Here is a 55,204-nt window from a genome sequence, read left to right on the forward strand (position 1 = left end):
CCGCCTGCTGCATCTGGCGCTTCCACAGGTACCACTGCACGGTATCGACGCCGATGCCGGCTGCGCCGACCATGGCCATCGTGCCCGCACCGGCAATCACCAGCACGTTGCCGCGTGTGTCGCTCTTCAGCTTCTGCAGTAGTCCAGTCATTGGATCGGGCCCCCGATGCTTAATTCCCGGTGAAATTGCCGCCCACGTGTTAACGGATGTAAAGCTTTTGCGGTTTTCGAGATTTTAACCATGCCGGGCGGTGCATATGTGCCGCCAACCCTTAATATCCGGTGCAATCGCACATCTGTATGCTTCCAATCCGCATCTCCCGGAGGCTATGAAGACGCCATATTCTTCGTGGGGGCGCACCGATGACGAAACGATTTTCCGCCGCGGCATGGGTGGTGATGTTCGCGGCCATGCCGCTGCCGGGTTTGGCGCAGGAGGCCGAGAACGCCCCGCTACGCCCCGCTCCGGCAAGCTATGTGCCGCCGCAGGCGGATATTCCCATGCCGCCGATCATCGCGCCGGCCGACTTCGCCCGGCAGAGCGAATTCGGCACCGCGCTACTGTCGCCGGATGGCTCGACAATCGCGATCCGCACGCAATTGCCCGACCGCACGGCGATCGCGTTTCTCGATGTCGCTTCGCGCCAGGCGGTGAAGCGGCTCGACATTGCCGAGAACCTGAGCCTCGAATGGTTCCAGTGGGCGGGTAATGGAAGGCTCATCTTCTCGCTTTCCGAAGCGGGCGTCTTCGGCGAGGAGGAGGTGCGCTACACGCGGCTGATGGTCTTCGACCTCGCCACCAACGAGCAGCGGTTGGTCGGCGACGACAGGTCGCGTGCGGTCGACGGCGACAATGTCATCTACACCGACCCGGACGGCGAATACGTGCTGCTGTCCGTGCAGCGCGTCATCTTCGAATACCCCAGCGTCTACCGTGTCGATCTCGACGAAGGGGGTAAGCGGGATCGGGTCCAGTTGCCGCGCGACGGGGTTTGGAACTGGGTGGCCGACGCGGGCGGCACGGTGCGGGCCGGGCTCGGCTGGCACCAGAACCGCCTGCGCATCTGGTATCGCTCCGACGCGCAGGGCGAGCTCGAGCTCATCGGCAAGCTCCGCGAGGGCGATACGGACGGGTTCTACGACATCTCCCGGATCGTGTCGGGGTCGGATGAAGGCTATGCCCTGTGGCGCGACGACGGCGGCCGCGTGGCGCTGGTGCGGATGAATTTCGTCACCCGCGAACCGGTTGCCACCGTCTATCGCAACGATGACTGGGACGTTGACGAGGCGCTGTTCGACGACGAGGGCGAGCCGCTGGCCGTGCGCTTTACCGACGATCGCGACCGCATCGTCTGGCTGAACGAGGACATAACAAGGCTGCAGCGCCAGATCGACGGGGCCTTGCGCGAACAGGAAAAGTGGATCGTCTCCCACGCCGAATCCGCGGGCCGCATGCTGGTCTGGGCCGGGGGAGAGGACGATCCGGGCGGGCTCTACCTCTTCGATGCGGGCGAGCGGCGGATGATCCAGCTGGCCGAATACCGGCCCGAGCTGATGGGGCAGACGCTGGCGAAGCCCGTGCCGGTCTCCTACACCGCGCGCGACGGCACCCGGATAGCCGCCTACCTCACCGTACCCGCCGGGCGTCCGGCAACCGGGCTCCCCCTTATCATAATGCCCCACGGCGGTCCCTACGGCATCCGCGACCGGCTGGCGTATGACGACGAGGTCCAACTGCTCGCCAACCACGGCTATGCCGTGCTGCAGCCCAACTTCCGCGGTTCGGGCGGTTACGGCAGGGAGTTCGAGCAGCTCGGCAACGGCCAGATGGGCCGCAAGATGCAGGACGATCTCGACGATGCGATGGACTGGGCCGTGGCGCAGGGCATCGCAGAGCCGGGGCGCGTGTGCTTGATGGGCGGCTCCTACGGCGGCTATGCGGCAATGTGGGGCCTGATCCGCAATCCCGAACGCTATGCCTGCGCGATCAGCTTCGCCGGACCGTCCGACCTCGACCGGCAACTGCGCTACGACCGCCAGTCCTTCACCCGCAAGGGCGCGCGGCGCTGGGTGGAGCGGGTCGAGGGGGAGGATTTCGACCTGGCCCGCGTTTCCCCCGCAGAGCAGGCGGAGAGCCTGTCGCGCCCGCTGCTGATCGCGCACGGGAAGGACGACACGGTTGTGCCCTACAGCCAGTTCCGCCGCATGGAGCGGGCCACGCGCGGTTCGCCTTTCGTCACGGCGCTGACTTTCGAAGGCGAGGGCCACGGCTTGCAGAAAGAGGAAAGCCGCCAGCGCTGGTATGCGGCCGTGCTCGATTTCCTCGCGCGCCACAATCCGCCCGACCCGCGCTAGGCCGGGTCCGGCATTTGGCCGGATTGGCGGTCAATAACTCGCCCCGCGCCCTTGCGGCATCGGGCGCGGGGCCTAGATTGAACCCATGATGCAAGCCTTCTTCCAGCACGCCGCGATTACCGAGGGCATCACCGTGCGCGTGGCGGTGAATTTCATGCCCGAACAGTCGGAGCCGGAGAACGGCCGCTGGTTCTGGGTCTATCATATCCGCATCGAGAACGGGTCGGACGATACCGTCCAGCTGCTATCCCGCCACTGGCGCATCACCGATGCGCGCGGGATGGTGAACCATGTCGATGGCGAAGGCGTGGTCGGGGAAACCCCGGTGCTGGAGCCGGGGCAGACGCACGACTATGTCTCCGGCTGCCCGCTGACGACGCCCCATGGCAACATGGAAGGCTTCTACACCTTCGCGCGCCGCGCGGGCGAGCCGCTGGAAGTGCGCATCCCCTTCTTCCCGCTGAGCGCGCCGGCTGAAGCGCAATAGCGCGTCAGCGGGTGACCGGGGCGATCTCCAGCCTCGGTTCCAGCTCCATCCATTCCGCCAGCGCGGTAAGGTCCGCGATGATCCCGTCGCTCGCCAGCGCAGCCTTTGCGGGATCGAGCGTCATCACCAGCGTCCCGTCCTTCGCATCCAGCGCGCTTTCCGACAGCGAGACGCGCGACGCGGCGCTGAGGCGGTAGCCGAGCCGCAGGCCGAGGCCCCAGGCGGTCGCCTCGCGCAGGTCCTCCTCGCTCGCCAGCGCATCCAGTTCCCTGGGCCAGCTAGTCTTGCCGCAGCTCGCCAGCAGTGCGGCGGCGAGCATCGCGCGTTCGCGCGGCGTCACGCCGACCCAGCGCTTGTCGAGCGCCCATTCGACCGCGTGGCGATAGCGCAGGTTCGGCTCCACCCGCCGCAACGCGATGGCGAGCATGGCGGCGGCGAAACGCAGCCGCTCGTGCCCCTTGCCCGGGCTGCGCGCGGTGTCGACGCTCCACGCGGCGAGCAGCGATCCGTCGGTCACCACTTCCTGCCCGCCGGAAAAGCTCGCCGTGCCCGAAATGAGCGGGTCCTTCACCTTGCGGTGCGGCTCCAGCCGGTCGTAAAGCAATCCTTCGCGCAGGCCCCAGCTGGAGAATACCAGCCGGTCGGGCTTCAGCTCGGCCAGCATCGCGCGCAGCAGCGCCGCGGCATCGGGCAGCATTTCGGAGCGCATGGAAGAGATGCCCGAAATGTCCGACAGCTGGTCGGGCGATTTGCCCGCCACCCGCTTCGCCAGCTTTTCCGCGCGCGCGCCATCGAGGATGTAGCCGTGCGGATCGGTCAGCGGGTTCTTTTCGTCGCGCATGGCAAAGGCGGCAAAGGCGCGCCACGTGCCGCCGACCATGTAGAGCGTCTGACCCTGTTCCAGCTCTGCGCTGGCGGGCTTCAGCATCGTGCGTAGCCGGCGATGGAAATCCGGCCCAGCATCGCTGCGCAGGGCGGGCAGGCGCAGCGTGCCGAGCGGCAGGCTGTGCCCGCCGTGGCATTCCCCGTCGGCGATCCGCACCAGCTCCAGGCTGCCGCCGCCGATGTCGGCCACCGTGCCTTTCGCGCCCGGAAAGGCGCCGATCGCGCCCATGGCGGACACGCGCGCTTCCTCCTCGCCCGGCAGGACCTCAGGGTCGAGGCCGAGGGCGCGGACCTGTTCGATGAAGGCGGGGCCGTTATCCGCCTCGCGCGCGGCTGCGGTGGCGACGGTCTGCACGTCCTGCACGCCGAGCCCGTCCACCAGCATGGCATAGCGGGCGAGCGCGCCGAGCGCTTCGGCGGAGGCGTGCTCGGGAATCGATCCGGTGGCCGAAAGATCCTGCCCCAGCCGCGCGGCGACCTTCTCGTTCCACACCGGCACCGGCGCGCGGCGCGGCCCGTCGTAGACGACGAGGCGCACCGTATTAGAACCGATGTCGATGACCGCGCGCGGGCTGGAATCCTGCCGCCGCCCGCGCGCCGATTGCGCCCGGAACCCGCTCACGCGCCTGAAACCGCTGACGCAGAGGTGCCGCGCAGCGTCAAGCGGGGGATGGAATCGAGGTCGCGCGCAGTGCCGCGGCCGGAAAGGGAGGGGTTGCGCATGAAATACTCATGGCAGTTGAATGCGCTTTCGTCACCATCGTCCCCGACCCGCAGCCGTTCGTAACCGCCATCGGGCGTCATCCGCCAGCTTTGTTCGGTGTCGAGGATGTTCGCCAGCATCACCTGGTTCAGCACCTGGGCGTGGACCGTCTTGTTGGTCAGCGGCACCATCAGTTCCACCCGCCGGTCGAGATTGCGCTCCATCGCGTCGGCACTGGTGAGGAACACCGCCGCCTGCTTGCCGGGCAGTTCCCCGCCGTTGGCAAAGGCCCAGATGCGGCCGTGTTCGAGGAAGCGGCCGATGACCGACTTCACGCGGATATTCTCCGACAGGCCCGGAACGCCCGCGCGCAGGGAGCAGATGCCGCGCACCACCAGCTGGATATCGACCCCGGCGCTGCCCGCGGCATAGAGCCGGTCGATGATCCCGCGATCGGTCAGCGAGTTCAGCTTTGCCCAGATCGCTGCCGGCTTGCCCGCCGCCGCGTTGGCCGCTTCCGCATCGATCAGCTCGCCCAGCTTTTCCCGCAGCGAAAGGGGAGAGATGACCAGCTTTTCGAGACTCGCCGGCTCGACATAGCCGGTGACGAAGTTGAACAGCTTGGCGGCATCGCGCCCCAGAGCGGGGTTGGCGGTGAAGTAGCTGAGATCGGTGTAGATCTTGGCGTTGGTCGGGTGGTAATTCCCGGTACCGAAGTGGCAGTAGGTGCGATAGCCTTCCTCTTCGCGCCGCACGACCAGGCTGACCTTCGCATGGGTCTTCAGTTCGGCGATCCCGTAGACCACCTGCACGCCCGCGCGCTCGAGCTCGCTTGCCCAGCGGATGTTGCGCTCTTCGTCGAAGCGGGCTTTCAGTTCGACCACGGCGGTCACGGCCTTGCCGGCCTCCGCCGCATCCATCAGCGCCTCGATAACCGGCGACTGGTCGCCCGCACGATAAAGCGTCTGCTTGATGGAGACGACCGCCGGGTCGCTCGCCGCCTGGCGCAGGAAATCGACCACCACCTCGAAGCTTTCATACGGGTGGTGAACCACGAAATCCTTTTCCCGGATCGCGCTGAAGCAATCGCCGTCATGCGCGACGACGCGTTCGGGATAGCGCGGGGAGAAGGGCGAGAACTTGAGGTCGGGGCGCGGCTCGTCGCAGATGGTGGCAAGGTCGGACAGGCCGAGCATGCCGCCGGTCTTGACGATCATCGCCTCGTCGAGGTCGAAATGCTCGCGCAGCAGGGCCTCGGCAGCCTCGTCGCATTCGTCGTCGAGTTCCAGCAACACGGCGCGCCCGCGGCGGCGGCGCTGGATGGCGGTGCGGAACACGCGGACGAGGTCTTCGGCCTCTTCCTCCACTTCCAGGTCGCTGTCGCGCAGCACGCGGAACAGCCCGTCGCCCTGGATCTTGAAGCCGGGGAACAGGTGTTTGGCGAAGCTGACGATCAGCTGCTCGATGGCGACATACAGCGTGGCGCGGTCGTTCTCGCTGTCGGGGACGCGCACGAAGCGCGGCACGCCCGACGGGATCAGCACCATTTCCATCAGGGAAGACTGGCCCTTGCCGCGCTTCAGGCGGAAGATCGCGCCCATCCCGGTGTTGGCGACGAAGGGGAAGGGGTGCGAGGGATCGATCGCCTGCGGGGTGATCAGCGGCAGGATGTCCGAAACGAAATAGGCCTCCAGCCATTTCGCCTCGTCCTTGTCGAGATCCTCGACCGCCGCGATCTCGAGGCCGTTTTCGGCCAGCTTCGGGGCGAGTGCCTGCAGCGTGGCCTGCTGGCGATCCTCGATCTCCAGCACTTCCTGCCGGATCGCGGCGAGTTGCTGGCGCGGGTCGCGCCCGTCGATGGCGATATCCTCGATCCCCCGGCGCGCCTGCCCTTCCAGCCCGGCGATGCGCACGGTGGTGAACTCGTCGAGGTTGCTGGCGGAAATCGACAGGAAGCGCAGCCGTTCCAGCAGCGGGTAGGCGTCGTTCTCCGCCTCTGCCAGGACGCGGCTGTTGAACGCGAGCCAGCTGAGCTCGCGATTGACGTAATTGCCGGGGACGAAGCCGTCCTCGCCCGCCGCATCGGGCCCCTCGGCATCGCTGCCGGGCGCGTAGGGATCGTAGGTTTCGTGCACGACCGCATGGGCTAATGCCGGAATTGCGGCCTGTCTATCGCCCTTGGGTGCCCGTCAAAAAACAGGCAGGCCTTTCAAGCGGCTGGCAGGGCGGCTAGACATCTGCCCGTGAGAGACAACGGGGACGAACGCCGCGATGGCCGCTGACCGCCTGCGCATGGCAGAGGACGACGCGCGCGCCTTCTACCTCGTGCGCGCGGTGGAAGCGGGCGACGAGAACCACACGCTGCTGACGCGGGAGGACCGGTCCGAAGCCGACCTCGCCGGGGCGCGGCTGGGCGAAGGCGCCGCCCCGGCGGACTTCCTCGCGGCGCGGGCCAATTTCGCCGCGACAAGGCTGGAGACGCGGCATCCGGCAGTGAAGCGGGCGCTGGCCGCCACGCGCTTCCCCGGTTGGCTGGCGGCGGTGGTGCCGCTGGTCGCCTTCGTGCTGGGCCTTGCAAGCAACGAACTGGCGAGCGGCAAGCGGCTGAACCTGCTGGCCGTGCCGCTGCTCGGCCTCGTGGCGTGGAACCTCGTCGCCTATGCCGCCATGGCGGTGCGCAGCATTGCGGGCAGCCGCATGCCCGCCGCCTCCGGCTGGCTGGCGAAACCACGCAAGTGGCTTGCGCAGCGCGGCGCCGCGTGGTCGGCGGAGACATCGGCGGCGCTGGGACGCTTCGGGGCGGACTGGGCGCGGGTCGCGGGCAAGCTCAACATCCGCCGCGGCGCGATCGTACTGCACCTGGGCGCGGCGATGTTCGCGCTGGGCGTGATCGTCAGCATCTATTTGCGCGCGCTGACGGTGGAATATCGCGCGGGCTGGGAAAGCACATTCCTCGGGCCCGATGCGGTGCACACGCTGCTCGGCTGGGTGCTCGGCCCGGCCAGCGCCGCGACCGGCATCGCGATCCCCGATGTGGAGGGCATCCGCGCTCTGGCGTGGGAGAACGGCGGCGAGAACGCGGGCCCGTGGATCGTGCTTTATACCGCAACACTCGTCGGCTTCGTCGCCATCCCGCGCCTGCTGCTGGCCGGGTGGAATGCGCTCGCGGCGGCGCGCGGCAAGCGCCGCATCGCCATTCCGGGGCGGGAGGATTTCTACACCCGCCGCCTGCTGCGCGCCCGCGACGGCGGCGGGGCGGAACTGCGCGTCACCCCCTATGCCTACACGCCGGACGCAGCCACCCAGGCCAGCCTGTCGGACCTGCTGCGCGCCGCGCTAGGCGAAAGCGTGGCGGTGCGCTTCGACAGCCCCGTGCCCTATGGCAACGAGGATGCGTGGGTGGAGGGCGTCGCCTTTTCCGACCAGACCGACATCCACGTCGCCCTTTTCAGCCTCTCCGCCACGCCGGAGCGGGAGAACCACGGCTGGTTCGCCGATGCGCTGCGGCTGCGGCTGCACAAGGAGCGTCCCGGCCAGCGGCTGGTCGCAGTGGTGGACGAAGGACCGTTCCGCCGCCACTTCGCCGGGCAATCGGGGCTGGAAGAACGCGTGGCCGAACGCCGCGCGAACTGGGAGAAGCTGCTCAAGTCCTTCGGCACGACCGCGCTGGTGATGGATATCGCCGCGGCCGATCCCGCCGTGGAAGCGCAGCGGCTGGAAGCGCTGACCACCGGAGAGGCGCTTTACGCATGACCGAGCCCCAGACCGAAAACCTGCCCGAAGCTGCCGGCACCACCGTCAACCTATCCCTCATCAGCCACACCAACGCGGGCAAGACCACGCTGGCGCGCACCATGCTGGGCCGCGACATCGGCGAGGTGCGCGATGCGGCCCATGTGACGGACCTCGCCAGCGGCCATGTGCTGGTGCAGGCGGGCGGCGACACGCTGATGCTGTGGGACACGCCCGGCTTCGGCGACACCGCGCGGCTGGTCGACCGGCTGCGCAAGTCGGGCAACCCGATCGGCTGGTTCCTGACGCAGGTGTGGGACCGCTTCCGCGAACGCCCCCTGTGGTCGAGCCAGCAGGCGGTGAAGAACGCGCGCGACCAGGCCGACGTCATCCTCTACCTCGTCAACGCGGCGGAAGATCCGGCGTCCGCCGCCTATGTCGCGCTGGAAATGGACGTGCTCGCCTGGATCGGCAAGCCGGTGCTGATCCTGCTCAACCAGATGGGATCGCCCAAGGCCGACACGGGCGGGGAGGCGAAGCGGTGGGCCGACCACCTCGCCCGCTATCCCTTCGTGCGCGGCGTGCTGCCGCTCGATGCCTTTGCCCGCTGCTGGGTGCAGGAAGGCGTGTTGCTCGACCGCGTGCAGCCCCTGCTGCCGGAAGACAAACGCCCTGCGATGGAGCGGCTTGCGGCGCGCTGGCGAGGCCTCAACCGTGCCCGCTTCGAAGCCTCCATGGCCGCCATCGCCGCGCAGCTCGCCGCCGCGGCGCGCGATTCCGAGAAAGTGGGCGACGGCGACTGGCGCAGCGAGCTGTCCGCCACGATCAAGGGCGGCCGGGGCGAAAGCAAGGAAGTGAAGACCGCCATGGCAGCGCTGTCCGAACGCCTCGCCATCGGCACTGCGCAATCGACCGAGACGATGATCGAACTGCACGGGCTGGACGGCAAGGCCGCACGCAAGGTGCTGGAACGGCTCGGCAAGGATTACCACCGCGGCGAGAAGACGCCCGAAGGCTTCTCCGCCATCCTCGGCGCGATGACGACCGGCGCGGTCACCGGCCTTGCGGCGGACGTGATGGCCGGCGGGCTGACGCTGGGCGGCGGAATGATCGTGGGCGGCATCCTCGGCGCGCTCGGCGCGGGCGGGCTGGCCAAGGGCATCAACATGGCGCGCGGGGAGGACGGCAGTTCGCTGCGCTGGTCCGACGAGTTTTTCCGCGGCATCACCGGCGCCGCGCTGCTGCGCTACCTCGCTGTCGCCCATTTCGGGCGCGGGCGCGGCCAGTGGGAAGAAGGCGAACACCCCGATTTCTGGCAGGCCGAGGTGGAAAAGGTGGTCGAGGAAAACGGCCCCGCCCTCGACCGCATCCGCAAGGACGCCCGCGATGCCGGGGAAGCTGCGGTCACGGAGCGCCTTCGCACGCTGCTCGTCCAGATGGGCGAGACGCTGCTGGGAAGGCTGTACCCTGAGGCGAAGGGGGTGCTGGGTGAGTAGAAGGAGCGAAGAGCTTCCATTGGCATCCACTTGTCACACTTAACGATCTTTAGAGAGACAGAAAATGGAAGCATCAACTGATCCGCTTGAATACGTGGCGGGCTACATTTCACCTCTCACAGATAACGAGCACGCCCGAATAGGACGAATTGCGGTGTTGTGGGGACAGGTTGAGTACTTCGTTGATGAGTTGCTTGAATACTTGACGGGGTTCTCGAGGTCGGAGTTGGAGGCATTGGGCGTGACCGATCGCCCGACTGCTTCAAAGGTCGACTTTCTTTTGAAGGTCAAGGAGCGGAACGACGACGGTGAATACCGAGAAAGGGTGACGGAATTTTGTCGACTGATCCACGAGACACGGCCCAGTCGAAACCAACTTTTCCATGGAATGTGGGGTTGGAGAGCGCTTGATCGAAAAAAGAGGATGGTCCCGGCGGCTCGAAGGTCTGACGCCCCAAAGCAACCTTTCAAGGCGACCCAACTGTCTGGTTTGGAAAGAAAACTTTGTAAAACTTCACGTCTTGGCCAAGACCTCTGCGCTCCGCTTTTTGGCGCACAGCATCGCGCGAAATTAAATCGTTTCGTGCATCATGATGATGACGACGACATTCGTTGGATGACGGATTGGTGCGAACGCAACCCTATTAACGGCGATCATTTGGATCGGGCTTGGAAAGATGGTCAACTACCACGCCTTCGCGCGCTTTTACCCGAAGCATGAGCATAGAGGAATCGGCACGACGTGCAGACCGAGTGGTGTCGTAGCATCTGGTAACCTTGCCACCCGCACCCCGCCCGCCTAAATCCGCGCGGCCATGAAGCGGACGCTCCTTCCCCTCAACGCCTTGCGCGTGTTCGACGCGGCGGCGCGCCATGTCAGCTTTACCCGCGCGGCGGACGAGCTGGCGGTGACGCCGGCCGCCGTGGGACAGCAGATCCGCGCGCTGGAGGATGTGCTGGGCGTCGTGCTGTTCCGCCGCACGTCCAAGGGGCTGGAGCTGACGGACGAAGGGCTGGCGGGGCTCGATTCCCTGCGCGAAGGCTTCATCAAGTTCGAAGAAAGCGTGCAGGCGATGCAGGCGGGGCAGGCATCCGACCGCTATACGATCGCCGCGCCGCGCGAGTTTTACGGCATGTGGCTCGCCCCGCGCCTCGCCGCTTTCCGCAAGGGCAATCCGGGCGCGCGCTTTACCTTCCATGCAGACGAGGATGCGGACTTCACCGAAGCCAACCTCGATTGCGCGATCCGGCTGGTCGAAGGGCCGGGCGAGTTCGAAGGCATCCAGCTGGCCCCCGCGCGCAAGGTGACCGTGGCGGCGTCTGACGCGACTCCCGATGCGCTCGAAGACTGGATCGAATGGCCCGGCGCCGCGCTGCCTGAAGGCGCAAAGCCCGTGCTGCAGGTCGGAAATGCGGGGCAGGCGCTCACCAGCGCGCTGGCCGGGCTGGGCCGTGCGATCCTGCCCTTCCTGCTGGTCGAGGATGCGCTGGCCGACGGGCGATTGGTCGCGCTGGAAGGACCGAGCGAGGGGCGCCGGTCCTACTGGCTCGTCGCGCCGCGCCCGCAATGGCGGCAGGCCAAGATGCGCGCGCTGGTCGCGGCCCTTTCGGGCGAGGGCGCGGCTTAGGGTCAGGACCCATTACTGGCGCGGAGCGTGGTTGGGTCAATTGGCCCCAGCAAAGCGGTGTGCAAGGAACGGGAGCGCCGGAAATGCCGTGGCATTTTCAAGCTTCCGTGACGCTGCACAGGGGCCAATTGACCAAATCCGAAGGACGGCAAGATGACTTCGATCTCGAACAAGACATGGCTGGCGAAGGCATCCAGCCTTCGCTGCACGCAGTTTCGTCCGATATCTTCGTCATCTTGCCGCCACGCCCGTGCCAGTAATGGGTCCTGACCCTAGGGCCGCAAACGCTTAACGCCCTTTCGCATGGCAGCGCTTCCGTTAATATGGGCGCAGATCGCAGAGGGGAAATTTCACATGATCGCCAATCGCCTGCCGCTGGCCCTGCTGGCTGCCGCCACCATGCTCGCCGGCGTTCCCGCCGCGGCGCAGGATGCGCGCAACCTCGACCGCTCGGACAACGACCTGCGCGCCTATAGCGACACGTTTGCCGCCGGCGGCGAGGCGAAGAGCTTCACCTTCACCGTGCCGGCGAACCAGCAGGTGGTCATCCAGGTGATCCCGCGCGAAGGCGGGGATTCGCTCGCTTCGCTGTACGACGCCGACAGCGGCGAACTGGTGGCGCAAGACGACGACGGCGGCTTCGACCTCGACAGCCGGATCGAGCTGAAAACAGAGCGGCGGCGGCGCTTCCGGCTCGAGGTGAGCGAATACCAGGACGGTGAGGACGGGCCGATGGGCGGGACGTTCGACATCCTCCTGCGCACGACCGCCTACGTCCCCCCGCGCGTGGAGCCGATCGCCATCGGCGGGGCGCAGAAGGGCATGCTGCAGCGTGACCAGGGCGCGGTCTATCGCTTCACCGGGCGCGCGGGCCAGCTCGTTTCCATCCGCATGACCGCCGACGATATCGACCCGCGCCTCGCCCTGTTTGCAGGCGAGGGAACGGACGGCGAAGAAATCGCCGCGAATGACGATGCGGGCGACGGGCTCAACTCGCTGATCCGCGTGAAGCTGCCGGCGGACGGCGTGTACACGCTGCGCGCCGATACGTTCGACGGGGCGGCGGGCGCCTATGCCCTGTCGATCGAGGAAATCGCCTATATCGAGAACGGCGGCACGCTCGCGCTCGGCACCGAAACGCCCGGCGATTTCAGCTTCGTGACCACGGACGGGGAGGGGGGCTACGGCACTGCCTATGCCGAATACAGCCTGTCGGAAGAGGCCGTGGCGATGCTGGGTGGGGCCGGCGGCTCGCTGGTCGTGGACATGATGTCGGACGACATGGATTCGACCCTGCAGGCCGGCTTTGCGACGCCGCTGGGCTTTGCCTCCGCGCTGGACGACGACGATGGCGGGGAAGGGCTGGATGCCCGGCTGGTGCTGCCGCTGGAAGGCGTGGATGCGGCGTGGCTGCGGTCGCTCCGCCTGCGGGCGCTGAGCGCGGTCGGCGACGGCGGTCCGTTCACGATGCTGGTGCGCCACGATGCGGACGGGTCGCTCATGGCGGCGCTGCAGGACGAGGCCGAGGCAATGGCGGACTTGATGGAGGATGCTGCCGACGAGGTCGAAGCAGAAGCCGAGGCCGTTGAAGCTGCGGCCGAGGCGATGGCCGAGTGAAGCACATCGTCCCCACCCTCGAAACCGCGCGCTTCACGCTGCGCAATATAGAGCCCGGCGATACGGCGCATTTCCTCCCCACCATGGCGGACGAGGAGCAGATGCGCTGGTGGAGCCGCGGGCCTTTCGAAAGCGCGGAGGAACTCGACGGCTGGCTGCGCGATCCCGACTGGGACGGGCATTGCTGGATCGCGGAAGACCGCGCGACCGGCGCCCCTGTCGCCCGCCTCGTCGCCATTCCGGACGACGATCCGGCGGTGATGGAAACCGGCTACCTCGTGGTGAAGACACGGCAGCACGATGGCGTGGCGCGCGAATGCATGACCGCGTTGCTCGATCACATGTTCGGGACCATGGAATTGCGCCGCGTGTGGGCGGACACCGATCCCGACAACACGCCGTCCAACCGCCTGCTCGAAAGCCTGGGCTTCGCCTGCGAAGGGCGCCTGCGCGAACAGTGGGAGACGCATATCGGCGTGCGCGACAGCTTCATCTGGGGGCTGCTGGCACGCGAATGGCGCGGCTAGGCTAGCCCAGCTTTTCGAACACCTGCGCCATGCCGGGCGGGTCGCATTCGCCGCGCAGCACGGCGATGGCGCGGTCGACGTCGAGCTGCCAGCTGCGCGTCGCCCCGCCGCTTGCGATCAGCTCGCCCCCCAGCGAGCGGACGAAGGACACCGCGCTGCCGTTTTCCGCCAGCGTTTCGGCGGTGAACTGGTCCAGCCCCTCCGCCCGCGCGGCCAGCAGGATCGTCGCCACCAACAGCTTGCCAAGGCCGAGCCCGTGGTATTCGTCGAGCACGCCGACGCTGAATTCCGCGCTATCCGGATCGTCCGCGTCGCGGAAGGCGTGGACGACGCCGATGGCCGGCTCCCCCGCAGCGTCCACCGCGATGGCCCCCCAGGCGAGGTGGTGCGCCCCGTCGCCCGACACCAGCCGCTCTATCACCCATTCCGGCACATTCGTCGCGCCCGAGAAGAAGCGCAAGTAGCGCGAGCGGGGCGACATTTTCGCGATGCCCGCCCGCATGGCCGCCGCATCGCTTTCCCGCACCTGCCGGATGCACACGGGCGTGCCGTCTTGCAGCGCGGTGTGGATTTCGAGGTCGGCGGGGATAGTCATTTGATGCCCATAGCAGGAGCCACGCGAAGTTCGAACCGTCCTTGCTCCGGTTTGACATCGGCCGCCGTTTGGGCATCCTTGGCTTGACACCACGCGAGCAAGGGGCGGCTCATGGACTTCATGAAATTGCTGAAATCGCTCGAAGCGTTTGTCTTCGAGGTGATCACCTGGCTCGTGTTCTACCCGCTGACCTTCTGGAAAGTCCTCGTCAAACCGGCATACATGATGAGCTATGCCGACAAAGAATTGGAAGACGATCCCGACGATTATTATTCCGACATGCTCAGCCCCCCAATTTTCTTGGCAATCACTCTGGGCATCTCGCACCTGTTAGAGATCTCGGTCGGCGAGGAATCCGACCTGCCGGAGATATTGGCGGAGGATCAGAACCTTCTCGGATACCGCATCCTGATCTTCAGCATTTACCCTCTGATACTCTCACTTCGGCTATTGCGCCGCAAGCACGTCAAGCTCGACCGCAAGACGCTCAAACCTCCGTTTTATTCGCAAAGCTTCGTCATTGCTCCGTATGCTCTGGTCGTCAGCACGGCGCCGCTCCTCGTAGCGAAATATATGGAGGCGTCGGTCCAAGCGCTTCTCGTCATCCTCGCAATATTGTCGTTGGCGACCATCTGGTATCTTGTCCTGCAGGCTCGCTGGTTCGCGCGCGAGTTGGGCGTTTCGGCGTTTAAAGGGGCGTGGCACGCTCTCGTAAGTTTTCTCCAGGCGTTAATCCTGATCATCGCCATTTCATCCGTGATATCCGGGTTGTAATTATTCGAGCCACGCATGCTGCCAGCGATACTTGGTTAACCGGCGACTTGACTCTGCGGCTGCATTTGCGAGGCTGCATTTCAATCGTTCGGAGTCGCTTTTCCCTTAAGGAGAATAGCCATGAAACGTGCATTGACCTTCGCTTTCACCAGTGTCGCCGTCGCAGGTTTGGTCGCGAATCCCGCCCTCGCCGAAAAGGCGGACCAGTTGGTCGACATCAACGGGGAACTCGGCCGCAATGCGGAAAGCATGCTGCAGTCGCGCGGATTTGCGCACATCTCCAGCGACCGGAACACGATGGGCTATATCTACAGCTATTGGTGGGACGATGCGGATGACGACTGCGTGCGCATCGAAGTTTACGATGGCAGGGTCGAAAGCATCGTGGACGCCTCCGACCAGGATTGCGGGAAACATCGGGGTGACGGTGCGGCCGTCGCGGTAGGGGTCGCTGCGGGGGCCGCCATTCTGGGCGCCCTTCTGACCCACAAGTCGCACCATCACGACGATGGCGCCCACCATGACAATGATGCGGATGAAGCACAGTACGAGCGCGGTTTCGTCGATGGCGTGCATAATGCCGCCTACCACAATTACGACCGAAGCGACGCCTACGCCAACGGCTACCGAGCCGGGGTGGACCAGCGGACTGCGAACTTGGACCATCACAGGGGGCGGGGCGGATATGCCCAGACCGCGCAGATCGACGATCTTGCAAATGCCCGTGCGGCAGGCGGAATGAGCGAGCTCGAACGTCGGGGCTTCCGGCAGGTCGACAATTTCACGTCCGGCAACACTCGTTATTCGATCCAGTGGCAGCCCGAAACCCGGCAATGTGTGCAAGTCACGATCGCGGATGGACGCTTCTACGACATTCGCGATATCGGGACGCACCCGCAATGTCGGTAAGGACAATGGGCAAGTTCGCTTCGACGCTGGCATTCTCCTGCGTTCTCGCAGCGTGTTCGGCGAACTCGGCGGAGCAAGCGCAGGATACCTCCGAAACCGCCACTGCTACGAGCGGTGGTCTTGCCATCCCGGAGAGTCTGGCCCCTTTCGGCGATGGCTATCCTGCGGCGGGCGATCCGTGCCGTCGTTTGGGCGAAAGTGCGGCAACGGCTGATTTTCTCGACCATACTGCGGACCTGGTCGGATGCCCGACCGAGGAGCAGGCCGAAGCCCTCGGTGGGACCAGGGTGACGACAATCGACGGGGTCACGCTGGTTTCCGTGCCGAACGATCGGGCGTCCCGGGAAGAGAACGGTTCGCCGCCGCCGCCGGACCCCGCTACAGCTGCCGACGCGGACGCGAAGGTCGCGGGGACGGACTACAATGCTACGGCGGACATCCCCTGCGGGTTGGGCGGAGCGGCGCCGAACGCGTCCTGCTCGGCGGGTGTGAAGCGGAACTGGGGTGACGACGGGACGACGCTGGTCGAGGTGAAAAAGCCTGATGGCAGGACCCGCGCGATATTCGTTCGGGGAACCACACCGTTTTCTGCCGATAGCGCGCAGTCGGACGGATCGGCCGGATGGGACTTCAAGATCGAGCGTAGTGGCGACCGCGTGACAGTGCGGTACGGTCCGGAAACATACGTGCTTGTCGATGCCTTCCTCGAAGGCGGTTGACGGCTCAGCCGCGACGTATCCACATCCATAACAGGGGGCCGCATTTATTGCCGGAGCAAGAAGCGCGACTATTGGGCTGCTTGGGGCGATCCAATACCCAGGCGGCCACGCCCACCCTTGACCCTCCACCCGAATCCCCCTAAGTGCGCGGCCATCCGGTGAAGGACCTGTCCAGCATCGGTCAGATAGAGCTGAACATTGCCGGTCATGTCCCGGGGCCTCTCGCCCAAGCTTTCCAGCTGGTGCGGTGGGGCTCTTTTCTATTGGAGCGGGTGCGCGAAAAGCGCAAACCGTTCGGGGCAGCCGTCAAAGTAACCCGGTGGCCATGCGGCCTGTGGGTGGAGTGTTTCAGGCTCGTGCGGTTTGCACATTCGCGTCTTGGCTGTCCTTCGGGCAAGCTCAGGACGAGCGGGTGTTGCGCGAAGCCGCCCGAACCCGAACATGCCATCCCCGACCGCACGTCGCCGCCAATCCGGCCGGATCCGCGTTTGCGGGAAAAGCCGGAACCTCATCGGGGAAAGTGGGAACCGGATTGGCCGGTGGCCAGCTTCGCTTCCCCGCCCGGATGAGGTGACCTGGCCGGGCAAGTCGCCCGGACAGAAAACAAGGTGAAGAGTAACTATGCCGACGATCAACCAGCTGGTCCGCAAGGGCCGCGTTCCGCAGAAGGCCAAGTCCAAGGTCCCTGCGATGGAAGCGAACCCGCAGAAGCGCGGCGTTTGCACCCGCGTCTACACGACGACCCCGAAGAAGCCGAACTCGGCGCTGCGCAAGGTGGCCAAGGTCCGCCTGACCAACCAGCGCGAAGTCATCTCCTACATTCCGGGCGAGGGTCACAACCTCCAGGAACACTCCGTGGTGCTGATCCGCGGCGGCCGTGTGCGCGACCTTCCCGGCGTGCGTTACCACGTGCTGCGCGGCGTGCTCGACACGCAGGGTGTGAAGGATCGCAAGCAGAGCCGTTCGAAGTACGGCGCCAAGCGTCCGAAGTAAGGATCTTTGTTGGGTGCGCTGACGGCTTCTGCCGCCAGCTTATGCCGCGCCTACCCTCTCCCCCGCCCTTCCACCCGGAAGCATACCCTCAAGGGTGGAAGGGCGGGGGAGAGGGTAGGCCCGGCCCCACTCCGAAGGAGTAATCGAAAATGTCACGTCGTCGTCGTCCCGAAAAGCGGGTCATCCTTCCCGATCCCAAGTTTGGTGATCAGGTGCTGTCGAAGTTCATGAACAACCTCATGCTCGACGGCAAGAAATCCACTGCAGAGCGCATCGTCTATGGCGCGCTGGACACGGTCGAGGCCAAGGCCAAGACCGATCCGGTGCAGACCTTCCACGAGGCGCTGAACAACATCAAGCCGCAGGTCGAGGTGCGCAGCCGCCGCGTCGGCGGTGCGACGTACCAGGTGCCTGTGGAAGTGCGCCCGGAACGTGCGCAGGCGCTGGCCATCCGCTGGCTGATCTCCGCCGCGCGCGGCCGGGCCGAAACCACCATGGCCGCCCGCCTCTCGGGCGAGCTGATGGATGCGGCCAACAACCGCGGCAACGCGGTCAAGAAGCGCGAAGACACGCACCGCATGGCGGATGCCAACCGCGCGTTCAGCCACTACCGCTGGTAAGGTCGGGGCAGGGCGCCTCGCCGCTGCGGCGGGGCGTCTTTAACTGGTCACAAAAGTAACCATATGGGGGCCGAACACAGGTTCGTCCCCAAATCCGAGGAATTTGACATGGCCCGCGACTATCCGCTGGAGCGCTATCGCAATATCGGCATCATGGCCCACATCGATGCCGGCAAGACCACCACGACCGAGCGTATTCTCTACTACACCGGCAAGTCCTACAAGATCGGCGAAGTGCACGACGGTGCCGCGACGATGGACTGGATGGAGCAGGAGCAGGAGCGCGGCATCACCATCACGTCGGCCGCGACGACCACGTTCTGGACCGCGGAAGACGCGACCATGGACCCGCGCTCGGAACCCGAAGCGCTGCGTGCCGACATGCCCAAGCACCGCATCAACATCATCGACACCCCGGGCCACGTTGACTTCACCATCGAAGTCGAACGCTCGCTGCGCGTGCTCGACGGTGCGGTGGCTGTTTTTGATGGGGTTGCCGGTGTGGAACCCCAATCCGAAACCGTCTGGCGCCAGGCCGACAAGTACGGCGTGCCGCGGATGTGCTTCATCAACAAGCTCGACCGTACCGGTGCCGACTTCTACTACTGCGTGCAGTCGATCGTCGACCGCCTCGGCGCAACGCCGCTGGTGCTGTATCTCCCGATCGGCGCGGAAAGCGACCTCAAGGGCGTCGTCGACCTCGTCAACATGCGCGGCATCGTGTGGCAGAACGAAGATCTCGGCGCGAAGTACGAGTTCGTCGACATTCCCGAAGACCTCGCCGACAAGGCAGCCGAATACCGGGAAAAGCTGGTCGAGACCGCCGTCGAACAGGACGACGAGGTCATGGAAGCCTATCTCGAAGGTAACGAGCCCGACGCCGCGACGCTCAAGAAGCTGATCCGCAAGGGTACCATGGCGCGCGACTTCGTGCCCGTGCTGTGCGGCTCCGCGTTCAAGAACAAGGGTGTCCAGCCCCTCCTCGACGCCGTGGTCGACTACATGCCGAGCCCGCTCGACGTGCCGGCGATCAAGGGCGTGCTGCCAGACAGCGACGAGGAACAGACCCGTCCGTCGAGCGACGACGAGCCGTTCGCCGCGCTGGCCTTCAAGATCATGAACGACCCGTTCGTCGGTTCGCTCACCTTCACCCGCATCTATTCGGGCAAGCTCGCCAAGGGCAGCGTCCTGAACTCGGTGAAGGACAAGAAGGAAAAGATCGGCCGCATGCTGCTGATGCACTCGAACAACCGCGAGGACATCGAGGAAGCGTTCGCAGGCGACATCGTCGCGCTGGCCGGGATGAAGGAAACCACGACCGGCGACACGCTGTGCGATCCGGCCAAGCCGATAATTCTCGAGCGGATGGAATTCCCCGAGCCGGTGATCGAACTGTCGGTGGAACCGAAGACCAAGGCCGACCAGGAAAAGATGGGCGTCGCCCTCAACCGCCTGGCTGCCGAGGATCCGAGCTTCCGCGTCACGACCGACCACGAATCGGGCCAAACGATCATCAAGGGCATGGGCGAGCTTCACCTCGACATCCTCGTCGATCGCATGAAGCGCGAGTTCAAGGTCGAAGCCAACGTCGGCGCGCCGCAGGTGGCTTATCGCGAATACCTCGCGAAGCCGGTGGACGTGGATTACACCCACAAGAAGCAGTCGGGCGGCTCCGGCCAGTTCGGCCGCGTCAAGGTCAAGGTCACCCCGGGTGAGCGCGGCCAGGGCTTCGTGTTCGAAGACGAGATCAAGGGCGGTAACATTCCGAAGGAATATATCCCCGCGATCGAGAAGGGCTTCCGCGAGCAGGCCGAAAGCGGCCATCTCGTCGGCTTCCCGATCATCGACTTCACGGTCAACCTGTATGACGGCGCGTACCACGACGTCGACTCGAGCGCGATCGCGTTCGAAATCGCCGGTCGCAGTGCAATGCGCGAAGTCGCGGACCGTGCCGGCATCAAGCTGCTGGAACCGATCATGAAGGTCGAGGTCGTGACGCCCGAGGATTACCTCGGCGATGTCATCGGCGACCTCAACAGCCGTCGTGGCCAGATCCAGGGCACCGACACGCGCGGTAACGCCCAGGCGGTCGAGGCCAATGTGCCGCTGGCGAACATGTTCGGCTACGTTAACGAGCTGCGTTCGTTCACCCAGGGCCGTGCCCAGTACTCGATGCAGTTCTCGCACTACGACGAAGTGCCCGCGAACGTGGCTGCAGAGGTCAAGGAGAAGCTTGCCTAAGGCGAGCAACAAAGCTAGGGGCGGCGCCTGATTCAGCGGGTGCCGCCTTCATCCCGTATGAAATTCATTTCAAACAGAGGTTATTGAGACATGGCGAAGGAAAAATTCGAGCGGAACAAGCCGCACTGCAACATCGGCACCATCGGTCACGTCGACCACGGCAAGACCACGCTGACCGCGGCCATCACCAAGGTGCAGGGTTCGGCTGTCGATTTCGCAAACATCGACAAGGCTCCCGAAGAGCGCGAGCGCGGCATCACCATCTCGACCGCACACGTCGAATATGAAACCGACGCACGTCACTATGCGCACGTCGACTGCCCGGGCCACGCCGACTACGTGAAGAACATGATCACCGGTGCTGCCCAGATGGACGGCGCTATCCTGGTCGTGAACGCAGCCGACGGCCCGATGCCGCAGACGCGCGAGCACATCCTGCTTGCCCGCCAGGTCGGCGTGCCGGCACTGGTCGTTTACCTGAACAAGGTCGACCAGGTCGACGACGAAGAAATCCTCGAGCTCGTCGAACTCGAAGTTCGCGAACTGCTGAGCGACTACGACTTCCCGGGCGACGATATTCCGATCATCAAGGGTTCGGCCCTTGCTGCCCTGGAAGGCCGCGACGAGGAAATCGGCGAAAAGTCGATCAAGGAACTGATGGACGCTGTCGACAGCTACATCCCGCAGCCGGAACGTCCGGTCGACAAGGACTTCCTGATGCCGATCGAGGACGTGTTCTCGATCTCGGGTCGCGGTACGGTTGTGACCGGCCGTATCGAAACCGGCGTCGTGAACGTGGGTGACGAAGTCGAAATCGTCGGCATCAAGGACACCACCAAGACGACCGTGACCGGCGTGGAAATGTTCCGCAAGCTGCTCGACCGCGGCGAAGCCGGCGACAACGTGGGCGCCCTGATCCGCGGCGTCGGCCGTGAAGAAGTCGAGCGTGGCCAGGTCCTCGCAAAGCCGGGTTCGGTCAATCCGCACACCGAATTCAGCGCCGAAGTCTACGTGCTGTCGAAGGACGAAGGCGGCCGTCACACGCCGTTCTTCGCCAACTACCGCCCGCAGTTCTACTTCCGCACCACCGACGTGACCGGCGAAGTGATCCTTCCCGAAGGCACGGAAATGGTGATGCCGGGCGACAACGTGACGATCTCGGTCAAGCTGATCGCTCCGATCGCCATGGACGAAGGCCTGCGCTTCGCAATCCGCGAAGGTGGCCGGACCGTCGGTTCGGGGGTTGTCAGCACCATCACGAAGTAATATAGGCCTGCGCACCGGCGGGGATTCGTCCCCGCCGGTCAGGTTTTTGGGGGGCCGCCCCTTTTCCGGGAAACCGGCGAGGCGGGGCGGCTCTCTTTATTTATGGAAAACGCCGCGAGGCAATTTCCTGGCTCTTTCGCATCGGTAAGTGGACATGGAAGCCCAGAATATTCGCATTCGCCTCAAGGCGTTCGATCACCGCGTTCTCGACCAGGCGACTGGCGAAATCGCAGACACTGCACGTCGCACCGGCGCGCTGATCCGGGGTCCCATTCCGCTGCCGACGCGCATCGAGAAGTTCACCGTGAACCGCGGCCCGCACATCGACAAGAAGTCGCGCGAGCAGTTCGAGGTGCGCACCTACAAGCGGCTGCTGGACATCGTGCAGCCCAACGCCCAGACGGTCGACGCGCTGATGAAGCTGGACCTGGCCGCTGGCGTGAACGTGGAAATCAAGCTCGCTTAACCGGGTTTGCTCCGGTCCTTCTGGTGGGACCTTAAACGACCAGGAAAATTCGGGGCTCCTATCGCCCCGCCGGTCACCGAACCGGCAAGACATAGGGATACCGCCGGACATGTCCGGGCTGCGTCCCCCGTCTCGCTCCCTTCTCGGGAGCATCTCAGCCCGGACGGGGCGACGCATGACAATCAGGGCTGGCAAGCACCTCGGATGGTCCGGAGTGCCTCTGTGAGGAGATTGGATCATGCGCAGTGGCGTGATCGCGAAAAAGGTTGGAATGACCCGCCTGTTCCAGGAGGATGGCCGTCACGTGCCCGTGACCGTCATGTCGCTGGAAAACTGCCAGGTCGTTTCCCACCGCACCGCCGACCGGGATGGCTATTTCGCCGTCCAGCTGGGCGCCGGTGAAGCGAAGCAGAAGAATGTCAACAAGCCGCAGCGCGAACAGTTCGCCAAGGCTGAAGTCGGCCTGAAGAAGAAGGTCGCCGAATTCCGTGTCGAGAACGAGGAAGGCCTCCTTCCCGTCGGCGCGCGGATCAGCGCGGACCACTTCGTCGCCGGCCAGAAGGTCGACATCACCGGCCACACGCAGGGCAAGGGCTTTGCGGGCGCCATGAAGCGTTGGGGCTTCGGGGGCCTGCGCGCCACCCACGGTGTGTCGATCAGCCACCGTTCGCACGGTTCGACGGGTAACCGCCAGGATCCGGGCCGCGTCTTCAAGAACAAGAAGATGGCTGGTCACATGGGCGATCGCCAGCGCACGCAGCAGAACCTCGAAGTGGTTCGCACCGATGCGGAGCGCGGCCTGATCTTCGTGAAGGGCAGCGTTCCCGGCACCAAGAACAGCTGGATGCTCATCCGCGACGCCGTGAAGGTGAAGCACGACGACCTGCCGTTCCCGGGCGTGATGTATCGCAACCAGGAAGAATTCGCTTCGGAAGAAGCCGACGCCGGCCTGGTCGAAAGCGCTGCAGCACACGAAGTGAAGCTGGAAGTCTCCGCCGAACAGCAGGCCAAGCTCCTCGAAGAGCAGGAAGCCGGCGCGGAGAGCGCAGTAACCGAACAGAATGCCGAGGCCGCGCCGGAAACCGACGTGCCCGACGCTGACAGCAAGGAGTCCTGATCGTGAAGGTCAAGGTCCAGAAACTCGACGGCAAGGCCGTCTCGGGCAAGGGCGGCGAAGTCGAACTGAACGACGACGTCTTCGGTGTCGAGCCGCGTGCGGACATCCTGCACCGCGTCGTCACCTGGCAGCTCGAAAACCGCCGTGCCACGGCACGCCCGACGCGTGAGCGTTCGGACGTCGCGCGTACCGGCAAGAAGTACGGCAAGCAGAAGGGCGGCGGTGTTGCTCGTCACGGCGACCGCAAGGCCCCGATCTTCATCGGCGGCGGCAAGGCCCATGGCGCGCGCAAGCGCGACTTCGAGCAGTCGCTCAACAAGAAGATCCGCGCGCTCGGCCTCAAGATGGCCCTGTCGAGCAAGGCGAAGGAAGGTCTCGTGATCGTCGACAGCCTCGATCTCGACGATGCGAAGACGCAGGTCCTGAAAGGTCAGCTGGACAAGGCCGGTTTCGCCGGCAAGGTCCTCGTGATCGACGGCGAGAGCGTGAACGACAAGTTCGCTCGCGCAGCCGGCAACCTTCCGGGCATCAACGTGATGCCGGCGATGGGTGCCAACGTCTACGACATCCTGAAGCACGACACGCTGGTCCTCACCACCGACGCGGTCGAAAAGCTGGAGGCGCGTTTCAATGGCTAAGAAGCAGGAAATCGACGCCCGTCACTACGACGTGATCGTTGCGCCGCACATCACCGAGAAATCGACGATGGCGTCGGAATTCAACGCGGTCGTGTTCAAGGTCGCAAGCGGCGCTACCAAGCCGCAGATCAAGGAAGCCGTGGAAGCTATCTACGACACCAAGGTCGCGAACGTGAACACGATCAACGTGAAGGGCAAAACCAAGCGCTGGAAGGGCAAGCCCTACAAGCGCACCGACGTGAAGAAGGCGATCGTGACGCTGGCCGAAGGCCAGGACGCAATCGACATCACCGGCGGTATCTGAGGCCAGGGACAGGACACGAACAATGGCACTCAAGAACTATAACCCCACGAGCCCCGCGCGCCGCGGCCTCATCCTGGTCGACAAGACCGGCCTCTGGAAAGGGAAGCCGGAAAAGTCGCTCACGGAAGGCAAGCGCAAGACGGGCGGCCGCAACAACAAGGGTCACGTCACTTCGCGCGGGATCGGCGGCGGTCACAAGCAGAAGTACCGCTTTGTCGACTTCAAGCGTCGCAAGTGGGACGTGGAAGGCACCGTGGAGCGGATCGAATACGATCCCAACCGCACCGCCTTCATCGCACTGGTCAAGTATGACGACGGCGAGCTTGCCTACATCATCGCCCCGCAGCGCGTTGCTGCAGGCGACAAGGTGATCGCAGGCGAGAAGACCGACGTTAAGCCGGGCAACGCGATGCTGCTCAGCCAGATGCCGGTCGGCACCATCTGCCACAACGTGGAGATGAAGCCGGGCAAGGGCGGCCAGATCGCCCGTTCGGCAGGCGCTTACGTCCAGCTCGTCGGTCGTGACCGCGGCATGGTCATCGTTCGCCTGAACTCGGGCGAGCAGCGCTACATCCGCGGCGAATGCATGGGTACGGTTGGCGCGGTCTCGAACCCCGACAACCAGAACCAGAACTTCGGCAAGGCCGGTCGCACCCGCCACAAGGGCAAGCGTCCGCTGACGCGCGGCGTCGCCAAGAACCCGGTCGATCACCCGCACGGTGGTGGTGAAGGCCGCACCAGCGGCGGCCGTCACCCGGTTACCCCGTGGGGCAAGCCGACCAAGGGCGCACGCACCCGCAACAACAAGCAGACGGACAAGATGATCATCCGTTCGCGCCACGCCAAGAAGAAGAGGTAAGGGCACATGGCACGTTCCGTTTGGAAGGGTCCGTTCGTCGAACTCAGCCTTCTCAAGAAGGCGGAAGACGCGCAGGACCAGAGCAATGCGAAGCCGATCAAGACCTGGTCGCGTCGCAGCACGATCCTGCCGCAATTCGTCGGCCTGACGTTCAACGTCTACAATGGCCACAAGTTCATTCCGGTGTCCGTCAACGAGGACATGGTCGGCCACAAGCTCGGTGAATTCGCGCCCACGCGCACCTTCCCGGGTCACGCCGCCGACAAGAAGGGCAAGCGCTGATGAGCAAGCAGAAAGCTCCCCGCCGCGTCGCCGATAACGAGGCGCTGTCGGTCGGCACCACCATCCGTGGTTCCGCCCAGAAGCTGAACCTCGTTGCCGAGCTCATCCGCGGCAAGAAGGTCGAAGATGCGATGAACATCCTCGCCTTTTCGAAGCGTGCGATGGCGCGTGACGCCAGCAAGGTGCTGGCCAGCGCGATCGCCAACGCGGAAAACAACCACGACCTGGACGTCGACGCCCTCATCGTCGCCGAAGCCAGCGTCGGCAAATCGGTCACCATGAAGCGTTTCCATACGCGTGGCCGCGGCAAGAGCACCCGCATCCTGAAGCCGTTCAGCCGGCTGCGGATCGTCGTGCGCGAAGTGGAAGAGGCGTAAGATGGGCCAGAAGAGCAATCCGATCGGTCTGCGCCTGCAGATCAACCGTACCTGGGACAGCCGGTGGTATGCCGAAGGTGCTGACTATGCGCAGCAGCTGAAGGAAGACATCGAGATCCGCAAGTACATCGTCGACACGCTGCCGCAGGCCGCGATTTCGAAGGTGGTGATCGAACGTCCGGCCAAGCTGTGCCGCATCTCGATCTACGCGGCTCGTCCGGGTGTGATCATCGGCAAGAAGGGCGCGGACATCGAAAAGCTGCGCTCCAAGCTCGCCGGCATGACCAGCAGCGAAGTGAAGCTGAACATCGTCGAGATCCGCAAGCCGGAAATCGACGCCAAGCTCGTCGCCCAGGGCATTGCCGACCAGCTTATCCGCCGTGTCGCCTTCCGCCGTGCGATGAAGCGCGCCATGCAGTCGGCCATGCGCCTTGGTGCCGAAGGCATCAAGATCGTGTGCGGCGGCCGTCTCGGCGGCGCGGAAATCGCCCGTGTCGAACAGTATCGCGAAGGCCGTGTGCCGCTGCACACGCTGCGCGCCAACATCGACTATGCCGAAGCCGAGGCGCTGACCGCCTATGGCATCATCGGCATCAAGGTGTGGGTCTTCAAGGGCGAGATCCTCGGCCACGACCCGATGGCGCAGGATCGCCTGATGATGGAAGCACAGACGTCCGGCGTCAGGCCGGCTCGTTGAGGTAAAGAACCATGCTGCAACCGAAAAAACACAAGTTCCGCAAGGCCTTCAAGGGCAAGATCCATGGCAACGCCAAGGGCGGTACGGACCTGAACTTCGGGTCCTATGGCCTGAAAGCGATGGAGCCGGAACGCATCACCGCACGCCAGATCGAAGCTGCGCGTCGTGCGATCACCCGCCACATCAAGCGCCAGGGCCGTCTCTGGATCCGCGTCTTCCCGGACGTGCCGGTTTCGAAGAAGCCTGCCGAAGTCCGTCAGGGTAAGGGCAAGGGTTCGGTCGAATACTGGGCCGCGCGCGTGAAGCCGGGCCGCATCCTGTTCGAACTCGACGGCGTTGCCGGCCCGCTGGCCGCCGAAGCCTTCAGCCGCGCTGCGATGAAGCTGCCGATCAAGACCAAGGTCGTGGCCCGCCTCGGCGACACGAGCCACCTGGAGGGCTGATCATGAGCAAGATTGAAGACCTGCGGACCAAGTCCGACGACCAGCTCGTGGAAGAGCTGACCGAGCTGAAGCGCGAGCAGTACAACCTGCGCTTCCAGGCTGCGACCAACCAGCTGGAGCGTCCCGCACGCATCCAGGAAGTGCGCCGCCAGATCGCCCGCATCAAGACGCTGCAGACCGAACGGTCCGCAGCCGCCAAGGCTTAAGGAGCAACCGATGCCGAAACGTATTCTCATCGGAACGGTCACCTCCGACAAGACGGACAAGACCGTGACCGTGCTGGTGGAGCGCAAGGTCAAGCACCCGCTCTACGGCAAGATCATCCGTCGTTCCAAGAAGTACCACGCCCACGACGAAGCCAACGAATACGGCCTCGGCGATGTGGTCCGGATCGAGGAGACCAAGCCGATCTCCAAGACCAAGAGCTGGATCGTGAAGGATCGCGTGACCGCCGGCGGAACGCAGGCAGTCGAAGCCGATCTCGAAGTCGAGGCGGCCAACAACGAAATCGGCTGATCGCCCCGGCGATCGGCAACCCCGCAAGGAACTGCCGGACTGGTTCCGGCAAGCCATGAGAAGGAACCGGATCAATGATCCAAATGCAATCCAATCTCGACGTCGCGGACAACAGCGGCGCAAAGCGCGTCCAGTGCATCAAGGTACTGGGCGGGTCGAAGCGCCGCACCGCAAGCGTCGGGGACGTGATCGTCGTCTCCGTGAAGGAGGCACAGCCGCGTGCCAAGGTCAAGAAGGGCGACGTTCACCGCGCGGTGATCGTGCGCACGAAGAAGGACGTCCGTCGCCCCGACGGCAGCGTCATTCGCTTCGACAGCAATGCCGCGGTCCTCGTCAACAAGAGCGAAGAGCCGATCGGCACCCGTATCTTCGGCCCGGTGGTGCGCGAACTGCGCGGCCGCGGCTTCATGAAGATCATCAGCCTGGCTCCGGAGGTGCTGTAATGGCGACCGCAAAGATCAAGAAGGGTGACACCGTCGTGGTTCTGTCTGGCAAGGACAAGGGCCAGACCGGCACCGTCATGCAGGTTTTCCCGAAGGACGCGAAGGTCCTGGTGGAAGGCGTCAACGTGATGACCCGTCACCGCAAGCCCACCCAGGCGAACCCGCAGGGCGGCATCGACCGCACGCCGGCGCCGATGCACATCGCCAAGGTCGCGATTGTCGATCCCAAGGACGGCAAGGCCACCCGCGTGCGCATCGAAGAGCGCGACGGCAAGAAGGTTCGCGTCGCAGTCAAGTCCGGGGAGACCATCGATGGCTGATTATACCCCCCGCATGAAGCAGCGCTACGACGACCAGATCGTCAAGGCGATGACCGAGAAGTTCGGTTACAAGAACGCCCTCGAAGTGCCGAAGATCGAGAAGATAACGCTCAACATGGGCGTCGGCGAGGCGAGCCAGGACAAGAAGAAGGTCCAGACCGCTGCCGAGGAAATGGAACTGATCGCCGGCCAGAAGCCGGTCATCACCAAGGCCAAGAAGTCGATCGCCCAGTTCAAGCTGCGCGAAGGCATGCCGATCGGTTGCAAGGTCACCCTGCGCCGTGAACGCATGTATGAATTCCTCGACCGCCTGGTCACCATCGCGATGCCCCGCATCCGCGACTTCCGCGGGGTCAACCCGAAGTCGTTCGACGGTCGCGGCAACTATGCGATGGGCCTGAAGGAGCAGATCGTCTTCCCCGAAATCTCGTACGACAAGATCGACGTGGTCCGGGGCATGGACATCATCGTCACCACCACGGCGAAGACCGACGACGAAGCGCGCGAACTGCTGCGCCTGTTCGGTTTCCCGTTCCCGGCTGAAGAGTCGGCAGAGAAAGAAGCGGCCTGAGGGCCGAAAAGGAAGAGAGCTTAAGTCCAATGGCGAAACTGAGTTCCATCAACAAGAACGAGCGGCGCAAGAAGCTCGTCAAGAAGTATGCGGCGAAATATGCCAAGCTGAAGGCGATCGCGGACGACACGTCGGCCGACGAGACCGAGCGGCTGATGGCGCGCCTCAAGATGGCGGAAGTGCCGCGTAACGGGAATCCCACCCGCGTGCGCAACCGCTGCACCACCACCGGCCGCCCGCGCGGCTATTACCGCAAGTTCGGGCTCAACCGCATCGAACTGCGCAATCTTGGCAACAAGGGCATGATCCCTGGCTTGACCAAGTCGAGCTGGTGAGGAGCTGACACATGGCTATGACCGATCCTCTGGGTGACATGCTCACCCGCATCCGCAACGGCCAGCAGGCGAAGAAGGACAGCGTCCTTTCGCCCGCGTCCAAGCTGCGTGCGAACGTCCTCGAAGTGCTCCAGCGCGAAGGCTACATCCGTGGCTACAGCGACGACGCTTCGGGCAAGCACCCGCAGCTGCGGATCGAACTGAAGTATTTCGAAGGCGAACCGGCGATCAAGCACATCGCCCGCGTCTCCAAGCCCGGCCGCCGCGTCTACTCGGGTTCCAAGGAACTGCCGACGATCCGCAACGGCCTCGGCATCACCATCGTATCGACGCCGCGCGGCGTGCTTTCGGACAACGAAGCGCGCAACGACAACGTCGGCGGCGAAGTGCTGGCGGAGGTGTTCTGATGAGCCGCATCGGTAAACGTCCGGTGGCCATCCCCAACGGGGTGACCGCCAATATCGAAGGCGACACGCTGAGCGTGAAGGGCCCCAAGGGCACTCTCACCATGGGTCTTTCGGACCTCGTCGAGTACAAGCTGGACGACGGCGAGATCTCGGTGAAGCCGGCCAACGACACGCGCGCCGCACGCAACCACTGGGGCATGCAGCGCACGCTGGTGAACAACCTCGTCGAAGGCGTGACCGAAGGGTTCACGAAGGTCCTCGAGATCTCGGGCGTTGGCTATCGTGCCGCGGTAAAGGGCAAGACCCTGAACCTGCAGCTCGGCTACAGCCACGACGTCGACATCGACATCCCCGAAGGGATCGAGATCAAGACGCCGGACCAGACCACCGTTGAGATCAGCGGGATCGACAAGCAGAAGGTCGGCCAGGTCGCCGCAGAAATCCGCCGCTGGCGCAAGCCCGAGCCGTACAAGGGCAAGGGCATCAAGTACCGCGGCGAATACATCTTCCGCAAGGAAGGGAAGAAGAAGTAAGATGGCAAAGCTTTCTCTTTTTGAACGCCGCCGCCGCCGTGTGCGCAGCGCCCTGCGCGCCCGTGGCAGCCAGCGTCCGCGCCTGTCGGTGCACCGCACCGGCCAGCACATCTACGCCCAGGTCATCGACGATGCGGAAGGCAAGACCGTTGCCGCCGCATCCACGCTCGGCGCCAAGTCGTCGGGTGCGAACGTCGATGCCGCCGCGCAGGTCGGCAAGGACATCGCCGCCGCCGCCAAGAAGGCCGGCGTCACCTCCGTCGTGTTCGATCGCGGCGGCTTCCTGTTCCACGGCCGTGTGAAAGCACTGGCCGACGCCGCCCGCGAAGGCGGGCTGGAGTTCTGATAATGGCTGACGACAAGAACACTCCCGCAGAAGAGCCCAAGGTCGAAGAGACCGCTGCTGCCGAAGCGGAGGCTCCGAAGACGGAAGCTACCGAACAGGCGAGCGCCGATGCAAACATCGACGGCTCCACCCCGACGCCGACGACGACCAGCACCGAAGCTGCGGACAACCAGTCCTCCGCCGACGGCGATCCGGCCCAGCCCCGCGAAGCACGCGGCGGCCGTGGCGGCGGTCGCGGTGGCGATCGTGGTGGCCGCGACAACCGTGGCGGCCGCGGCCGCGACAACCGCGGTGGCCGTGGACGTGGCCGGGACGAGGACGAAGGCGAAGAGCTGATCGAAAAGCTCGTCCACATCAACCGCGTCTCCAAGACGGTGAAGGGCGGCAAGCGCTTCGGTTTCGCAGCACTCGTGGTCGTCGGTGACGGCCAGGGCCGCGTCGGCTTCGGCCACGGCAAGGCCCGCGAAGTGCCGGAAGCCATCAACAAGGCGACTGCCGCCGCGAAGAAGAAGATGGTTCGCGTTCCGCTGAAGGAAGGCCGTACGCTGCACCACGATGCCAAGGGCCGTTTCGGCGCCGGCAAGGTCGTGGTCCGCACGGCACCTCCGGGTACCGGCATCATCGCCGGCGGTCCGATGCGTGCCGTGTTCGAAGCGCTCGGCGTTGCCGATGTGGTGACCAAGTCGGTCGGCACCTCGAACCCCTACAACATGATCCGCGCCACGTTCGACGGCCTGGGCAACCAGACTTCGCCGAAGTCGGTCGCACAACGTCGCGGCAAGAAGGTCGCCGACCTGCTCGGTCGCGGTGGCGCCAGCGAAGCGGAGGCCAAGGCCGACGCTGAAGCGATTGCGGAGTAATCCAGATGGCTGACAAGAAAACCATCAAGATCCGTCAGATCGGCTCGCCGATCCGTCGCCCGGAAGTCCAGCGCAAGATGCTGATCGGCCTGGGCCTGAACAAGATGCACAAGGTCGTCGAAGTTCAGGACACGCCGGAAGTGCGCGGGGCGATCCGCAAGCTTCCCCACATGGTGGAAGTGGTCAACGACTGACCGGACGCGCGGCCCCGCTTCGGCGGGGCTTCGCATCCATCCTTTCAGCGCGAATAAAAGCGAAAGCGAGTGCACACATGACTATCAAACTCAACGACCTCCGCGACAATCCGGGCGCCCGCAAGGAACGCATGCGCGTCGGCCGCGGCATCGGTTCGGGCAAGGGCAAGACCGCCGCACGCGGCCAGAAGGGCCAGAAGAGCCGTTCTGGCGTCGCCGTGAAGGGCTTCGAAGGCGGCCAGATGCCGCTGCACATGCGCCTGCCGAAGCGCGGCTTCAACAACCCGTTCGGCAAGGACTTCGCCGAAGTGAACCTGGGCATGGTCCAGAAGTTCATCGACGCGAAGAAGCTGGATGCCAAGAAGGACATCGACCACGCAGCGCTGAAGGCCGCCGGCCTCGCACGCGGCGGCAAGGACGGCGTCCGCCTGCTCGGCAAGGGCGAACTGAAGGCCAAGGCCAAGTTCATCGTCCACGGCGCTTCGAAGGGTGCCATGGAAGCGGTCGAAAAGGCCGGCGGTTCGGTCGAAATCGTATCCGCCAAGCCGTCCAAGGCCGATGCGGACGCAGGCGCAAAGGCTGGCAAGGCCAAGAAAGCCGACAAGAAGTCCGCCAAGAAGGCCGACTAAGCGGTAAAACGGATCGGGCGGGGTTTTGCTTCCCCGCCCGCATCCTATATGAGCGCTTCGCTCTTGCCGGGGAGGGACCGGCGGCTCCAAAGCTGGGCATGGAACTACAATGGCATCACGCGCCGACAATCTCGCAGCAAATCTGAGCTTCGCCAATTTTTCCAAGGCGACCGAGCTCAAGCAGCGTATCTGGTTCACCATCGGCGCACTGATCGTGTTCCGTTTCATGAGCTTCGTGCCGCTGCCGGGTGTGAACCCGACGGTGCTGAACTCGCTTTACGACCAGACCCGCGGCGGCGTGCTCGACCTGTTCAACGCCTTCTCTGGCGGCAGCCTGGAGCGGATGAGCATCATCGCGCTCGGCGTCATGCCCTACATCACCGCCTCCATCGTCGTGCAGATGGCATCCGCCCTGCATCCGACGTTGATGGCGCTGAAGAAAGAGGGCGAGGCGGGGCGCAAGAAGCTGAACCAGTACACCCGCTACGGCACGGTGTTCCTGTGTGTGATCCAGGGCTGGTTCATCGCTTCGGGGCTTGAGGCGTTCGGCGCCTCGCAGGGCCTGCAGGCAGTGGTCGACCCCGGCTACATGTTCCGCGTCGGCGCGGTCATCAGCCTTGTCGGCGGGACCATGTTCCTGCTGTGGCTGGGCGAACAGATCACGAGCCGCGGCATCGGCAACGGCGTGTCGCTGATTATCATGGCCGGCATCGTCGCCCAGTTCCCGACTTTCACGACCAACCTGTTCTCCGGCTACAGCTCCGGCTCGATCGGCGCGGGCCTCATCATCGGCCTGCTCGTGATGCTGGTGCTGCTCATCCTCGGCATCTGTTTCATGGAGCGTGCCCAGCGCCGCCTGCTGATCCAGTATCCCAAGCGGGCGACCCAGAACGGCCAGATGCAGGCCGACCGCAGCCACCTGCCGCTGAAGCTCAACACCGCGGGCGTCATCCCGCCGATCTTCGCCAGCTCGCTGCTTCTCTTGCCGCTCACGGTGACGCAGTTCGCCGGCAACTCGATCGACACGACCAGCGGCGGCGGCACGATCCTGCAGCAGGTGCTGCAGTATCTCCAGCACGGCCAGCCGCTCTACATGCTGCTATATGCCGCGCTCATCATCTTCTTCTGCTTCTTCTACACCGCCATCGTCTTCAACCCGGAAGAGACGGCGGAGAACCTGAAGAAGAACGGCGGCTTCATCCCCGGCATCCGCCCGGGCAAGCGCACCGCGGACTATCTCGATTACGTGCTCACCCGCGTGACGGTGGTCGGGGCGATCTACCTCACCATCGTCTGCGTCGTTCCCGAATGGGGTATCGCGCAGACCGGCCTGCCGCTGTTCCTGGGCGGGACCAGCCTGCTGATCGTGGTCAACGTGACGGTGGACACCATCACGCAGATCCAGTCGCACCTGCTGGCGCACCAGTATGGCGACCTGATCAAGAAGGCGAACCTCAAGGGCAAGGGCCGCCGTCCGCGCAGGCAGTAAGCGGCGGGTATTTCCCCGGCAGGGGCGGCCCGCGCTGCCTTGCGCTGGCATGATGCTGCGCTAGGGTGCCCGCTTCCTTCGAACCTTCCGATTCCACACCGGGAGCCTACTTACGTGAACATCATCCTCCTCGGACCTCCCGGCGCAGGCAAGGGTACCCAGGCCCACCGGCTGACCGAACACCACGGCATGCGCCAGCTTTCGACCGGCGACATGCTGCGCGCGGCGGTCAAGGCGCAGACCCCGGTCGGCATCAAGGCGAAGGAAGTGATGGACCGCGGCGAACTGGTCTCCGACGAGATCGTCTCTGCCCTGATCGATGCCGAGCTGGAAGCGATGGGCGACGACGTCGGCGCCATCTTCGACGGCTATCCCCGCACCGCGGCGCAGGCCGAACAGCTCGACGGCATCCTGGGCAAGCACAACCGCGCGCTCGACCACGTGATCGAGTTGGAAGTGGATGTGGATGCGCTGGTGAAGCGCATCACCGGCCGCTTCTCCTGCGCGAATTGCGGCGCGCTCTACCACGACACCGCGAACCCGCCCGAGAAAGAGGGCGTCTGCGATCAATGCGGCGGGACCGAATTCAAGCGCCGGCCCGACGATAACGAGGAAACCGTGCGCACCCGCATGGACGAATACCGCAAGAAGACGGCGCCGATCCTGCCGATCTACGAAGAGCGCGGGATCGTCACCCGGGTGGACGGCATGGGCGAGATCGACGACGTCACGACGGCGATCGAAAGCGTCATCGCCCCCGCTTGACGCGCTTCTCCCGCGGGCCATACTCCGGCGCGTTGCAGGGAAGGGTTCGGCATGAAATCACTATCGATTTTGGCAGGCGCATTTGCGCTCACGGCTTTTGCAGCGCCCGCTCAGGCCGAAGTCGTCCAGTCGTCCGAGCTCGGCTTCGTCACGTCCGACAGCACGATCGTGAAGGCCGCGCCGGACGAAGTCTGGGACGATCTCGTCGAGCCGTCCGAATGGTGGAACCCCGATCACAGCTATTCGCTGGATGCGGAGAATTTCTACCTCGATGCCTACGAGGCTGGCTGCTTCTGCGAGAGCTTGCCGGACGACGGTTTTGCCGAGCACATGCGGGTCATCCACGCCGCGCCCGGCAAGCTGCTGCGGATGTCGGGCGCGCTCGGCCCGCTGCAATCCGAAGCGATCACGGGCACCCTCTCGATCGCGCTGACGCCCAAGGACGGCGGCACGAAGATCGAGTGGACCTATGTCGTCACCGGATACGGGCGCTTCCCGATGGAGGCCATCGCCCCGGCGGTGGATGCCGTGCAGAGCGAGCAGTTGATGCGCCTGGCGCGGCTTGTGGATAGTGCGACGCCCCAGGTTTCGGAGCAGCCGATACCCTGATCGGGACTCGCCCCCGGTTGCAATCGGCCGCGCGGTTCGTATATAGCTCTCGCATAGACGCGATATTCCGCGTCCTGCCGCACGTGCCGGTTGACGGGGCGTGCGAATCACCTTAAGCGCGCGCACTATTCGACAGTTGGCGGGTTGTCCGGCAGGCATCGGCATTGACGGTGTCCCATCCGGGCCTTTTGCGTTTCCAACGCAAGCCTCCCGCCGCAGTCGAAGTCAAAGCGATGAGATAGGGGTGGCCTACCGGCCGAAACCCTGTGGAGCATGGAGAAGTAAGTGGCTCGTATTGCCGGGGTCAATATCCCCACCAACAAGCGCGTGATTATCGCGCTCACATACATTCACGGTATCGGCCGCACCCAGGCCGTGAAGATCGCCGACAAGCTCGGCATCGATCACACCGTGCGTGTCCAGGACCTGACCGACGCCGAAGTCGTCCAGATCCGTGAAACGATCGACAGCGACTACACCGTCGAAGGCGACCTTCGCCGCCAGACCGCGATGAACATCAAGCGCCTGATGGACCTGCGGTCCTATCGCGGCCTTCGTCATCGTAACGGCCTGCCGGTCCGCGGCCAGCGCACGCACACCAATGCGCGCACCCGCAAGGGCAAGGCCAAGCCGATCGCCGGCAAGAAGAAGTAAGCGCGCCTTCCAGGCAGCGCTTCCCAGCATACTTCAAGGTTAGGAATTCAACATGGCACGCGAACCCAGCCGCATCCGGCGCCGCGAGCGGAAAAACATCTCCAGCGGCGTTGCGCACATCAACGCCAGCTTCAACAACACCATGATCACCATCACCGACGCGCAGGGCAACGCGATCAGCTGGTCCAGCGCCGGCATGATGGGCTTCAAGGGCAGCCGCAAGTCCACCCCGTACGCCGCGCAGGTCGCTGCGGACGATGCGGGCAAGAAGGCCGCCGAACACGGTGTCCGCACCCTGGAAGTCGAAGTGAAGGGCCCGGGTTCGGGCCGCGAGAGCGCACTGCGCGGTCTTGCCGCTGTCGGCTTCACGATCACTTCGATCCGCGACGTCACGCCGATCCCGCACAACGGGGTCCGGCCGTCCAAGCGTCGCCGCGTCTGATCGAAGTTCCGGCGGGGCAGCCCGCCGCAAGTCTCTTCGGATCGGCCGCGGCGTCAAAAACGCTTGCGGCCTTTCCTGCTAATTTCACACCCTAGGGGAAATCCATGTCCGTCAATACGAAGAACTGGCAGGAACTGAAAAAGCCGAACACGCTCGAAGTGAAGGAAGGCAACGACAAGAAGCGCAAGGCCACCTTCGTTGCCGAGCCGCTTGAGCGTGGCTTCGGCCTCACGCTCGGCAATGCGCTGCGCCGCGTGCTGCTCTCCAGCCTGCAGGGCGCCGCGATCACCTCGATCAAGATCGAAAACGTGCTGCATGAATTCAGCAGCCTGGCTGGCGTGCGCGAAGATGTCACCGACATCGTCCTCAACGTGAAGCAGATCGCGCTGAAGATGGAAGGCGAAGGCCCCAAGCGCCTGCAGCTGTCCGCCACCGGCCCCGCCACCGTCAAGGCCGGCGACATCGCCGTGTCGGGCGACATCGAAGTCCTCAACAAGGACCTCGTGCTCTGCCACCTCGACGAAGGCGCGACGCTGAACATGGAACTGACCGCGGACACGGGTAAGGGCTATGTCCCCGCCGTGCAGAACCGTCCGGCCGACGCGCCGATCGGCTTGATCCCGGTCGACAGCCTGTATTCGCCGATCCGCCAGGTCAGCTACAAGGTCGACAACGCCCGCGTCGGGCAGGAACTCGACTACGACAAGCTGAACCTGACGATCGAGACCGACGGCACCGTCACCCCGGAAGATGCGATCGCCTATGCTGCGCGCATTCTGCAGGACCAGCTGACGCTGTTCGTCCACTTCGAAGACGGTATCCCGCAGCCGCAGAGCGCCATGATCGGCGTGGCCGCGGAACCGCAGCAGGACGATGCCAACCAGCTCAACCGCTACCTTCTCAAGAAGGTGGACGAGCTGGAACTGTCGGTCCGCAGCGCCAACTGCCTGAAGAACGACAACATCATCTACATCGGCGACCTGGTCCAGAAGACCGAAGCCGAGATGCTGCGGACGCCGAACTTCGGCCGCAAGTCCCTGAACGAGATCAAGGAAGTGCTTTCCAGCATGGGCCTGCGTCTCGGCATGGACATCCCCGGCTGGCCGCCGGAAAACATCGAGGAAATGGCCAAGAAGCTCGAACAGGAGCTGCTGGGCTAAACCCGCGCACGGGGAATGGGCCGGACCCCTTAATCCGGCCCGTATCGGGCTACCTCGTACGGGCCCCCTACGAACGAAGGAATGAATTATGCGTCACGGAATTCGCCAGCGTAAGCTTCAGCGCAAGACAGGCCACCGCAAGGCCCTGTTCCGCAACATGTCGGCCGCGCTGATCAAGCACGAACAGATCCTCACCACCATGCCGAAGGCGAAGGAACTGCGTCCCTACGTCGAAAAGCTGGTCACTCTCGCCAAGAAGGGCGGACTGTCCAACCGCCGCCTGGCCGCATCGCGCCTGCTCGATCCGGCGCAGGAAAAGAAGCTCTTCGAAGTCCTGGCAGAGCGCTACAAGGATCGTGACGGCGGCTACACCCGCGTCATCAAGGCCGGCTATCGTGGCAGCGACGCCGCGCAGATGGCCGTCATCGAGTTCGTCGACCGCGACGAAGACGCCAAGGGCCAGGACAGCGGCCCGGTGATGACGGACGACGAATACGAAGACGCCTGAGGCGCTTCGCATCGCGAGATACGAAAGGGGCCGCCGGTGAAATCCGGCGGCCCCTTTTCTTTGCACGCACAGCGGTTACACGGGGACACGAAACAGCGAATGTCCGGGAGAGACCGCATGAAATTGAACCACGCCGCAGCCTGCGCCGTATCCGTCCTCGCGCTTGCCACTTCGGCCTGCGCGACCACCGGGGATTACCCCGAAGTTGCCACGGCCGAAGGTGAGATGACGGCCGAACCGGAGACCACGATGCCCGCAATCGCCTATCCCGAAACCCGCGCCGGCGACACGGTCGACACGCTGTTCGGGCAACAGGTCGCCGACCCCTACCGCTGGCTCGAAAACGATGTGCGCGTCGATGCCGAAGTCGCCGCGTGGGTCGAAGCGCAGAACGAGGTGACTGACGCCTTCCTTGAAACGCTGCCCCTGCGCGATCGGTTCAAGGACCGGATCACCGAGCTGACCGATTACGAACGCTTCGGCCTGCCGGGCGAGAAGGGCGGGCGCTATTTCTACACCCGCAACGACGGCTTGCAGAACCAGTCCGTCCTTTATGTGCGCGACGGGCTGGACGGGGAGCCGCGCGTCCTGATCGACCCGAACGAATGGTCGGACGACGATGCGACCGCGCTGGCCGGCTACACCGTCACCGAAGACGGCAGCAAGCTTGCCTATTCCATCCAGGACGGCGGCAGCGACTGGCGCACGGTCAAGGTGATGGATGTGGCCACCGGCGCGGTAGCCGACGATACGGTGGAGTGGGTCAAGTTTTCCGCGCTCGACTGGGCCAAGGACGGCAGCGGCTTTTATTACAGCCGCTTCCCGGCAACGGGCGAGGGCGAGACCTTCCAGGCGCTCAACACGAATCACCAGGTCTATTTCCACCGCCTCGGCACAGAGCAGAGCGAGGACGTGCTGGTCTTCGCCCGGCCGGACATGCCGGAGCTCAACAATATCGCCCAGGTCAGCGACGACGGTCGGTGGCTGGTGGTGACCAGTTCCAGCGGTACGGACGACCGCTATGAGGTCGCGCTGGTCGACCTCCAGCGTCCCGGGGCGGATCCGATGGTCGTCGTGCCCGGGTTTGAGAACGACTATTCATACTTCGGCAACCTCGGCAGCCGCTTCTTCTTCACTACCAACGACGGTGCGCCGCTGAAGAAGGTCGTCAGCATCGACATCGCCGCGCCCGACGCGGGCTGGACGACGGTCATCCCCGAACGCGAGGAAACGCTGCAGGGCGTCTCGCTGACCGGCGGCCACCTCATCGCAAGCTACTTGGTCGATGCGAAAAGCAAGATCGAGGTCTACACGACCGATGGCGACAAGGTGCGCGAAGTCGCCCTTCCGGGCATTGGCAGCGCCGGCGGCTTCGGCGGCGACTTCGACGATGCCGAAACGTTCTACAGCTTCTCCAGCTACAACCGCCCCTCGACCGTCTATCGCTACAATGTCGAAACCGGCGAAAGCGACGTGTGGGCCCAGCCCGAAGTCGCCTTCGATCCGGACGATTTCGTGGTCGAGCAGCGCTTCTTCACCTCTAAGGATGGCACGCGGGTGCCGATGTTCCTGGTGCGCGGCAAGGACGTGGCGGCCAGCGGCAAGGCGGTGCCGACGCTGCTTTATGGCTATGGCGGCTTCAATATCTCGCTCACGCCCGGCTTTTCGGCATCGCGCATCGCTTGGCTGGAAGCCGGCGGGGCGTATGCGGTCGCAAACATCCGCGGCGGCGGCGAATACGGCAAGGCCTGGCATGACGGCGGCCGGCTCGACAACAAGCAGAACGTCTTCGACGACTTCATCGCCGCGGGCGAATTCCTGATCGTGGAAGGCGTCACGCCGGACGACGGGCTGACCATCCAAGGCGGATCCAACGGCGGCCTGCTGGTCGGCGCGGTGACCAACCAGCGGCCCGACCTGTTCGCAGCCGGCAATGCGGCGGTCGGCGTGATGGACATGCTGCGCTTCGACCGGTTCACCGCCGGGCGTTACTGGGTCGACGATTACGGCTACCCCAATGATGCGGAGGATTTCGCCATCCTGCGCGCCTACTCGCCCTATCACAATGTCCGCAGCGGCGTGGATTACCCCGCCGTGCTGGTGACCACCGCCGATACGGACGACCGCGTCGTGCCCGGCCACAGCTTCAAGTACATCGCCGCGCTACAGGCGGCGGAGCTGGGCGAGCGGCCGCAGCTGATCCGTATCGAGACCCGCGCGGGCCACGGCAGCGGCAAGCCGACCGACAAGGCGATCGAAGAAGCGGCGGACATCCTCGCGTTTCTCGGCCACTTCTCGGGCCTCGACAGCGCGGAATAGGCTGGCACCGGCACCGTTCAGGATAAGTTCCGCTTTCCTGAACGGTGCCTGTCGCCGGAATTCAGGCTGATCTCAGTCGCGCCTTGGTAGAACGCAAATCACAGTGAGGGAGCAGCCCCGTTCCCCCAGGAGGATTTGAAAGGTTCGCCATGACGAAGATAATGCCGAAAGCCCTCATGGGAACCATCGCCGCCGGTGCGATGGCCGTGTCGGTTGCAACCCCTGCCCAGGCCCAGGACCGCATTGACGGTGACGATATCGTCGCCGGCGCGCTGGTGATTGGTGGCCTCGCAGCCATCGCCGCCATCCTCGATGACGACGGCGACCGCTACGATCGCCGCTATGACCGTCGTTACGACAGCCGTTATGATCGGCGCTATGACCGTCGTTACAACAGCCGCTACGATCGTCGCTACCGCGCAGAGCGCGTCGTTGAACAATGCGTGCGTACCGCCGAGAACGAGGCACGCCGTGCCGGATATCGCAGCGCCCGCGTGACGGAACTGCGCGATGTCGACCGTAAGCGCGGCGGCTTCAACGTGAAGGGCCGAATGGTGGTCGAGGATAGCCGCTGGGGTGGTCGCTACGACCGCTACGACCGCTATGACCGGCGCTCGCGCTACGACCGTCGCTGGGATCGCGGCCGCGATTACGACCGCGGCAGCTTCACCTGCAAGGTCCGCAACGGCCGGGTCGTCGATCTCGACTTCGACAACATCCGCGGCCTGCGCTGATCGGCGCTTAATACGCGAAATGACATGACCGATGGGCGGTTCAGGCTGGTGTCAGTCTGGGCCGCCCATTTCGTTTGCCGGACAGCGCGCGGCATCGCGCCGGGAGGATTCGATGGGTAATCGCTTACGTGTTTCCGTGACTGCAGCATGCCTTGCGGGCGCATCGCTATTCACCGCGCCGGCCATGGCGGCCGATCTCGATATCCCGAAGGCGGAAGTTGCAATGGCCGAAGCGGCAGGCGCGGTCGCTAATGAAGATTACGAGACCGTGCAGGACCACCGGCGCTACCGCTATCGCTATCGCCGCGGGCCGAGCGCTGGGGACGTGCTGACCGGGATACTGATCCTCGGCACCATCGGCGCGGTCATCGATGCGGCGGAAGACCGTTCGGACCGCGACCGGGACGAACGGTATCGCGACCGCGACTGGCGCGACCGCGATTATCGCGACGAAGATTATAGTTCTGGCGGGCGCTATGACGAGCGCAGCCGGTACGAGACTCGCGGCCTCGACCGCGCCATCGAGATGTGCGTCGATGCCGTGGAGCGCACCGCCCGCGTTGCTTCGGTCGAGGAAGCCCAGCGCTCCGGCCGGGGCTGGGAAGTCGAAGGCCGCCTCGCCCGCGGCGGCGAGTTCGAATGCGAAATCGACAACACCGGACGCATTCGCGACATCGAGATCGACCGCGATGGCGACGACGACCGCGATTGGGACGACGATCGGCGCGGTGGCTACGACCGCTATGACGGCCGCTTTGAAGATGGGGACGGGGACGACGACCGCGACTATCGCGGTGCGTCCTACGGCGGGCAGACCGAATGGCAGCTCGGCAGCGAGGGCGCGCAATACGACGAAGCGACATATGCCCGCATTCGCTCCGGGCAGGGCACGACTCAGGGCCGGACGCAGGTCGGATACGAAGGCGGTGCGCAGGCGCAGTTGCGCACGCCTGAGCTGCCGCGGATCGAACGCGCCGCGCCAGCCTGGGACCAGCCGCAGAGCACCCCGTCGGCCGACGACGGGCGCTACGACATATCCGACGTGGACGACTTCCCCGGCTGATCGCCGCGCGGTTTTTCGCGTGAGTACGCTGGCAGTTCCAGCCCCTTGGTAATCGCAAGGCTGCGCAGGATGTAGCCGGCGGAAGCGGCGATGATCCACCCGACCCAGCGCGGCATCGGCTCCACGAATTCGAACGCAACCGTCAGCGAGGCGGACAGCGCCGCCGCAGTCACATATAGTTCCGGTCGCATCAGGATCGACGGGCGGCCCGCGATCACGTCGCGGATGATGCCGCCCGCCGTGCCGGTGATGATTCCCATCAGGATCGCCGGGACCGGGGTCACGCCGTACGCCAGCGCCTTGGCCGTGCCGATGACGGCATAGGCGGTAAGGCCGGCGCCGTCGGCGAATTCCAGCAAGCGTCCCTCCCACCAGCGGTGCGGTGTGAACCACGCAATCAGCGCGACGCCGAGGCAAATTGGCGCGATCCACGGGTCGTTCACCCAGAAGGCCGGAATATCGATCATGATGTCGCGGATCGTGCCGCCCCCAACGCCGGTGACCAGCGCGAAGAAGGCCATGGTGACGAAGGTCTGGCGCTCCCGTGCCGCAATCAGCGCGCCGGACAGCGCGAAGACAGCCACGCCGAGCAGGTCCAGCGTATCGAGCAGGGGGGTGAGGATGGTTTCGGTGTCCATGGTCGGTCAGCCCGGCAATATGTTCGCAATCTTGGCCGCGATGGAGATGCAGTCACGGTCCGCCCAGCGCGGGCCGATCACTTGCATCCCGCAAGGCAGCCCATCGGTCGACCCCACCGGCATGCAGGTGGAGGGCAGGTTGGGGAAGGTGGCCAGCGCCGAATAGCCGAAGCCTGCGCCCATCGGCACGTCCGCCCCGTTGATGCGCACCGTGCGCTCGCGCATGTCGCGCTCGTCGTGCTCGAAGGCGAGGAAGGCCATCGGCGGGGCAAGCACGAAGTCGTAGCTTTCGAACAGGCGCGCCCAGGCCCTTTCGCTGCGCCACTGCGCGTCGAGCAGGTTGAACCAGTCCGTGGCCAGCGCGCGCTTGCCGTCGGCCCCCGGCTGCATCCCGCGCGACATCGCGATGCCGAGCATGCGCATGTAGTCCGCCCGTTCGGCAGACAGGTCCGGCAACAGGTCGCTGCTGCGGTCGACCTCAGCGCCGGCCGCCTCGATCGCCTGCGCTGCCGCCTCTATGGGGCCGCGCACCGCATCGTCCAGCGGGCAGTCGGGATGGTCGAGCACCAGCAGGAACCTGCGGTCAGACAGCGGTCCGGCAGTGCGTTCCAGCGGGCGCGTGGCCGTGAGGCAGATGGCAAGGTCGAGGTCGGCAGCATTGCGCGCCAGCGGCCCCGCGATGGACAAGGCGGTGTCGTGGCCGCCCGACTTCAGCATCGGGTATTCGTGGCCTTCGAGGTCGATCAGGCCCCAGCTCGTCTTCTGCCCCCACACGCCGCAGAAATGCGCGGGCACGCGCACAGAACCGCCGATATCGGTGCCGTATTCCAGCGGCACCATCCCGCTCGCCACCGCGGCCGCCGCACCGCCGGAAGACCCGCCGGGGACGCGCGACAGGTCGTGCGGGTTGTTCGTGCGGCCATACACCGGGTTCGCGCTCTGGATGTCGGCCAGCTGCGGCGGAATATTCGTCTTGCCTAGGAAGATCGCGCCTGCAGCCTTTAGCTGGCGGACGACGCGCGCGTCCGTGTCTGCAACGTTGCCCGCGAAGCGCTCCTCGCCCCACGTGGAGGGCAATCCCGCGATGCCGAAGCTTTCCTTGATCGTCATCGGCACGCCGAATAGCGGCTGGTCCTCGCCCGGCGCCGCGCCGTCGAGCGCCCTTGCCGCATCGCGCGCCCGGTCGAAATCGCGCACGACGATCGCGTTGATCGGGCCGTCAAGTCGCTCGATCCGCGCGATGGCGGCGTCCACTGCCTCGAGCGGGGATTGCTCGCCGGCACGGATGCGCCCGGCCAGTTCCAGCGCGCCGGGTTCTTCGGTCAGGGACGGGATCATGGCACTCTCCTTGACGGGCCCGAGTGCCACGCCGCGGGCGCTGGGCCAAGACGATTTCCGCCTAACGCGCGAACAGCTTGGCAGGGTCGGCCACCGCCTTGATTTCCAGCGCATTGCCGGCGGGATCGCGAAAAAACATCGTCGCCTGCTCGCCCGGCTGGCCGGCAAAGCGCACCGTTGGTTCGATGACGAACTTTGTGCCTGCGGCCGTCAGCCGGTCGGCCATCGCGCGCCATTGCGCCATTTCGAGCACCAGCCCGAAATGCGGCACGGGGACGCCGTGGCCGTCCACGTGGTTGCTGGCCGCATCGCTGCTGCGCGCCGGGGCGAGGTGGGCGACGATCTGGTGCCCGAAAAAGTCGAAATCGACCCACTCGTCCGAAGACCGCCCCTCCGCGCACCCCAGCACCCCGCCATAAAACGCCCGCGCCGCAGCGAGGTCGTCGACCGGGAAGGCAAGGTGGAACGGGGGCATGGTCACAAGCTCGCGAAATAGGCGTCTTCCGCCTCGTAGTCGAATAGATCCCACGGATAGGCAGCGAGTTGCGGAAAGGCAGAGCGCCAATCCGCCGGCGGATTGGCGACCAACCAGCGCACGGCATGCCGGCAGTCGATAAAATAGGGATCGGCTCCGCGGAAGCCGGTCGACCAGGCTTTGCTATCGCTCAGTTCGAAGGTGCCCGGAATACTCCATGGCGTCCTGCCAACGTATCGCTCGGGAAAGCCAGCTACCGGATAGTAGCCCACCTCGCGTCCCATTTCTCCCGCGATGGAGCGCACGATTTCGAGGACATCCGGACAGCCCCAATCGGCAACGTTGAAGATTCCGCCAAGCTGCTCGTCCGCAAGATGCCAGGTGACGTCCGCCATGGCGATTGCCGATGTCGTCTGGAAACGACTGGCCCCGTTGTAGGCGAGAGGAATCCGGGTGCGCCCGTCCAGAAGCCGTTTCACCATCCACCATTCGCGGGGGTGTCGGGACCAAGAGCCATGTAGGGCACAGGGTCGCAAAATCGTGACGCGATCACCGAACCGGTCGATGGCGGATTCTTCCATCCGTATTTTCCGGGTGGAGTAGGTTTGCGGTCCGGCATCGACGGTGGGAAATGTCTCCTCAATTGGCGTGAGGAATTGCGGGAAGGAGGTTTCGGTCGCTTCATCCAGCGTGCGCCCCTCCGCGTCACGGTAAACGGATGCGGAGGAGATCAGAATCAGCCTGCCGATGCGGTCGGGATCGTGGCAGGCGATGTCTGCAGCATCGAAAGCGACCGTATCTATGACGATATCGGCCGATAGGGGCGTGTCGACTGACTTATCGTAAATCCTGTTTCTTGCGCCGGGCTGGATCCAAGCGGGTGGCGAACGGGACAGGACGACGACGTCATCCGGTTTTCCGAACCTATCCTCTAACGCCGCGCCGATCTGGCCCGCGCCGATTATCGAAACGGAGCGGGTCATTACTCAGATATGGATCGGCTTGCCCTGTACCGCCATCGCCGCTTCCTTCATCGCTTCGGCGTGGGTCGGGTGGGCGTGGCAGGTGTAGGCGATGTCTTCGCTCGTGGCGCCGAATTCCATCGCGATGCCCGCTTCCGCGATCATCGTGCCGGCGACGCTGGCGATGGCCCACACGCCCAGCACGCGGTCGGTTTCCGCCTCCGCGATGACTTTCACGAAACCGTCGGGTTCATGGTTGGTCTTCGCGCGACTGTTGGCCATCATCGGGAACTTGCCGACCTTCACCGCCGCCTTGTCGCCGCCCATCTTCTCGATCGCCTGTTCGGTGGTGAGGCCGACGCCGGCGATTTCGGGGAGGGTGTAGACCACGCTGGGGATTACGTCGTGGTTCACGATGCCGGTCTGCCCGGCGATGTTTTCGGCCACCGCGATGCCCTCGTCCTCGGCCTTGTGGGCCAGCATCGGGCCGGGGATCACGTCGCCGATGGCCCACACGCCGTCTACCTTGGTGCGGAAATCGTGGTCGGTTTCGATCTGGCCGCGCTTGTTGGTTTCCAGCCCGATCGCGTCGAGGCCGAGGCCGTCGGTGTTCGGCTTGCGGCCGATGGACACCAGCACGCAGTCGGCCTCCATCGTTTCGGTCTCGCCGCCGGCTGCCGGCTCCAGCGTAAGGTGGGCCTTCTTGCCCTTGACGGTGACGCCGGTGACCTTGGTCGACAGCTTGAACTCGAAGCCCTGCTTCTTGAAGATCTTGCGGGATTCCTTGCGGATGTCGCCGTCCATGCCGGGCAGGATCTCGTCGAGGAATTCGACGCAGGTGACGTCTGCGCCCAGCCGCCGCCAAACGGAGCCGAGCTCCAGCCCGATCACACCGCCGCCGATCACGACCATCTTTTGCGGAACAGCCTTCAGCTCCAGCGCGCCGGTGCTGTCGACGACGATGCCCTTATCGTTGTCGACCTCGACGCCGGGAAGCGGCGTTACGGAGGAACCGGTGGCAATGACAATGTCCTTCGCGGTGACCGTTTCGTCACCGATCTTGACCGTGTGCGGATCCTGGAAGGTGGCGTAGCCCTTCTTCCAGTCGACCTTGTTCTTCTTGAACAGGAACTTGATGCCGCCGGTCAGGCCCTTCACCGCATCGCGGCGCTGGGCGTGCATGGCATCGAGGTTGAGCTTGGGCGTCACGTCGATGCCCATTTCTGCCATCGTGCCGTTGGCGGCCGCGTCGAAATATTCCGACGCGTGCAGCATCGCCTTGGACGGGATGCAGCCGACGTTGAGGCACGTGCCGCCCAGCGTCTCGCGCCCTTCGGCGCAGGCCGTCTTCAGCCCCAGCTGGGCCGCGCGGATCGCAGCGACGTAGCCACCCGGGCCAGCGCCGATGACGAGGACATCGTAGTCGTATTCAGCCATGATTTCTTCCTCAGAGGTCGATCAGCATCCGGGTGGGATCTTCGATCGCTTCCTTGATGATCTTGAGTGCGGTGACCGCTTCGCGCCCGTCGATCAGGCGGTGGTCGTAGGACAGGGCGATATACATCATCGGGCGGATGACGATTTCGCCGTTCACCACGACCGGGCGGTCCTCGATGCGGTGGAGGCCCAGCACGGCGCTTTGCGGCGGGTTGATGATCGGGGTCGACATCAGCGATCCGAACACGCCGCCGTTGGAGATGGTGAAGGTCCCGCCCTTCATGTCTTCCATCGTCAGCGTACCGTCGCGGGCGCGGCTGCCGAAGTCGGCGATGTCCTTCTCGATCTGCGCGAAGCCCTTCTTGTCGGCATCGCGGATGACCGGCACGACGAGGCCGTTGGGCGCGCTGACCGCCACCGAGATGTCGACGTAGTCGTGATACACGATCTCGTCGCCCTCGATGTAGGCATTCGCGGCCGGCACGTCCTTCAGCGCAAGGCACGATGCCTTGGCGAAGAAGCCCATGAAGCCGAGCTTGATGTCGTGCTTCTTGGCGAACAGGTCCTTGTACTTGCCGCGCGCTTCCATGACCGCGCTCATGTCCACGTCGTTGAACGTGGTGAGCAGGGCAGCCTCTTCCTGCGCGCCCTTGAGGCGCCGGGCGATGGTCTGGCGCATGCGCGTCATCTTCACGCGCTCTTCCTTGCGCTCGCCCGATGCGGACGGAGCGGGAGAGGAGGAGGCTGCAGGCGAGGGCGCGGGGGCGCTGGCGGTCGGTGCGGGGCTGTCACCCTTGGCCTTGGCCGCGTTGATCACGTCTTCCTTGGTCAGGCGGCCGTCCTTGCCGGTGCCCTTGATGGTGGAAGGGTCGAGCCCGTGTTCCAGCACCGCGCGGCGCACGGCGGGGGACAGGGTTTGCGAGCCTGAGCCGCCGTCCGACGCGGGCTGGGGCGCAGGTTCTTCGGCGCGTTTGTCCTGGCCTTCCTCGCGCTGCTCCGCCGCGCGTCCCGCTTCCTCGCCCTTGGCGGCGGGTGCGCCGCCCTCTGCGATCCTGGCGATGACTGCGCCGACTTCCACCGTATCGCCCACGGCGACCAGCGTTTCCTGCAGCACGCCGGCGATGGGCGAGGGGACTTCCACTGCGACCTTGTCGGTTTCGAGGCTGGCGATGGGCTCGTCCTGAGCCACCGCGTCGCCGGGCTGCTTCAGCCATTCGCCAACGGTCGCTTCGGTAACCGATTCCCCCAGCGTGGGGACTTTGACTTCGCTTGCCATGTTAAACCTTCTTCTCGGCCCGTTGGGTCTTTTGCAATTTACGCGCAGCCTCGCCGCCATCGGCAAGGCCCAAGGCGATCGTCACCAGCGCTTCCTGCTGCATCTGGTGGCGCTTGGCGTATCCGGTGGCCGGCGACGCGGCTTCCTCTCGCCCGGCGTAGGAGGGGCGCATGCCCTCCTTGCCCGCATCGCCGAGCGCCTGTTCGATCCGCTCGTTGACGAAGAACCATGCGCCGTTGTTGCGCGGTTCTTCCTGGCACCAGATCACCTGTTCGAGGTTGGTCATCCGCTTCAGCCGCACGGCGAGCGGTTCGCCGGGGAAGGGATAGAGCTGTTCGATCCGCACGATGGAGACATCGTCCAGCCCTTCCTCGTCGCGCTTCTGGATGAGGTCGTAGGCGACCTTGCCCGAACACAAGACGAGACGCTTCACCTTTTCGTCCGCGATTTCCGTGGGATCGGACAGGATGCGCATGAAGTGGCTGTCGCCGAGGAACTTCGCCTTGGGGCTCTTCGCCATCGGATGGCGCAGCAGCGACTTTGGCGTCATGATCACCATCGGCTTCCTGAACGGGCGCAGCATCTGGCGGCGCAGCACGTGGAAGTAATTCGCCGGCTCGGTGATGTTGAGCACCTGGATATTGTCGTTCGCGCACAGTTGCAGGAAGCGTTCTAGCCGGGCGGAACTGTGTTCCGGACCCTGCCCCTCGTACCCGTGCGGCAACAGCATGACGAGGCCGTTGGCCCGCAGCCATTTCACCTCGCCGCTGGCGATGAACTGGTCGATCATGATCTGCGCGCCGTTGGCGAAATCGCCGAACTGGGCTTCCCACATCACCAGCGTCTTGGGATCGGCGAGGGCGAAGCCGTATTCGAAGCCGAGCACGCCGTATTCAGACAGGATGCTGTCATAGACTTCGAATTTGCCGTGGGGGAGGGTGGCGAGGGGAATGTATTTCTCCTCGGTATCCTGGTCTACCCAGATGGCATGACGCTGGCTGAAAGTGCCGCGGCCGCTGTCCTGGCCGGACAGGCGCACGCCGAAGCCTTCGGTCACGAGGCTGCCGAAAGCGAGCGCTTCGGCGGTCGCCCAGTCGAAGCCTTCGCCGGAAGAGAACATCTCCGCCTTGGCTTTCAGCACGCGGCCCAGCGTCTTGTGGATGTTCACGTCGTCCGGGACGGTGGTCAGTGTCTTGCCGAGGCTATCGAACAGCTTTTCGCCCAGCGCGGTTTCCACGTTGCGGCGCGCGGTTTCCGGATCGGCGGGCTTGTGCAGCCCGCTCCACCGGCCGGCGAACCATTCGACGTCGCTCGGCTCGTAATCCTTGGCCGCTTCGAACTCGCTGGAAAGCTGGTCGTCGAATTCCTGCCGCAACGCGGGCGCGTCACCCTTCGCGATCACACCCTCGTCGATCAGGCGGTCGGCATACAGCTCGCTGATCCGCGGGTGCTTGCGGATGGCGTCGTACATCAGCGGCTGGGTGAAGCTCGGCTCGTCGCCTTCGTTGTGGCCGAAGCGGCGATAGCACCACATGTCGATCACGATGTCGCGCTTGAAGGTCTGGCGATATTCGATCGCCAGCTTGCAAGCGAAGGTCACGGCTTCGGGATCGTCCCCGTTGACGTGCAGGATCGGCGCCTGGACGCCCTTGGCCACATCGCTGGGATAGGGGCTGGACCGGGCGAATTTCGGGCTGGTGGTGAAGCCGATCTGATTGTTGATGATGAAGTGGATGCAGCCGCCGGTGGAATAGCCGCGCACGCCCGACAGGCCGAAACATTCCCACACCACGCCCTGCCCGGCAAAGGCCGCGTCGCCGTGGATCAGGACCGGCAACACCTTTTCATGCTTTTCCAGGTCATCATGCATCGCCTGCTGCGCGCGCGTCTTACCGAGCACGACGGGGTCGACCGCTTCGAGGTGGCTGGGGTTGGGGACCAGGCTCATATGCACCTTGATCCCGTCGAATTCGCGGTCCGTGCTGGTGCCGAGGTGATACTTCACGTCGCCCGATCCGCCGACCTCGTCGGGGTTGGCGCTGCCGCCCTGGAATTCGTGGAAGATGACCTTGTAAGGCTTGGCCATCACGTTCGCGAGCACGTTCAGCCGGCCGCGGTGGGCCATACCGTAGATGATCTCGCGCACGCCGTCGGCGCCGCCGTACTTGATGACCGCTTCCAGTGCGGGGATCATGGATTCGCCGCCGTCGAGGCCGAAGCGCTTGGTACCGACGTATTTCTTGCCGAGGAATTTCTCGAATTCCTCGCCCCGGATCACCGCCTGCAGGATCGCCTTCTTGCCTTCGGGCGTAAACTGGATCGTCTCTTCCGGCGTTTCGAACAGTTCCTGCAGGAAGCGGCGTTCCTTGACGTCCGCGATGTGCATGTATTCGAGGCCGACATTGCCGCAATAGGTCTGGCGCAGCGCGGCATGAAGCTCGCCGATCGTCACCCAGCCGAAACCGAAGACGCCGCCGATGTAGACCTCGAGGTCCTCCTCGCCTTCGAAGCCGTGGCATTCCAGCGTCAGGTCTTCCGGCACTTCGCGGTGCGAGAGGCCCAGCGGGTCGAGATTGGCGGCAAGGTGCCCGCGCACGCGGAACGAACGCACCAGCATCATCGCGCGATTGGAATCGTCGGCGGCCTTTTCCAGCGCCTTGTCGTCCACCGGCTTGCCGGCCTTGGCGTGCGCTTCCTTCAGCGCCAGCTTCATCGCCGTGGGGTCGAGCGCCTGGGTAAGGTCGTCCTCCGCGTCGATATCGGTCAGCGGCCAACGCGCGTTCTCCCACGAAGGGCCGGGCTGCGGCCCCTCCTGGTCGCCCATCGCGGGGAGGAATTCGTGTGTTTCGTTACCCATTTCGGTCACCTCTCGCGCATTCAATGCGCAAAGCGGCACCGCGCTCCCGGGGAGGAAACGCGCGGTGCGTGGCGGTCAGGCCATTTCCTTCAGCATTGCGTCGAGCGTGGTGCCGAGTTCGCTGGGGCTGGGGGAGACGCGGATGCCCGCATCTTCCATCGCCGCGATCTTGTCTTCCGCGCCGCCCTTGCCGCCGCTCACGATGGCGCCGGCATGGCCCATGCGGCGGCCCGGAGGGGCGGTGCGGCCGGCGATGAAGCCCACGGTCGGCTTGCTGCGGCCCTTGCCAGCTTCCTGCTTCAGGAATTCCGCCGCTTCCTCTTCCGCGCTGCCGCCGATCTCGCCGATCATGATCATCGACTTGGTTTCCGGGTCGTCGAGGAACAGGTCGAGCACGTCGATGAAGTTGGTACCGTTGACAGGGTCGCCGCCAATGCCGACCGCGGTCGTCTGGCCGAGGCCGACCATCGTGGTCTGGTGGACGGCTTCGTAGGTGAGCGTGCCGGAGCGGCTGACCACGCCGACGCTGCCCTTCTTGAATATCTTGCCCGGCATGATGCCGATCTTGCATTCTTCCGGCGTCAGCACGCCGGGGCAGTTCGGCCCGATGAGGCGCGACTTCGAACCTTCCAGCGCGGCCTTGGCGCGCACCATGTCGAGCACCGGGATGCCTTCGGTGATGCAGATGATCAGCTCGATCTCGGCATCGATCGCCTCGCAGATAGCGTCGGCGGCGAAGGGCGGCGGCACGTAGATGCACGACGCGGTCGCGCCCGTTGCGGCCTTCGCCTCGCGAACCGTGTCGAACTGCGGCAGGCCGATGTGCTCGGTGCCGCCTTTGCCCGGCGTGACACCCGCAACCATCTGCGTCCCGTAATCGAGCGCCTGCTGCGTGTGGAAAGTGCCGGTGTTGCCGGTCATCCCTTGGGTGATGACTTTGGTGTTCTTGTCTACGAGGATGGACATGGTGACCTCTTTATTTGGAACCTAATGGTGCGCGATTGCGACGGTAGCGACCAATCGCAGCCGCGATAAGCGATCCCAGCACGACTGCGGCTGCGAGCGCGGGTAATATGAAAGCATAGAAAGCCCAGGTGGCCCGGCCGTCGTATTGCACCTCCGCTAGAACAACACCGCACACACAGAGGCATGCTAAAGCGGCGAGCCAGTAGGATCTTTGTGCGCGAGCAGCGCACACGAGTGCCGTCAGCGCTGCGGCGAAAATGCCGAAGGCGGCCAGCCACGCGAGCATGTCGGCGGCAAAGCTCATTTACCGAAGGCTCTCATCCAGCCCCTTGCACGCTTCCAGCAATTCTTCGACCGCGTCGGTCGAGACCTTGAGGTTGCTCTTCTCCTCTTCCGACAGTTCGATTTCGATCACCTCTTCGGTGCCGCCCGCGCCGATCATGGTGGGGACGCCCACGTACAGCCCGTCGAGGCCGTACTTGCCTTCGACATAGCTTGCACACGGCAGGATGCGCTTGCTGTCGCCCAGGTAGGCTTCGGCCATCGCGATGGCGCTGGTGGCCGGGGCATAATAGGCCGAGCCGTTGCCCAGCAGGCCGACGATCTCTCCGCCGCCCTTGCGGGTGCGGTCGACGATTTCATCGATGCGGCTTTCGCTCACGCCCCTGATCTTGGCGAAATCGTTCACCGGAATGCCGTTGATCGTGGTGTAGCTGGTGACGGGGACCATGGTGTCGCCGTGGCCGCCGAGGACGAAGGCGTTCACGTCCTTCACGGACACGTCGAATTCCCATGCGAGGAAGGTGGCGAAGCGCGCGCTGTCGAGCACGCCGGCCATGCCGACCACCTTGTTGTGCGGCAGGCCGCTGAATTCGCGCAGCGCCCAAACCATCGCGTCGAGCGGGTTGGTGATGCAGATCACGAATGCGTCGGGGCAGTTGTTCTTGATGCCTTCGCCGACGGCCTTCATCACTTTCAGGTTGATGCCGAGCAGGTCGTCGCGGCTCATGCCGGGCTTGCGCGGCACGCCGGCGGTCACGATCACCACGTCGGCGCCGGCGATGTCGGCGTAGTCGTTCGTGCCGGTGATCTTCGCGTCGAAGCCTTCGATCGGGCCGCACTGCGACAGGTCGAGTGCCTTGCCCTGCGGCATGCCTTCGGCGATGTCGAAGAGGACAATGTCGCCCATTTCCTTCTTCGCGGCGAGGTGGGCGAGGGTGCCACCGATCATGCCGGAACCGATGAGAGCGATCTTCTTGCGTCCAGCGTTCTGGGCCATATGCGGTCAATTCCCTTCGCGGGCGCTTTCGTCGTCCGGGCCGCGCCCCGCGCTCCGCGAAGCAAGACGCGCCCGATTGAGGCTCGGTAGGGCACCTAGGCCCGCGCGCGCGAGTTTGCAACCGACTGCGCGGACTATCTTTGCAAACAGTTCGCAATAGCAATAAGTGGCTGCACGCGCGCGCTTACCCACCCGACGCGCAGGCGCCGATCTGGTTCCTCAAACGGGGGAGAGGCGGCCTAGCTGCCGGTGGCCGTAGCGGCAGCGGTCTCGCCATGCTCGTTGCTGAGCAGGATTGCGGCGAGGTAATCGGGCACGGCGCGGCTGAAATAGTAACCCTGGCCCAGCGTGCAGCCCGCATTCTTGACGGCCTGCACCTGCTCGACCGTTTCGAGGCCCTCGGCCACGATGTCCATCTCCAGCTGGTTGCCCATTTCGGCAACCGCGCGGATGATCGCCTCGCTCTTGCGGCCTACGTCCTTGCCGGACACGAAGCTGCGGTCGACCTTGATCTTCTTGAACGGAAACTTGTCGATATAGGCGAGCGAGGAATAGCCCGTGCCGAAATCGTCGAGGGCGAAGCGCACGCCGTGGCCGCTCAGTTCCTCGATGAAGCGGGCGGTATTCTCGCTGTCTTCCAGGAACAGGCTTTCGGTCACTTCCAGCTCCAGCCGCGTCGGGTCGAGCCGGGCCTCGCGCAGGGCGGCGAGGATGCCGAGCGCGGCGCCGGGCGCGCGGATCTGGATCGGCGAGAGGTTGACGGCGATCGTCACGTCCTCGGGCCACTGGGCGCAGGCCTTGGCCGCCTGCTGGGTGATCCAGTTGCCCAGCGTGATGATGAGGCCGGTGTCTTCGGCCACGGGGATGAATTCGTCCGGGCGCATCTCGCCGCGTTCCGGGTGGAACCAGCGCACCAGCGCCTCGAAGGTGCGGATGCGGCCGGTTTCGAGGTCCACGATCGGCTGGAAGAAAATCGACAGTTCGTCGCGCTGGATGGCGTGGCGCAGTTCGGCCTCGATTTCCTTGCGGCGGACGAGGTCGCGGGTCATCGACCCATCGAAGAAGGTGGCGCGGTTGCGGCCGTTGATCTTGGCATCGTAGAGCGCCAGGTCCGCGCTCTGCATCAGTGTGTCGAAATCGCTGCCGTCGTCGGGCATCAGGGCGATGCCCATCGATGCGCCCAGTTCCAGTCGGTCCGCGTCGATGCGGATGGGGCGATTGATCGCGGCGAGGATGGCCTGAGCCACGTCTTCGCTTTCCTTGCGACTGCCGACTTCGGTCACGACGATGAACTCATCCCCGCCGAACCGGGCGATGGTGGTGTCGTCCAGCTCCAGCGCCTGCAGGCGGCGGGCGATTTCGGTCAGCACGCGGTCGCCGACCGGGTGGCCCAGCGTGTCGTTCACTTCCTTGAACCGGTCGAGGTCCATCCAGAACAGCGCCAGCTTCCGGTCGCTGCCGACGACCATCAGCCGCTCCACCATCTGGTGGTTGAGTCCGGCGCGGTTGGCGAGGCCGGTGACCACGTCGGTGCGCGCCAGCTGCTGCATCTTGTCGGCCAGCTTCTGGCTGGTTTCCGCCGTCGAGATGGAGCGGCGCAGCACCTGGAACACGTTGAGCGTGATCTCGACCATCGCCGGCAGCAGCATCAGCATGCCGAAGCCGAGCATGGCGAGCGCCAGGTTGCCAGACAGGAAACAGGCGAGGATCGGCGGGATCAGGCAGAGGAACAACTGGCCCAGCGCAATGACCGGCCGCCCGGCGTTGCGCGCCGAAATACCGACGCCGTAACCGATCGCATTGCCGAGCAGGAGCATTTGCACGGCGGGATCGATCTTCGCCCAGATGGCGAAGGCGGACATTAGCCCGGCGAGGGCTGAATAGGTGAAGGCCCCCGTTTCGTAGACGATTTCCAGCACGCGCGCGTTGCGACGGTGGCCGGGGCGGCGGAGGTAAAGCGCGGCGACCACGCGGCCGATGGCGACGATGCTGAGGAGGATAGCTCCGGCGACGAGGAAGGCGTTGCGGCTGACATAGGCGGCCGCGCCGTTGGTTATGATTCCGCAGACGGCCCCGATGGCCATGCTCGACGGCTGGCCGTACAGCGTCTTGACGAGCGTCTGCCGCACGCGTTCATCGATCGCGTCCTTGCTCGACAAGCCTCTGACAAGATTACGTAAACCGCTGATGTGCCCAGCCTTCGCTCTTTGCTCCTGTGACGGGCATAGGGCGATGACGTCATTTTTTGGTTAACACCCGTTCACGAGGTTTTCGCGGGGCCTTCGTCCCGCAGACCAAGTGCCCGGTATTCAGGCGTCGGCGGCCTCCGCGCCGTCGATGCCGGCGGCG

At 64.8% G+C, this 55,204-nt stretch carries 62 protein-coding genes (2 of these 62 only partly in view); 46 read left to right on the plus strand and 16 right to left on the minus strand.

Annotated elements, in window-relative coordinates; genetic code table 11:
- Positions 1-151, minus strand: the 5' end (the start) of a protein-coding gene (locus tag VCJ71_RS00570) for a TadE/TadG family type IV pilus assembly protein (RefSeq protein WP_324638393.1). The gene continues 1,097 nt to the left of window position 1, outside the view; 151 of the gene's 1,248 nt are visible here — the first part of the coding sequence; the start codon lies at positions 149-151; the stop codon falls past the left edge of the window.
- 212 nt (positions 152-363) lie between these two features.
- On the opposite strand from VCJ71_RS00570, the gene VCJ71_RS00575 reads away from it, so the two are divergent.
- Both VCJ71_RS00575 and apaG read left to right on the plus strand, forming a co-directional pair.
- Positions 364-2,355: an alpha/beta hydrolase family protein gene (locus VCJ71_RS00575; RefSeq protein ID WP_324638394.1), complete on the plus strand. Its 1,992-nt coding sequence runs from the start codon at positions 364-366 to the stop codon at positions 2,353-2,355.
- Between the two features lie 88 nt (positions 2,356-2,443).
- On the plus strand, positions 2,444-2,842 hold the full coding sequence (gene apaG / locus VCJ71_RS00580; protein WP_324640845.1) for a Co2+/Mg2+ efflux protein ApaG: 399 nt from the start codon (positions 2,444-2,446) through the stop codon (positions 2,840-2,842).
- A gap of 4 nt (positions 2,843-2,846) precedes the next feature.
- Here apaG and VCJ71_RS00585 read toward each other — a convergent pair whose 3' ends face one another.
- Positions 2,847-4,349 carry a Ppx/GppA family phosphatase gene (locus tag VCJ71_RS00585; protein ID WP_324638395.1) on the minus strand — a complete coding sequence of 501 codons (1,503 nt, stop codon included), beginning with the start codon at positions 4,347-4,349 and terminating at the stop codon, positions 2,847-2,849.
- Positions 4,346-6,565 (minus strand): RNA degradosome polyphosphate kinase, encoded by a 2,220-nt coding sequence (locus VCJ71_RS00590; RefSeq protein ID WP_324638396.1) that lies wholly within the window; start codon positions 6,563-6,565, stop codon positions 4,346-4,348. The genes VCJ71_RS00585 and VCJ71_RS00590 overlap by 4 nt, the downstream gene beginning before the upstream one ends.
- A 136-nt stretch (positions 6,566-6,701) precedes the next feature.
- Between VCJ71_RS00590 and VCJ71_RS00595 the strand changes: the two genes are divergently transcribed.
- From VCJ71_RS00595 to VCJ71_RS00620, 6 genes are all read left to right on the plus strand, one after another.
- Positions 6,702-8,183 (plus strand): DUF2868 domain-containing protein, encoded by a 1,482-nt coding sequence (locus VCJ71_RS00595; RefSeq protein ID WP_324638397.1) that lies wholly within the window; start codon positions 6,702-6,704, stop codon positions 8,181-8,183.
- Positions 8,180-9,658 (plus strand): DUF3482 domain-containing protein, encoded by a 1,479-nt coding sequence (locus VCJ71_RS00600; RefSeq protein ID WP_324638399.1) that lies wholly within the window; start codon positions 8,180-8,182, stop codon positions 9,656-9,658. The genes VCJ71_RS00595 and VCJ71_RS00600 overlap by 4 nt, the downstream gene beginning before the upstream one ends.
- A 64-nt stretch (positions 9,659-9,722) precedes the next feature.
- On the plus strand, positions 9,723-10,379 hold the full coding sequence (locus tag VCJ71_RS00605) for a hypothetical protein (protein ID WP_324638400.1): 657 nt from the start codon (positions 9,723-9,725) through the stop codon (positions 10,377-10,379).
- A 94-nt stretch (positions 10,380-10,473) separates the two neighbouring features.
- Positions 10,474-11,286, plus strand: coding sequence for a LysR family transcriptional regulator (locus VCJ71_RS00610; protein ID WP_324638401.1), 813 nt, complete (start codon positions 10,474-10,476; stop codon positions 11,284-11,286).
- 354 nt (positions 11,287-11,640) lie between these two features.
- Complete coding sequence (locus VCJ71_RS00615) at positions 11,641-12,903, plus strand: PPC domain-containing protein (RefSeq protein WP_324638402.1); 1,263 nt, start codon at positions 11,641-11,643, stop codon at positions 12,901-12,903.
- Positions 12,900-13,430: a GNAT family N-acetyltransferase gene (locus VCJ71_RS00620; RefSeq protein ID WP_324638403.1), complete on the plus strand. Its 531-nt coding sequence runs from the start codon at positions 12,900-12,902 to the stop codon at positions 13,428-13,430. The genes VCJ71_RS00615 and VCJ71_RS00620 overlap by 4 nt, the downstream gene beginning before the upstream one ends.
- A gap of 1 nt (position 13,431) precedes the next feature.
- Here the strand turns inward: VCJ71_RS00620 and VCJ71_RS00625 are convergent, their stop codons facing one another.
- Positions 13,432-14,025, minus strand: coding sequence for a GNAT family N-acetyltransferase (locus VCJ71_RS00625; RefSeq protein WP_324638404.1), 594 nt, complete (start codon positions 14,023-14,025; stop codon positions 13,432-13,434).
- A gap of 111 nt (positions 14,026-14,136) precedes the next feature.
- Between VCJ71_RS00625 and VCJ71_RS00630 the strand changes: the two genes are divergently transcribed.
- The 38 genes from VCJ71_RS00630 to VCJ71_RS00815 all read left to right on the plus strand — a co-directional run bounded on the left by VCJ71_RS00630 (position 14,137) and on the right by VCJ71_RS00815 (position 41,627).
- A complete protein-coding gene (locus tag VCJ71_RS00630; RefSeq protein ID WP_324638405.1) occupies positions 14,137-14,799 on the plus strand; it encodes a hypothetical protein in 663 nt (220 codons plus the stop codon).
- 120 nt (positions 14,800-14,919) lie between these two features.
- Positions 14,920-15,708 (plus strand): hypothetical protein, encoded by a 789-nt coding sequence (locus VCJ71_RS00635; protein WP_324638406.1) that lies wholly within the window; start codon positions 14,920-14,922, stop codon positions 15,706-15,708.
- Between the two features lie 5 nt (positions 15,709-15,713).
- Positions 15,714-16,427, plus strand: a complete 714-nt coding sequence (locus tag VCJ71_RS00640; protein ID WP_324638407.1) for a hypothetical protein — start codon at positions 15,714-15,716, stop codon at positions 16,425-16,427.
- A 621-nt stretch (positions 16,428-17,048) separates the two neighbouring features.
- Positions 17,049-17,420 (plus strand): 30S ribosomal protein S12, encoded by a 372-nt coding sequence (rpsL, locus tag VCJ71_RS00645; RefSeq protein WP_115366484.1) that lies wholly within the window; start codon positions 17,049-17,051, stop codon positions 17,418-17,420.
- 149 nt (positions 17,421-17,569) lie between these two features.
- On the plus strand, positions 17,570-18,040 hold the full coding sequence (gene rpsG, locus VCJ71_RS00650) for a 30S ribosomal protein S7 (RefSeq protein WP_290134763.1): 471 nt from the start codon (positions 17,570-17,572) through the stop codon (positions 18,038-18,040).
- Positions 18,041-18,148: 108 nt separating this feature from the next.
- Positions 18,149-20,281 (plus strand): elongation factor G, encoded by a 2,133-nt coding sequence (gene fusA, locus VCJ71_RS00655; RefSeq protein WP_324638408.1) that lies wholly within the window; start codon positions 18,149-18,151, stop codon positions 20,279-20,281.
- A gap of 90 nt (positions 20,282-20,371) precedes the next feature.
- A complete protein-coding gene (gene tuf, locus VCJ71_RS00660; RefSeq protein WP_324638409.1) occupies positions 20,372-21,547 on the plus strand; it encodes an elongation factor Tu in 1,176 nt (391 codons plus the stop codon).
- Between the two features lie 154 nt (positions 21,548-21,701).
- Positions 21,702-22,013, plus strand: a complete 312-nt coding sequence (gene rpsJ / locus VCJ71_RS00665) for a 30S ribosomal protein S10 (RefSeq protein WP_034905023.1) — start codon at positions 21,702-21,704, stop codon at positions 22,011-22,013.
- 238 nt (positions 22,014-22,251) lie between these two features.
- The gene (rplC, locus tag VCJ71_RS00670) at positions 22,252-23,130 is read left to right on the plus strand and encodes a 50S ribosomal protein L3 (protein WP_324638410.1); all 879 of its coding nucleotides are present in this window, start codon (positions 22,252-22,254) and stop codon (positions 23,128-23,130) included.
- 2 nt (positions 23,131-23,132) lie between these two features.
- Complete coding sequence (gene rplD / locus VCJ71_RS00675; RefSeq protein WP_324638411.1) at positions 23,133-23,768, plus strand: 50S ribosomal protein L4; 636 nt, start codon at positions 23,133-23,135, stop codon at positions 23,766-23,768.
- Entirely contained in the window at positions 23,761-24,072 is a 312-nt protein-coding gene (locus VCJ71_RS00680) for a 50S ribosomal protein L23 (protein ID WP_290134768.1), read from the plus strand. Before rplD ends, VCJ71_RS00680 begins: the two co-directional genes overlap by 8 nt.
- Before the next feature lie 22 nt (positions 24,073-24,094).
- The gene (rplB, locus tag VCJ71_RS00685) at positions 24,095-24,931 is read left to right on the plus strand and encodes a 50S ribosomal protein L2 (protein ID WP_290134769.1); all 837 of its coding nucleotides are present in this window, start codon (positions 24,095-24,097) and stop codon (positions 24,929-24,931) included.
- A 6-nt stretch (positions 24,932-24,937) separates the two neighbouring features.
- Positions 24,938-25,213 (plus strand): 30S ribosomal protein S19, encoded by a 276-nt coding sequence (gene rpsS / locus VCJ71_RS00690; protein ID WP_290134770.1) that lies wholly within the window; start codon positions 24,938-24,940, stop codon positions 25,211-25,213.
- Complete coding sequence (gene rplV, locus VCJ71_RS00695; protein WP_290134771.1) at positions 25,213-25,590, plus strand: 50S ribosomal protein L22; 378 nt, start codon at positions 25,213-25,215, stop codon at positions 25,588-25,590. Before rpsS ends, rplV begins: the two co-directional genes overlap by 1 nt.
- A 1-nt stretch (position 25,591) precedes the next feature.
- Entirely contained in the window at positions 25,592-26,287 is a 696-nt protein-coding gene (rpsC, locus tag VCJ71_RS00700) for a 30S ribosomal protein S3 (protein WP_324638412.1), read from the plus strand.
- A gap of 11 nt (positions 26,288-26,298) precedes the next feature.
- A complete protein-coding gene (rplP, locus tag VCJ71_RS00705) occupies positions 26,299-26,730 on the plus strand; it encodes a 50S ribosomal protein L16 (RefSeq protein ID WP_290134773.1) in 432 nt (143 codons plus the stop codon).
- A 2-nt stretch (positions 26,731-26,732) separates the two neighbouring features.
- Positions 26,733-26,936 (plus strand): 50S ribosomal protein L29, encoded by a 204-nt coding sequence (rpmC, locus tag VCJ71_RS00710; protein ID WP_290134774.1) that lies wholly within the window; start codon positions 26,733-26,735, stop codon positions 26,934-26,936.
- 10 nt (positions 26,937-26,946) lie between these two features.
- Positions 26,947-27,246 (plus strand): 30S ribosomal protein S17, encoded by a 300-nt coding sequence (gene rpsQ / locus VCJ71_RS00715; protein WP_290134775.1) that lies wholly within the window; start codon positions 26,947-26,949, stop codon positions 27,244-27,246.
- Between the two features lie 74 nt (positions 27,247-27,320).
- Positions 27,321-27,689 (plus strand): 50S ribosomal protein L14, encoded by a 369-nt coding sequence (rplN, locus tag VCJ71_RS00720; RefSeq protein WP_067680194.1) that lies wholly within the window; start codon positions 27,321-27,323, stop codon positions 27,687-27,689.
- Positions 27,689-28,009, plus strand: a complete 321-nt coding sequence (gene rplX / locus VCJ71_RS00725) for a 50S ribosomal protein L24 (RefSeq protein WP_324638414.1) — start codon at positions 27,689-27,691, stop codon at positions 28,007-28,009. Before rplN ends, rplX begins: the two co-directional genes overlap by 1 nt.
- A complete protein-coding gene (rplE, locus tag VCJ71_RS00730) occupies positions 28,002-28,580 on the plus strand; it encodes a 50S ribosomal protein L5 (RefSeq protein ID WP_290134777.1) in 579 nt (192 codons plus the stop codon). The genes rplX and rplE overlap by 8 nt, the downstream gene beginning before the upstream one ends.
- Positions 28,581-28,609: 29 nt before the next feature.
- Positions 28,610-28,915 carry a 30S ribosomal protein S14 gene (gene rpsN / locus VCJ71_RS00735; RefSeq protein ID WP_290134778.1) on the plus strand — a complete coding sequence of 102 codons (306 nt, stop codon included), beginning with the start codon at positions 28,610-28,612 and terminating at the stop codon, positions 28,913-28,915.
- An 11-nt stretch (positions 28,916-28,926) separates the two neighbouring features.
- Positions 28,927-29,322: a 30S ribosomal protein S8 gene (gene rpsH, locus VCJ71_RS00740; protein WP_290134779.1), complete on the plus strand. Its 396-nt coding sequence runs from the start codon at positions 28,927-28,929 to the stop codon at positions 29,320-29,322.
- Complete coding sequence (gene rplF / locus VCJ71_RS00745; RefSeq protein WP_324638415.1) at positions 29,322-29,855, plus strand: 50S ribosomal protein L6; 534 nt, start codon at positions 29,322-29,324, stop codon at positions 29,853-29,855. Before rpsH ends, rplF begins: the two co-directional genes overlap by 1 nt.
- Before the next feature lies 1 nt (position 29,856).
- Entirely contained in the window at positions 29,857-30,201 is a 345-nt protein-coding gene (gene rplR, locus VCJ71_RS00750; RefSeq protein ID WP_324638416.1) for a 50S ribosomal protein L18, read from the plus strand.
- Complete coding sequence (rpsE, locus tag VCJ71_RS00755; RefSeq protein ID WP_324640846.1) at positions 30,201-31,061, plus strand: 30S ribosomal protein S5; 861 nt, start codon at positions 30,201-30,203, stop codon at positions 31,059-31,061. Before rplR ends, rpsE begins: the two co-directional genes overlap by 1 nt.
- A gap of 5 nt (positions 31,062-31,066) precedes the next feature.
- On the plus strand, positions 31,067-31,255 hold the full coding sequence (gene rpmD / locus VCJ71_RS00760; RefSeq protein ID WP_324638417.1) for a 50S ribosomal protein L30: 189 nt from the start codon (positions 31,067-31,069) through the stop codon (positions 31,253-31,255).
- Between the two features lie 77 nt (positions 31,256-31,332).
- The gene (gene rplO, locus VCJ71_RS00765) at positions 31,333-31,884 is read left to right on the plus strand and encodes a 50S ribosomal protein L15 (protein ID WP_324638418.1); all 552 of its coding nucleotides are present in this window, start codon (positions 31,333-31,335) and stop codon (positions 31,882-31,884) included.
- Positions 31,885-31,993: 109 nt separating this feature from the next.
- Positions 31,994-33,373 carry a preprotein translocase subunit SecY gene (gene secY, locus VCJ71_RS00770; protein WP_290134783.1) on the plus strand — a complete coding sequence of 460 codons (1,380 nt, stop codon included), beginning with the start codon at positions 31,994-31,996 and terminating at the stop codon, positions 33,371-33,373.
- Positions 33,374-33,487: 114 nt separating this feature from the next.
- Positions 33,488-34,138: an adenylate kinase gene (locus VCJ71_RS00775; RefSeq protein WP_324638419.1), complete on the plus strand. Its 651-nt coding sequence runs from the start codon at positions 33,488-33,490 to the stop codon at positions 34,136-34,138.
- 51 nt (positions 34,139-34,189) lie between these two features.
- Positions 34,190-34,747: an SRPBCC family protein gene (locus tag VCJ71_RS00780; protein ID WP_324638420.1), complete on the plus strand. Its 558-nt coding sequence runs from the start codon at positions 34,190-34,192 to the stop codon at positions 34,745-34,747.
- Between the two features lie 285 nt (positions 34,748-35,032).
- Positions 35,033-35,401: a 30S ribosomal protein S13 gene (gene rpsM, locus VCJ71_RS00785; protein WP_290134786.1), complete on the plus strand. Its 369-nt coding sequence runs from the start codon at positions 35,033-35,035 to the stop codon at positions 35,399-35,401.
- Between the two features lie 52 nt (positions 35,402-35,453).
- A complete protein-coding gene (gene rpsK, locus VCJ71_RS00790) occupies positions 35,454-35,843 on the plus strand; it encodes a 30S ribosomal protein S11 (RefSeq protein ID WP_290134787.1) in 390 nt (129 codons plus the stop codon).
- Between the two features lie 104 nt (positions 35,844-35,947).
- A complete protein-coding gene (locus VCJ71_RS00795; RefSeq protein WP_324638421.1) occupies positions 35,948-37,003 on the plus strand; it encodes a DNA-directed RNA polymerase subunit alpha in 1,056 nt (351 codons plus the stop codon).
- 88 nt (positions 37,004-37,091) lie between these two features.
- Positions 37,092-37,511: a 50S ribosomal protein L17 gene (gene rplQ, locus VCJ71_RS00800; RefSeq protein WP_290134789.1), complete on the plus strand. Its 420-nt coding sequence runs from the start codon at positions 37,092-37,094 to the stop codon at positions 37,509-37,511.
- A 225-nt stretch (positions 37,512-37,736) separates the two neighbouring features.
- Positions 37,737-39,830: a prolyl oligopeptidase family serine peptidase gene (locus tag VCJ71_RS00805; RefSeq protein ID WP_416379151.1), complete on the plus strand. Its 2,094-nt coding sequence runs from the start codon at positions 37,737-37,739 to the stop codon at positions 39,828-39,830.
- Positions 39,831-39,991: 161 nt separating this feature from the next.
- Entirely contained in the window at positions 39,992-40,564 is a 573-nt protein-coding gene (locus VCJ71_RS00810; RefSeq protein ID WP_324638422.1) for a hypothetical protein, read from the plus strand.
- A gap of 184 nt (positions 40,565-40,748) precedes the next feature.
- Positions 40,749-41,627: a hypothetical protein gene (locus VCJ71_RS00815; RefSeq protein ID WP_324638423.1), complete on the plus strand. Its 879-nt coding sequence runs from the start codon at positions 40,749-40,751 to the stop codon at positions 41,625-41,627.
- Here the strand turns inward: VCJ71_RS00815 and VCJ71_RS00820 are convergent.
- The 12 genes from VCJ71_RS00820 to VCJ71_RS00875 all read right to left on the minus strand — a co-directional run.
- Positions 41,591-42,265 (minus strand): trimeric intracellular cation channel family protein, encoded by a 675-nt coding sequence (locus VCJ71_RS00820; RefSeq protein WP_324638424.1) that lies wholly within the window; start codon positions 42,263-42,265, stop codon positions 41,591-41,593. The genes VCJ71_RS00815 and VCJ71_RS00820 overlap by 37 nt on opposite strands.
- Positions 42,266-42,271: 6 nt before the next feature.
- Entirely contained in the window at positions 42,272-43,603 is a 1,332-nt protein-coding gene (locus tag VCJ71_RS00825; protein WP_324638425.1) for an amidase family protein, read from the minus strand.
- 61 nt (positions 43,604-43,664) lie between these two features.
- Complete coding sequence (locus tag VCJ71_RS00830; RefSeq protein WP_324638426.1) at positions 43,665-44,084, minus strand: VOC family protein; 420 nt, start codon at positions 44,082-44,084, stop codon at positions 43,665-43,667.
- On the minus strand, positions 44,081-45,061 hold the full coding sequence (locus VCJ71_RS00835; RefSeq protein WP_324638427.1) for a Rossmann-fold NAD(P)-binding domain-containing protein: 981 nt from the start codon (positions 45,059-45,061) through the stop codon (positions 44,081-44,083). Before VCJ71_RS00835 ends, VCJ71_RS00830 begins: the two co-directional genes overlap by 4 nt.
- A gap of 3 nt (positions 45,062-45,064) precedes the next feature.
- Positions 45,065-46,477 (minus strand): dihydrolipoyl dehydrogenase, encoded by a 1,413-nt coding sequence (gene lpdA / locus VCJ71_RS00840; RefSeq protein WP_324638428.1) that lies wholly within the window; start codon positions 46,475-46,477, stop codon positions 45,065-45,067.
- 10 nt (positions 46,478-46,487) lie between these two features.
- Positions 46,488-47,753 (minus strand): 2-oxoglutarate dehydrogenase complex dihydrolipoyllysine-residue succinyltransferase, encoded by a 1,266-nt coding sequence (odhB, locus tag VCJ71_RS00845; protein ID WP_324638429.1) that lies wholly within the window; start codon positions 47,751-47,753, stop codon positions 46,488-46,490.
- A gap of 1 nt (position 47,754) precedes the next feature.
- On the minus strand, positions 47,755-50,610 hold the full coding sequence (locus VCJ71_RS00850) for a 2-oxoglutarate dehydrogenase E1 component (protein WP_324638430.1): 2,856 nt from the start codon (positions 50,608-50,610) through the stop codon (positions 47,755-47,757).
- A 75-nt stretch (positions 50,611-50,685) separates the two neighbouring features.
- Positions 50,686-51,576 carry a succinate--CoA ligase subunit alpha gene (sucD, locus tag VCJ71_RS00855; protein ID WP_324638431.1) on the minus strand — a complete coding sequence of 297 codons (891 nt, stop codon included), beginning with the start codon at positions 51,574-51,576 and terminating at the stop codon, positions 50,686-50,688.
- Between the two features lie 10 nt (positions 51,577-51,586).
- On the minus strand, positions 51,587-51,880 hold the full coding sequence (locus tag VCJ71_RS00860; RefSeq protein WP_324638432.1) for a hypothetical protein: 294 nt from the start codon (positions 51,878-51,880) through the stop codon (positions 51,587-51,589).
- Entirely contained in the window at positions 51,881-52,855 is a 975-nt protein-coding gene (gene mdh / locus VCJ71_RS00865; RefSeq protein WP_324638433.1) for a malate dehydrogenase, read from the minus strand. It lies immediately after the preceding gene.
- Positions 52,856-53,094: 239 nt separating this feature from the next.
- Entirely contained in the window at positions 53,095-55,014 is a 1,920-nt protein-coding gene (locus tag VCJ71_RS00870) for a putative bifunctional diguanylate cyclase/phosphodiesterase (RefSeq protein WP_324638434.1), read from the minus strand.
- 150 nt (positions 55,015-55,164) lie between these two features.
- Positions 55,165-55,204: the end of a hypothetical protein gene (locus VCJ71_RS00875; RefSeq protein WP_324638435.1), read on the minus strand. The gene runs 284 nt beyond the window's last position; only the last 40 of its 324 coding nucleotides appear in the window; its start codon lies beyond the right edge, outside the window — the gene reads right to left on this strand; its stop codon occupies positions 55,165-55,167.

Origin of the sequence: Pseudoblastomonas aquimaris (assembly GCF_035481675.1) — a bacterium.
Lineage (GTDB): Bacteria > Pseudomonadota > Alphaproteobacteria > Sphingomonadales > Sphingomonadaceae > Alteriqipengyuania_B.

What these genes read in the sequence shown, in the direction of transcription:
- VCJ71_RS00575 (WP_324638394.1), top strand. Translation starts at nt 364, where the DNA reads ATGACGAAACGATTTTCCGCCGCGGCATGGGTGGTGATGTTCGCGGCC.
- apaG (WP_324640845.1), top strand. Translation starts at nt 2,444, where the DNA reads ATGCAAGCCTTCTTCCAGCACGCCGCGATTACCGAGGGCATCACCGTG.
- VCJ71_RS00595 (WP_324638397.1), top strand. Translation starts at nt 6,702, where the DNA reads ATGGCCGCTGACCGCCTGCGCATGGCAGAGGACGACGCGCGCGCCTTC.
- VCJ71_RS00600 (WP_324638399.1), top strand. Translation starts at nt 8,180, where the DNA reads ATGACCGAGCCCCAGACCGAAAACCTGCCCGAAGCTGCCGGCACCACC.
- VCJ71_RS00605 (WP_324638400.1), top strand. Translation starts at nt 9,723, where the DNA reads ATGGAAGCATCAACTGATCCGCTTGAATACGTGGCGGGCTACATTTCA.
- VCJ71_RS00610 (WP_324638401.1), top strand. Translation starts at nt 10,474, where the DNA reads ATGAAGCGGACGCTCCTTCCCCTCAACGCCTTGCGCGTGTTCGACGCG.
- VCJ71_RS00615 (WP_324638402.1), top strand. Translation starts at nt 11,641, where the DNA reads ATGATCGCCAATCGCCTGCCGCTGGCCCTGCTGGCTGCCGCCACCATG.
- VCJ71_RS00625 (WP_324638404.1), bottom strand. Translation starts at nt 14,025, where the DNA reads ATGACTATCCCCGCCGACCTCGAAATCCACACCGCGCTGCAAGACGGC.
- VCJ71_RS00630 (WP_324638405.1), top strand. Translation starts at nt 14,137, where the DNA reads ATGGACTTCATGAAATTGCTGAAATCGCTCGAAGCGTTTGTCTTCGAG.
- VCJ71_RS00635 (WP_324638406.1), top strand. Translation starts at nt 14,920, where the DNA reads ATGAAACGTGCATTGACCTTCGCTTTCACCAGTGTCGCCGTCGCAGGT.
- VCJ71_RS00640 (WP_324638407.1), top strand. Translation starts at nt 15,714, where the DNA reads ATGGGCAAGTTCGCTTCGACGCTGGCATTCTCCTGCGTTCTCGCAGCG.
- rpsL (WP_115366484.1), top strand. Translation starts at nt 17,049, where the DNA reads ATGCCGACGATCAACCAGCTGGTCCGCAAGGGCCGCGTTCCGCAGAAG.
- rpsG (WP_290134763.1), top strand. Translation starts at nt 17,570, where the DNA reads ATGTCACGTCGTCGTCGTCCCGAAAAGCGGGTCATCCTTCCCGATCCC.
- fusA (WP_324638408.1), top strand. Translation starts at nt 18,149, where the DNA reads ATGGCCCGCGACTATCCGCTGGAGCGCTATCGCAATATCGGCATCATG.
- tuf (WP_324638409.1), top strand. Translation starts at nt 20,372, where the DNA reads ATGGCGAAGGAAAAATTCGAGCGGAACAAGCCGCACTGCAACATCGGC.
- rpsJ (WP_034905023.1), top strand. Translation starts at nt 21,702, where the DNA reads ATGGAAGCCCAGAATATTCGCATTCGCCTCAAGGCGTTCGATCACCGC.
- rplC (WP_324638410.1), top strand. Translation starts at nt 22,252, where the DNA reads ATGCGCAGTGGCGTGATCGCGAAAAAGGTTGGAATGACCCGCCTGTTC.
- VCJ71_RS00680 (WP_290134768.1), top strand. Translation starts at nt 23,761, where the DNA reads ATGGCTAAGAAGCAGGAAATCGACGCCCGTCACTACGACGTGATCGTT.
- rplB (WP_290134769.1), top strand. Translation starts at nt 24,095, where the DNA reads ATGGCACTCAAGAACTATAACCCCACGAGCCCCGCGCGCCGCGGCCTC.
- rpsS (WP_290134770.1), top strand. Translation starts at nt 24,938, where the DNA reads ATGGCACGTTCCGTTTGGAAGGGTCCGTTCGTCGAACTCAGCCTTCTC.
- rplV (WP_290134771.1), top strand. Translation starts at nt 25,213, where the DNA reads ATGAGCAAGCAGAAAGCTCCCCGCCGCGTCGCCGATAACGAGGCGCTG.
- rpsC (WP_324638412.1), top strand. Translation starts at nt 25,592, where the DNA reads ATGGGCCAGAAGAGCAATCCGATCGGTCTGCGCCTGCAGATCAACCGT.
- rplP (WP_290134773.1), top strand. Translation starts at nt 26,299, where the DNA reads ATGCTGCAACCGAAAAAACACAAGTTCCGCAAGGCCTTCAAGGGCAAG.
- rpmC (WP_290134774.1), top strand. Translation starts at nt 26,733, where the DNA reads ATGAGCAAGATTGAAGACCTGCGGACCAAGTCCGACGACCAGCTCGTG.
- rpsQ (WP_290134775.1), top strand. Translation starts at nt 26,947, where the DNA reads ATGCCGAAACGTATTCTCATCGGAACGGTCACCTCCGACAAGACGGAC.
- rplN (WP_067680194.1), top strand. Translation starts at nt 27,321, where the DNA reads ATGATCCAAATGCAATCCAATCTCGACGTCGCGGACAACAGCGGCGCA.
- rplX (WP_324638414.1), top strand. Translation starts at nt 27,689, where the DNA reads ATGGCGACCGCAAAGATCAAGAAGGGTGACACCGTCGTGGTTCTGTCT.
- rplE (WP_290134777.1), top strand. Translation starts at nt 28,002, where the DNA reads ATGGCTGATTATACCCCCCGCATGAAGCAGCGCTACGACGACCAGATC.
- rpsN (WP_290134778.1), top strand. Translation starts at nt 28,610, where the DNA reads ATGGCGAAACTGAGTTCCATCAACAAGAACGAGCGGCGCAAGAAGCTC.
- rpsH (WP_290134779.1), top strand. Translation starts at nt 28,927, where the DNA reads ATGGCTATGACCGATCCTCTGGGTGACATGCTCACCCGCATCCGCAAC.
- rplF (WP_324638415.1), top strand. Translation starts at nt 29,322, where the DNA reads ATGAGCCGCATCGGTAAACGTCCGGTGGCCATCCCCAACGGGGTGACC.
- rplR (WP_324638416.1), top strand. Translation starts at nt 29,857, where the DNA reads ATGGCAAAGCTTTCTCTTTTTGAACGCCGCCGCCGCCGTGTGCGCAGC.
- rpmD (WP_324638417.1), top strand. Translation starts at nt 31,067, where the DNA reads ATGGCTGACAAGAAAACCATCAAGATCCGTCAGATCGGCTCGCCGATC.
- rplO (WP_324638418.1), top strand. Translation starts at nt 31,333, where the DNA reads ATGACTATCAAACTCAACGACCTCCGCGACAATCCGGGCGCCCGCAAG.
- secY (WP_290134783.1), top strand. Translation starts at nt 31,994, where the DNA reads ATGGCATCACGCGCCGACAATCTCGCAGCAAATCTGAGCTTCGCCAAT.
- VCJ71_RS00780 (WP_324638420.1), top strand. Translation starts at nt 34,190, where the DNA reads ATGAAATCACTATCGATTTTGGCAGGCGCATTTGCGCTCACGGCTTTT.
- rpsK (WP_290134787.1), top strand. Translation starts at nt 35,454, where the DNA reads ATGGCACGCGAACCCAGCCGCATCCGGCGCCGCGAGCGGAAAAACATC.
- VCJ71_RS00795 (WP_324638421.1), top strand. Translation starts at nt 35,948, where the DNA reads ATGTCCGTCAATACGAAGAACTGGCAGGAACTGAAAAAGCCGAACACG.
- rplQ (WP_290134789.1), top strand. Translation starts at nt 37,092, where the DNA reads ATGCGTCACGGAATTCGCCAGCGTAAGCTTCAGCGCAAGACAGGCCAC.
- VCJ71_RS00805 (WP_416379151.1), top strand. Translation starts at nt 37,737, where the DNA reads ATGACGGCCGAACCGGAGACCACGATGCCCGCAATCGCCTATCCCGAA.
- VCJ71_RS00810 (WP_324638422.1), top strand. Translation starts at nt 39,992, where the DNA reads ATGCCGAAAGCCCTCATGGGAACCATCGCCGCCGGTGCGATGGCCGTG.
- VCJ71_RS00815 (WP_324638423.1), top strand. Translation starts at nt 40,749, where the DNA reads ATGGCGGCCGATCTCGATATCCCGAAGGCGGAAGTTGCAATGGCCGAA.
- VCJ71_RS00820 (WP_324638424.1), bottom strand. Translation starts at nt 42,265, where the DNA reads ATGGACACCGAAACCATCCTCACCCCCCTGCTCGATACGCTGGACCTG.
- VCJ71_RS00825 (WP_324638425.1), bottom strand. Translation starts at nt 43,603, where the DNA reads ATGATCCCGTCCCTGACCGAAGAACCCGGCGCGCTGGAACTGGCCGGG.
- VCJ71_RS00835 (WP_324638427.1), bottom strand. Translation starts at nt 45,061, where the DNA reads ATGACCCGCTCCGTTTCGATAATCGGCGCGGGCCAGATCGGCGCGGCG.
- lpdA (WP_324638428.1), bottom strand. Translation starts at nt 46,477, where the DNA reads ATGGCTGAATACGACTACGATGTCCTCGTCATCGGCGCTGGCCCGGGT.
- odhB (WP_324638429.1), bottom strand. Translation starts at nt 47,753, where the DNA reads ATGGCAAGCGAAGTCAAAGTCCCCACGCTGGGGGAATCGGTTACCGAA.
- VCJ71_RS00850 (WP_324638430.1), bottom strand. Translation starts at nt 50,610, where the DNA reads ATGGGTAACGAAACACACGAATTCCTCCCCGCGATGGGCGACCAGGAG.
- sucD (WP_324638431.1), bottom strand. Translation starts at nt 51,576, where the DNA reads ATGTCCATCCTCGTAGACAAGAACACCAAAGTCATCACCCAAGGGATG.
- VCJ71_RS00860 (WP_324638432.1), bottom strand. Translation starts at nt 51,880, where the DNA reads ATGAGCTTTGCCGCCGACATGCTCGCGTGGCTGGCCGCCTTCGGCATT.
- mdh (WP_324638433.1), bottom strand. Translation starts at nt 52,855, where the DNA reads ATGGCCCAGAACGCTGGACGCAAGAAGATCGCTCTCATCGGTTCCGGC.